Origin of the sequence: Pedosphaera parvula Ellin514 (genome assembly GCF_000172555.1) — a bacterium.
GTDB lineage: Bacteria > Verrucomicrobiota > Verrucomicrobiia > Limisphaerales > Pedosphaeraceae > Pedosphaera.
In genome coordinates this window covers 1-57,671 of sequence record NZ_ABOX02000031.1, presented here as the reverse complement: position 1 = coordinate 57,671, position 57,671 = coordinate 1, and the positions used below count along the sequence as shown (strand labels likewise).

The following is a 57,671-nucleotide window of genomic DNA, read 5'->3' as shown; positions in this document are numbered from 1 at the left end:
AAGTGTGCGGCTTTGGCCTGGGTGACATCCGCGGAGCGAATCAGTTTGTTGGCGACCAAAAAGTCGACCACTCCGACGCCGGCGGCCGTCGCTTCTTCACGAGCCCTGGCCACCTGCTCGGCAGTTACAAACCCCAGATCAGTTAAAATATCTACTAGATAATCGTCTTTTTCTGCCACATTTACCTCTCAGCTTCTCGACTTGACTCACGGAAATTCGAACACACTAGCGATGAAATATTTAATGTCAATCTAGAGCAATTCGCATTCCATACCCGTAATCGCCAGATTGAATCAACTCTGAGGGTTGGCGGCAAGAAGGCAATTACCTTGCTGCGCTGTTTAGACATGGGGCTGGCAGAACGGTTCGAACTTGGAAAATAATTTAAGATCAGGCGTGATGCAGTTCTGAGAATAGAAGGAACAAATCACAAAAGTTCCCGCAAAATGCGTGAAGAAGACGCAAATGATTGCTGTAAGAGGCTTCCTTAAGAAAGTGGTGCACCCAAAAGGAGTTGAACCTTTAACCTTCTGATCCGTAGTCAGATGCTCTATCCAATTGAGCTATGGGTGCACTCAAAGGTCGAGAAAGCTACAAATGGTGGCTGCATTGTGCAAGCACATTTGTAATTTTTTCAAACTTCGCACTCGCCCAGTTTAACACAAAGCCGCCCAAAAAAGCAATGGCTCTGAATCAAATGGCGATTTGGTTCACGCGAACTGAAGTGAATTGAAAGGTGTTGGAGGAGGTTTTTCGCGCCAGCCAGCGGGCTTGATATCATACAGATGTCTAAAAATCGGCCAAAGATTGGCTGTAGAGTTCGTCGCGTTTGAGGGCAATACCCCATGGCAGTTGAGGGCCACGGTCGTATCTTACTGCAATTAAGAGGATGCCTGAAACCAGCAACAGCAAACCTTGGAAAGAAAAATCTATGGAACCAAGATCACAAAGTGAGCAGCTGAAAAAATCAGCTGAAGAAGTTACGGAGAATCTGCGTGAAGCCAGCGAAGAGGCACAGAATCGGCTGAGCGAACTGTGGGACGTCGGCAAGGAAAGAGTTGCCACCTATGCAAAGGCGACAGATCAGAAGATACATGAAAATCCCTATCAAACCATTGGCATTGCCTTCGGTGTTGGCCTGTTGATCGGAGTATTGATCAATCGCAGAGGCCGTTCTGAGGATTGAGTTTGTTTTTGATTATAGGCAGATTTCAGCAGGTCACCCCAAAACGGTGAGCGGAAATTGAATGCAGTTAATGCGCGCAATTTCCGCTCAGTTTTTAATTGCCGGCAATCGGAATAAAGCCCGGTTATTTGCCGCCGGCTTGCAATCTTGAAGCCACTTGTTCAGCCTGGCGCAGCACGCGCAGCAAGTTTTGCCCCGCCACTTTCTTTATGTCTTCCCGGCTGTACCCGCGGTTCATCAATTCAGCCATGAGAGCGGGATAACACGAAACATCCTCCATACCCACGGGTGGACCGTCGAAGCCTTCATAATCTCCACCTACACCAACGTGGTCGATGCCAGCTACTTTGCGCACATGGTCGATGTGGTCAGCGACATCTTTTAATGTGGCGGGTTCATTAACAGGATGAGCAGCATCCCAAACTTTCATCTCAGCGCGACGCTTCTCCGGATCATCCGGAAATACTTTAGCCAGTCGGGTCCATTCATCTTTTTTAGCCAGACCGTGTTTGCGCGCCGGTTCGGTTAGGAATTGTGGAAAGAAAGTGACCATGACGATGCCGTTGTTGGTGGCAACCATCTTTAACACGTCATCCGGGACGTTCCGTGGATCATCGCACAAAGCGCGGGCGCAGGAGTGAGAGAAAATAACGGGGGCCTTGGAGATCTTGATGGCAGAACGCATGGTATCGGGCGAGACGTGGGAGAGATCGACCAGCATTCCGAGCCGATTCATCTCAAGGACGACCTGCTCGCCAAAGGAACTCAAGCCATGATTTCTTGGTTCATCATTGGCTGAATCGGCCCACGGAACGTTCTTTGTGTGAGTGAGCGTCATGTAGCGTGCACCCAGCACGTAAGTCATACGCAACATGGCCAGGGAGCCATCTATCGAATGACCTCCCTCCATGCCAATCAGCGAGGCAATTTTTCCCTTTTTATGAATCCGTTCGACATCGTCGGCGGTGAGTGCGAGTTCGAAGGCTTCGGGATAACGAGCCATCATTTGATGGACGACGTCAATCTGCTCGAGAACGGCGCGGACCGCGACGGAACCGGTCAGAATGGGTGGAATATAAACCGACCAAAATTGTCCCCCGACTCCACCGGCACGTAGACGTGGGATATCGGTCACCATGGGCGATTTGAGCTTGCTGGTATCGGACCGGAGGTCGATGTCGTCCGCGTCATTGGTCAGCTTGCGATATTGCCAGGGGACATCGTTGTGACCATCAATGAGCGGGACCTCGCGAAGGATGGCTTTTACCTCGTCAATTTTAGCATCGTTGGTTTTCAAGGATGAAGCGGGGTTATCAGCAGCCGCACCCGGTTGAGTAAAACCGAGTGCGACCACCAAGGAGGTTAAGCCGAGGATTCGCATCGTTAATACCTGGTTGCGAATCCAGAATGTTGATTTCATCAATTATTCTTCACTGCTGCCCAGTTTTGTGAGCACTGTGAGATCTTCCAAAGTCGTGGTATCGCCCTTGATTTCCGCACCGGAAGCGATTTGTTTGAGCAGCCGTCGCATAATCTTTCCAGAACGGGTCTTGGGCAAAGCTTCAGCGAAACGAATATCATCAGGTTTCGCCACCGGCCCAATTTCCTTGCCCACGTGGTTACGCAGTTCATCGCGCAGGTTTTGGTCGGCAACCACACCAGTCTTGACCGTAACGAAGGCCACGAGCGCCTGGCCTTTCAAATCGTCGGGGCGGCCAACCACGGCGGCCTCGGCAACTTTTTGGTTGCTCACCAGCGCACTTTCAACCTCAGCGGTGCCGATTCGATGGCCGGCCACGTTGAGAACATCATCAATGCGCCCAACGATCCAGAAATAGCCGTCTTTATCCGTGCGGCAACCATCGCCGGTAAAATAACTGCCAGGCACCTCGCTCCAATAAGTGTCCTTGTAGCGTTGCATGTCGCCCCAGATGCCGCGGAGCATGCTGGGCCATGGCTTGCGAATGACGAGTTTGCCGCCGCTGTTTTTCGGCAAGGTTTTTCCCTGATCATCGACGATCTCAGGCACAATTCCGAAGAAAGGAAGGGTTGCCGTGCCGGGTTTGGTTGGAGTGGCACCAGGGAGTGGCGAAATCATGATGCTACCGGTTTCTGTCTGCCACCAGGTATCGACAATCGGGCAACGCTTGCCACCGACAACTTCGTGATACCAAATCCAGGCTTCGGGATTGATCGGTTCGCCGACCGACCCCAGAAGTCGCAACGAGGTCAAATCATGCTTCCTGGGCCACTCCACGCCCCACTTCATGAAAGCGCGGATGGCGGTGGGAGCAGTATAGAGAACAGTGATGCCATACTTGGCGATCAACCGCCAAAAACGGTCTGGCTCAGGATGATTGGGTGCCCCTTCGTACATGAAGCTGGTGGCGCCATTAGCCAGAGGGCCATAGACGACATAGCTATGGCCGGTAACCCAGCCGATATCGGCGGTGCACCAATAAACATCCGTCTCCTGGAGATCGAAAATGTACTTGGTGGTGAGCTTTGCCCCGAGCAGATAGCCACCGGTCGTATGAAGAATTCCTTTAGGTTTGCCAGTGGAACCACTGGTATAAAGAATGAACAGCGGCGCTTCGCTATCCATTTTTTCGGCCGGGCAATTGGCATCCACCTGCTCCATTTCACGGTGCCACCAGACGTCGCGCCCTTCTTCGATGCGGACATCGTTATTGGCACGGCGATGGACAATCACCTTTTCAATGGTTTTGGTCAGAGAGTTGCCCTGGGCATCCTTTATCGTGAGAGCCTCGTCGACGTTCTTTTTGAGGGGAACCACGGCTCCGCGACGATAACCACCATCGGTGGTGATGACCAACCTGGCCTGGCAATCGAAGATTCGATCGGCCACAGACTGGGCGCTGAAGCCACCGAAAACGACCGAGTGAATGACGCCAATACGGGTGCATGCGAGCATGGCGATGGCAGCCTCGGGAACCATCGGCATATAAATAATGACGCGGTCACCTTTTTTCAGGCCGTTGCGTTTCAGGACATTCGCGAACTTGCAGACCTCGTGGTGAAGTTGCTTGTAGGTCAATGTGCGTTCTTCACCGGGGATACCAGCTCCAGCTGGTTCTCCCTCCCAAATCAAGGCTGCCTTATTGGCGGTCGGAGTGTTGAGATGACGGTCGAGGCAGTTATAGCTGACATTCAACTGGCCACCGACAAACCATTTTGCGAAAGGAGCTTTCCATTGGAGCACCTTTTTCCATGGTTTGAACCAGACTAATTCTTCCCTGGCCTGTTTGCCCCAGAACTTATCAGGGGACTTGATCGATTCGTTGTAAAGCTTGCGGTAGTGCGCCAGGGATTTGACGTGAGCGCGGGAGGAAAATTCTTTGGACGGTTTGAAAACGCGATTCTCGGTTTGGAGCGACGTGATATTGGTAACTTTGTCTGGTGCTGGCATAAATAAATCGGATTCCGCGATAATGTAAGAAGGAGGGAGGGTGCGTCAACGTCGAATAGACCGGGACGGTCTTTGGGTGATGACCAGGCAAGCCCGGCAAATTTGCTGTGGAATGATTGGCACCGGAGGAAACAGCCAGCCGCCAGCAAACGCTAAAGTCACTTTATTTTTGAAATGTTTGGGGCGTACACCCTATGGCGATGGCACCTATTAGGGCTAGGTTGCAAAAGAAGTAAAGGCACATGGAAGGCAACCCGGTCAATTTGTTAAAACTCAAAAGCGAGTCAGTGGAAGTGGGAAGAAACATCTTTTGTCAGCCTGAAAGGAAAGATTATGAACAACGCAGGAGTTAATTTGAGGACCGGGTTGGAATCGGCATGGACGAGCTTCATGACTTTCATACCGAATCTCTTTCTGTTCGCCGTTATCTTGATTGTGGGTTACTTTATAGCCAAGATTGCGGCCAAGGTCTTAAACAAAGTATTGAGTCGGCTGGGTTTTGACCGATGGGTGGAAAGAGGCGGAATTAAACGATCGATGGAGCGGGCAAATTGGACTGCGAGCCAAGTTGTGAGCACGATTCTCTTCTATACCATATTTCTGTTTGTGCTGCAGTTGGCGTTTGGCGTATTCGGGCCGAATCCAATCAGCCTCATCATCACAGGGATCATCGCATTTTTGCCCAGGCTCTTTGCGGCGATGGCGATTTTGATTGTCGCTGCAGCAGTGGCTACTGGCGTGAAGGAGATATTACAGGCCACATTGGGCAGTTTAAGCTATGGCCGGGCTTTGGCGACCATGGCTTCGGTAGCCATCGTCACCGTGGGTATCTTCATGGCACTGAATCAAGTGAGGATAGCACCCGCCATAGTAAATGGATTGTTTTATGCTGCGCTGGCCGTTGTCGTGGGTTCAGCCATTATTTCCATCGGCTGTGGCGGAATCGCACCGATGCGCAGGGAGTGGGAACAGGCACTGGGGAAAATGCATCAGGAAGCACCTAAACTTAGAGCAGCAGCATCCAACGCACCACGGGCGGCACAGGCAAAAACCCAGGAGTTTGGCCAACCTGTGGCTGTGGCTGCAGCCGAAGAAGCGCAGGATCTTCCTGAACGGCCGCGATTCCCCACCCAGCCTTAAGGTAAGCATGTGCCGAATCCGGAGTAGAAGTAGGCCTGACCATCCATAGGAAAACGGAATCCTGCGACCGGAAGCAGGATTCCAATCAAAACCAGAAGTTATGGCCAAGGAAGAAACTAAACAGGAATCGAACATTTCACGTGAACAAATGGTGCACCTGCTAAATGAGGATTTGGCGCGTGAATACCAGGCAATCATTGCCTACACCGTCTACAGTCAGGTCCTCAAGGGAGCGGAATACATGGATATCGCCCGCGAATTGGAAAAACATGCGGGAGAAGAACTAGCGCATGCCCTGAAAATTTCGAAGCAGATTGATTATTTTGGCGGCATGCCGGGAGTCACGCCCAAGCCGGTGAAAGTGTCTGATGATCCGCAGGAAATGCTGAAAGCGGATTTGGAAAATGAGCGCGAGACGGTGGCACAATACCGTCAACGCATACGCCAGGCAGAAGCCATGGGAGAATTCGCGTTGAGTGAGATTTTACGCGAGATCATTGTTCAGGAGCAGGACCATGAAATGGATTTGAGCGATGCCTTGGGAATCGATGTGCCACTGCCGAAAAGCATAGACAACGGAAGGTTTGCGGAGTTCGCACCAACGGGAAAACATCGCTAGGCATTTACGATCAGGCGGTCACAACGAAGCGGCCTCAGTGAAAACTGGAGCCGCGTTTCTTTTTTGTCGTAACCGGCCCACCGCTATTTTTTCAGGAAATGGAAACGGCGACCAGCCCAGCAAAGGCGAGAAAAGCTAAAAATACTCCAAAAATCAGTCCCGCCGAAAGGCCACAGATTGCGCCAAGCCTGGTCTGCCAGCGGCGCTCGAAATAAATGGAAAGGCCGGCAAGGACGGCATAGGCGGCTGCAAAAATGAAGACGGCAGAACAAGCGGCGCCAAAAAGCCAGATGAAAACCCGGGAGGCTGCCATGCCTTGAGTGAGGAGATTTCCAGCCACAAAAACCAGAGCGCTCGATCCACAGACCAGGGATATTTTTGGAAAAATCTGATCCCAGGATACAAGCCAGTTTTCTATAGTTGATTTTGTAAGTTGCATAGTCGGTATCGGCTCCTTCGCCATTCCATCCTCGGCCATGGCCAGACGAGATGCAAGTAGCGGATTATCCCATTGCAGACGAAGCCTATACCCGTTTCCAGCCAAGCATGCGTGCAGGGAGAAATAAAATTGCACGCAGGAGTGTGAGTATGGCTTCAACGAGAATGAAGAAGATCCGGAAAGGCAAGGCAATCAGCCAGACAATTGGCAGAAGCACCAGGAGAAGCACTGCCAGCGGCCAGCAAAGCACGAACAGGATGCCGAATCCGATAATTGCCAATAAGAATTTCATCCTCCTCTATGCTCTCATTTCGTTGAAAAGAGTCAAGACTGCCAGAACCCGAAATTTGCCAAAGAACAGAAAGACAGCAGCCGCCGGCCTGATGCCGGCGGCGCATTTGGGTGGGGATAAAAGACTATTATTGCTGGGCAGGCGGCGCCTGATGAGGCGGGCAGAACTCGTCATGCGTGAGTTGGGCGTCACCATTCGTGTCCAGTTCAGCGAGCGCAGCAGGAGCGTTGGCAATTTCCTCAGCCGAAAGCACCCCGTCATGATTTGTATCCAAAACAGTCATAAGGTATGGGACCGGAGGCTGCATGCCCTGTCCGCCACCATGCGGCGGCAGGCCTTGAGGAGCATTCGTTTGATGTCCGTTCTGAGGAGGAAGGGGTGGACGTAATTCATCTGGAGTCAATTGACCATCCCCGTTTTTGTCCAATTTCAACAGAGCAACGGGAGCGTCCATGATTTCGCTGGCGCTAATAATACCATTGTGGTCCGCATCCAGAACCATCAGGATGGGTGATGGCGGTGGACCTTGCATGGGCCCTTGAGAACTATTGGTATTACCACCCGAATTGCCGGCGCCATGGGAGGGAATGCGCACACCGCGACCGGGGCGGGTTTGAGCGGAGACCGTGAGCAGTGAGGTTCCGAGGGTGAGAGCGAAAACAATCAGATGTGCTTTTTTCATTTTTTGAACCTTTCTCTTTGCTGGTCCTGCGCTGCGTTTTGCAGTTTCGGTTACTCAGCGTTGCAAGAAGATTTAGAACCAGGCTGGTAAAGCAAATATGTGTAAAGGAGGGAAAATTGTTAAGGAGATGTAAAAGTTTTTTATCGCCGAGTGGAAATAATGCACGCATATCTGGTTTATTCACTCCATTGACGCCAATTCTGGTCAGAGGCATAATTCGCGCATGGTTTCATCCTTTTCCTTTCCCACGAAAATAAGGTTCGGCGCAGGCGTCATCCAGGAACTACCAGAGCATCTCACGACCTTGGGCATGAAAAAACCATTGATCGTAACCGATCCCGGCCTCCTGCCCACCAATGCTTTCAAAAAGCTTGACAAAATTTCGAATGGCAGATGGCCTGTGTTTTCTGGAGTTCATCCGAATCCCACCATTGAAGACGTGGAAGCTGCCACGAAGGCTTACCAGGAGAACCAGTGCGATTCAGTGATTGCGTTTGGCGGAGGCAGCGCACTTGATGTGGGCAAGGTGATTCGCATGTGCATCAAGCGACCGGAGAAACCATTGATTCCTTTTGAGTTCGGCGCGGATTGGAGCGGGTTGGTTCCGTGCATCACGATTCCCACCACCGCGGGCACAGGCAGCGAAGTGGGTCGCAGCTCGGTTATCATCAAAGATGGGCGCAAGCAGGTTATTTTTCATCCTTCCCTTCTGGCCAGCCTGGTGATTCTCGATCCAGAGCTCACCGTTGGTCTGCCGCCCAAACTCACGGCGGCGACCGGGGCCGATGCACTGATTCATTGCATCGAGTCCGTGACATCACCCGTATTTCATCCCATGTGTGATGGCATTGCCCTGGAAGGCATTCATCTCATCAGCCAATCACTCGTTAAAGCTGTGAAGAATGGCAAGGACATCGAAGCGCGCGGCAGGATGCTGGTGGCTGCGATGATGGGTGCGGTCGCTTTCCAGAAGGACCTGGGAGCGATTCATTCACTGGCGCATCCCCTCTCCACTTTTTGCGGACTGCACCACGGCACTGCCAATGCGCTGTGCACATCAGTCGTGATGCAGTTTAACGCTTCGAAACTTCCTGGGGTTTATCGGCGAGTCGGCATTGCGCTGGGATTGAACAATCCCGACGACGCAACGACCATCAAACATGTCAGCAACCTGCTCTGCGAGATTGGACTTGAACCAGGATTACGAGCCTATGGCGTGAAGGAATCGCAACTCGATGCCATGAGCGATCAAGCTTTTGCGGATGGTTGTCATCAGACGAATCCGGTTCCAGTGACGCGAGACGATTTACGACGGCTTTATCAACAGGCACTTTGATTCCCATGCAATTCCCCACGAAACTTATCATCGACGGCAAAGCGGTCGAACCCACGGGCGGCAGGATGACAGCGGTTATCAACCCAGCGACTGAAGAAGCATTTTGCGAAGTAGCTTCCGGAAGTGTGCAGGATGTGGATACCGCAGTGCAGGGGGCGCAACGAACCTTTGAGCAAAGCTGGCGCGATTACACACCGGGCAAGCGGGCTGAGGTCATGTTTCAAATTGCCAGGGTACTGCGCGAGCATGCGGAGGAATTGTCACAACTTGAGAGCCTTTCGATTGGCAAACCAATTGCCGATGCGCGGGATGAAATTGCGATGGGTGCAAGGACGTTCGAGTATTATGCGGGAGCGATTTCGCGATTTGGCGGTCAGACCATTCCAGTCGCGCGTGGTGGATTTGACTTCACCCTGAGGCAGCCGATGGGAGTGGTGGCGGCGATTGTGCCATGGAACTTCCCCTTCCCCATTGCCACGTGGAAGGTGGCACCCGCTTTGGCGGCGGGCAATTGCGTTGTTCTCAAACCCGCGCGGCAGTCTCCCCTCACCGCTTTGCGAATGGGTGAACTGGCGTTGGAAGCCGGGTTGCCCACGGGAGCGTTGCAGGTATTGTCAGGATCGGGACAGGAAATCGGTGATGCACTGGTGCAGCATCCGTTGATTCGCAAAATTTCGTTTACCGGCTCGACTGAAGTGGGTTCGCATATCATGCAACTGGCGGGACGGGATATTAAGAGAATTTCTCTCGAACTCGGTGGGAAGTCGCCGAACATTGTATTTGCGGATGCAGATCTTGAAAAAGCTGCGACCAGTTCGCCGATGAGCGTGTTTGCCAATACCGGGCAGGATTGTTGCGCGCGGAGTCGCGTGTTCGTGGAGCGGTCGGTGTATGAGAAATTTGTGGAATTGTTCGTGCAAGAGACACGCAAGCTGGTGGTGGATGAACCGGCAAAAGTAGAAACCCAAATTGGACCGATGGTTTCCAAGCAGCAGCGGGAGAGCGTGGAAGGATATTTGCAAACGGTGAAATCGCCGCGTCATAAAATTCTTTGCGGCGGCGATCGTCCTGCTCGCAAAGGTTATTATCTCAATCCGGCGGTGGTGTTGGGTTGCGAGACATCCGATAAAATTTGGCGGGAGGAAGTTTTCGGGCCGGTGGTTTGCATCCGGCCATTCGATAAGGAAGAGGAGATGTTGGCGGAGGTCAATGATTCGCCTTATGGGTTGAGTGGCTCAATCTGGACGAATGATTTAAAGAAGGCCTTGCGTGTTTCGCGTCGGGTGGAGAGCGGTGTGTTGAGCGTGAACTGCCATAACAGCCTGCATTTGGAAGCACCGTTTGGTGGATTTAAGCAGAGTGGATTGGGACGCGATCTTGGGATGGCGGCGATGGAGGGTTGCACGGAGTTGAAAAATATTTACATTGCAGAATAAAGCCGGCTGCAGCACCGGGCGGTCTGGTTCCCAGAAGTCAAATCAGTTCAAAATAGAGATTTTGTGATCCGGTTTCCACATGCTGGTGGAAGCGGTATGAGTCACGGGTGTCAGTTGCACAATCCTTATGAACATTCAAACGCTGAAGTCCAAGATTGCCAGGAAGGAAATTGATACGGTTTTGGTAGTGTTTCCAGATGTTTTCGGGAGGTTGATCGGCAAGCGGGTGACGGCGCATTATTTTTTGGATTACGTGGCCAAAGGCGGGACGCACAGTTGCAATTACCTCCTGACGCTGAACATGGAAATGGAGCCGCTGAGCGGATTCAAGCTGGCGAACTGGGAAAAAGGATTTGGCGATTTTGACATGCGGCCGGACTTGGGGACCCTGCGCCTGCTGCCGTGGCAGCCCGGAGCAGCGATGGTAATTTGTGACTTGTATCATCACAGCGGAGGTCGGGTGGAAGAAGCGCCGCGTTCGGTGTTGAAGCGTCAATTGGAGGCGCTGCAAGGCAAAGGGATGGTTTGCAAGATTGCGAGCGAGTTGGAATTTTTCCTGTACAACACCAATTATCACACCGCTTTTGATAGCAATTACAAAGGGCTGACACCATCGAGTGATTATCGCATTGATTATCACACGCTGCAGCCGGCGCGCGATGAAGCGATCTTTCGCGCTATGCGCAATCAGATGGAGGAAGCAGAGATTCCGGTGGAGTCGTCGAAGGGCGAATGGGGCAAAGGGCAGCATGAGGTCAATTTTGTTTATGATGCGCCGTTGGTCATGGGCGACCGGCACATGGTTTTCAAACAGGGAGCCAAGGAAATCGTCGAGCAGAATGGCAAGTGCATCACCTTCATGGCGAAGGTGGATGCAGGTGAAGTAGGCAGCAGTTGTCATATTCACCAGAGCATTTGGCAGAAGGGAAAGTCGCTGTTTTGGGATGCGAAAAGAAAGGAAGGCTCGAAGTTCTTTCGCCAGTTCCTCGGCGGGTTGATGAAATACTCGCCGGAACTGAGTTACTTTTATGCGCCCACCATCAACTCGTACAAGCGGTATCAATCGGCGAGTTGGGCACCAACGAAAATGGCGTGGGCTTATGATAATCGGACGGTGGGCTTCCGAGTGGTGGGTGAAGGAAACAGTTTTCGCCTGGAGAATCGCATGCCCGGTGCAGATGCCAACGCCTATCTCGCATTCGCGGCGATGGTTGCTGCGGGAATGGCCGGTGTGAAGGAGAACCTCGATTGCGGCGAGTTGTACGAGGGGAACGCGTATGTGGATCCGAAACTGCCGTCGTTACCGAAGTCGTTGCGGGAAGCAGCAGACTTGTTGGAGAAGAGTTCTCTTGCACGTCAGGTCTTCGGAGAATCGGTGGTGGAATTCTATGTGCACACAGCACGGTGCGAGGTGGAGGCATTTGATAACGCGGTGACCGATTGGGAGCGCGTGCGGTATTTTGAGAGAATCTGAGTTCGGTGAAACAATCGGCTTTTAATTATGTAGTGATGCCGTAGCTCGCCTTCCCATGGCAGGTGTTCCCCTGCCCTTCAATCTGCACGTGAGGGTTGATGACGACGTGAGTCCTACGATGGGGGTAACTACTGCAACTGGGCGCGGTAGTAGCGGGAAGGTGCGTTGGTGGCAGTCAAGTCGACGATGGTCGTGGGGAGATTGGTTAGAACGAGGTTGGTGAGGGAAGACCAGTTGGCGAGATCAGATGAGTATTGAATCGCATAGGATTGGCCGACTTCGCCGAGGAGTTGGAATTCAAAATTCGAATCGATGCGGCGTTTGAATTGTTGCAGCGCGGGTTTTTCGAGTTTGCCGGTGTGACGGAAATTTTGCCGATACATGGGCCAGGGAGTGTTGCCCAATGGATTGGTACCCTGAATAGCATAAAGGCTGTTGCCAATTGGCGCATAGATAGCGCCGTCCGGACCAATGGCTACGGAAGCTATGGTATAGGACGAGGCATTGGTAATACTCCATTGCACCGTCCCATGCGGATCAATGGCGTAAAGAACGCTGGGGTCATAAATACCCCAGCCCGATCTCACATAATAGATCATGCCGCTGGAATCGACTGCTGGCGTCGTACCTGGCCTCGTATAAATATCGCTATAGGTGGCGGCCACGCGCCAAAGCAATTCGCCGTTTGTTTTGATGGCGGACAGGCCCCAATCGATATCGCTGCCAACATAAAGAGTTCCATCCTTGCCGATGGCCAACGAAGTGGCGCCGAAACCGCCCGGGCTGTTGTTTGTCCAACGGCTGGTACCATCGGGATTGATCGCGTATAAAGCATCGCCAGTGACGTAGATGGTTCCGTCCTGGCCAATGGCCGGTGAGTCACCTGCGCTTTCGGAGACTGGTGACTGCCATTTGACCGTTCCATCCGGATTTATGGCGTAGAGCGCACCAAGAGCCGAGTTAACATAAATGGTCCCATCATCTCCAATAATAGGGGACCATCCCGAGTAGATGCTGGCGTCGATAGGTGTGTGCCATTTTACCGTTCCGTATGAGGTGAGCGCAAAAAGCTCAGCATCGGCGACGAAATAAACAGTGCCATCCAAAGCGAGCGCCGGAGAAGACCGAGACCGCCCAAGAGGTGGGTGAATCCATTTCGACGAACCGTCCGGGTTCAGGGCATAAACTGCTCCTGAGTAGTCGCCAAAGTATACCGTGCCATCCAGGCCGACAGCTGGCGTGCCGTACATGTCATCGTGGGCCGCAGTGGTGAAGGTCCACTTGTTGGAGCCAGCTGGAGTCAGTGCAAACAAGGAATCGTTAGAGGGACAGTAAATAGTTCCATCCGGGGCAACCGCAGGTGATGCAGTCAGCGCGGCATTAAATACCCACAACTGAGTGGGCTGTTGGGCAAAAAGAGAGAGTGCTGTGAAAAAAGCGCAGATGAAGACCGATAGTTTGACTTTCATAAGGAGTCCCTGCCTTCTTGGTTGTTGTGTGGACGGAGGGTAGCAGGAACGCTACAAAACACAACAAAAATACCAGCCTTTCACATAGGACTTAGACACATTGATCGAAGGACATGGCGGCACCCTGGATCGCATTGATTCCATTTGCTTCGCGGCACCGGTATTCTTTCATCTGACACGGAAGTTTTTTACGTGATAGAGAATAGGAAAATATTTACGAGATGCTTGCCATCTGCACCGATGTTCTTAAACTACAGGCACAGGACATGCATTCTCCATTTTCCAGTTTTGGACCAAGAACAATAAAAATACTCTGGCTCGTTCTTCTCCTAATTGCGGTCACGAATTCATATTCGGCGGAACGAATCGCAGTGGCAGTGCTGGCGCCGTATTGCGAATCTACCGATACCGAAGCGACACACTGGCAGTACGTAGCGGAAAAATTTTTTGAAAGGCCACTTCAGGCTGTGCACAGCATCCATGTTCTGCCAACAAGCTCCGTCAGTTACGGCTATCGAGAGTTGCATTTGGAGAGAGGACAACCACTTGATTCGAAGCAAATACGTGAGTTTGGTCGGGCAATTGAGGCGCAGGAAGTGGTCTACTGCACTTACGAACCAGAGGGGGAAAAATACAAGGTGACGGTTCAAGTAACGCATGTGGCGACTGGAAAGAGATCGACCAAGTGGATTGCGAGCACAGGTGACTGGCCCCGCACAGGACTCGGCATGTCCAAACGCATTTTGAAATATCTGGAAATTACACCCACGACTGAAGAATTGAAAAAGATGGAGCGTACGCGGCTGCGAGCGAACCATGCACTGGAATTGACCAGCCGGGCACTGGCAGAAAATCATCGCGGCAAGGCATTGGTGGAGTCTGAGCCGTTTCTGGCATCGGCGCTGAAAATCGATCCAGAGTTCATGCCGGCGCTGATTGTCATGGCGCAAATAAAGGTGTGGCAAGGCCAGACGGAAGAAGCTACAGCGATTGCGAAAAAAGCTGTCGCAATCGATCAGGATTTCGCCTCCGCTCATGAGACTCTCGGATTGATCTATCTCATGAAGGGGGAACCGTTCCTGGCACGGGATGAATTTCTGAAGGCAATCGACCTCGATCCGGACAACAGTGAGAGTTACCAACAATTAAGCGTCATATATGGGCAGAGAGAAAAATGGGTGGAATCAGTCAAGTGCCTCGAGAAAGCGAAGGCGCTGGAGCCCTTCAATGGCACTGTCCGAGCGGAACTGGCCCGGATTCATGCCTCCCAGGGAGAACGGGAGAATGCGGTCTTAGAATTGAATGCTGTTGAGAGCATGTACACTGATGAAACCACCGACCAAATGATTGGAGATACCTACGCGAAGCTAAATGAAATCCCCCAAGCAGTTGAGCATTACGAACGATTTATCAAAGAAGTGGAAAGAAAGGGGGTCACTAATTCCGAAGTCGATCGAATAAAACACGATTTGGCAGGCCTGAATGCACGGATGACACCGTATTTGGTGGAGGCCACGGTTCCGAGAGAGTTTACGAGAAAGGAGTTGGAAAAGCATCTGTCACGAGTGCTTGGGAAGGAGGAGATGAATTTGGTGGTGTACCCGATGAGCAGCACGCCGGAAATGAAGAAATGGGCATGCGAACTGGTTGGCAATGCTCGAGATGAGAGGGAGAAAGCGCGGCGCATTTTCCAGGGATTGACCCGGCATATCGATCTTGGTGAAGAAAGCAGTAGAAGAACTGCAGAACAAACCTTCAACGATTGGGCAAATCCAGAGACCCGTTTCATTTGCCAGGAATATACTCTGCTCTACATGGCCCTTGCACGGGAGGTTGGACTGAAAACATTCTACGTTCTGGTCACGAAGGATTATCGCGACCGTTTTGTTACTCATGCGTGCGCTGGAGTTTTCGTGGAGGGAAAGGCACTGCTGGTGGATCCAGCATATACATGGTTTGGCGTGCCACATAAGGAATATCGTTTTCTAAACGATCAGCAGGTTGTGGGCTTCTTTATGTGTCAACTGAGCAATGCAAACCGTTCGAGAGTCGCAGCTAACATTTTCCCTGAATCAGCCTTTACTCATTTCAACCTGGCCATGGATTTGCTTGGAGACAAACGGATACCGGAAGCCACCAAGGCGTTGAATGACGGGCTGAAATTAGATTCGAAAAGCTGGTTTGCGTTTTATTGCCAGGGAATGATAGCGGCGCAACAACACCGCTACGATGAAGCCATCGCAGATTTTCAAAAATCCCTGGGCTTCGATCCTGTGTGGCCGACTGTACGCTTCTTCCTAGCGAGGACTTTGTTATCACAAGGAAAACTCAAAGAGGCACGCGAGGAATTTCGCACTTATCTGCATGAGCAGACGAGCCCTGAAAAAAGAGACGCAGCGCGCCAAGCCATCGTGGACATCACTGAGCAGTTGAATCAAGAGGCCGCAGTTTCCAAGTGAAACGGGCAATTTGCTGGATGGGCTGAGAGGTTTGGTTTCGGAGACGGAGGCGAGACTTAGCTTCAGTTGAATTGAAATCCGCTGCGGCAAGAGAATAAATAAATCTTATACCCGTCAGTTAAGGGAACTATCAGCTTGCCGGGATGCGGGAAATTCTGTAAAGCAATGGCAATCTACTGGTCCTTCATTACGTTAACAAACGATGGTTAGCCGATGCTGTTTGGAAGGGGCGACATCGAAAGACCACAACAATCAGCAAGAAATAACATGAAGAAAATATTCATCATCACCCTTGGCATCATCCTGACGGGCATTAGTGCGGTGCAAAACAGCAATGCCCAGAGCAATCTGGTTCAAGAGTTGAACTTTCAATTGTGCGCTGTCATGCAGGGCGATACCCGGACCAACAAAAATGTGGCGGAAACCAAAGTGAAGGTCGTGCGGGAAGGCTGCAGGGAAATTATTCAGGCGTTAGGTTTAGCAACGACAAATAATTTCTCGAGGAAGGCGAAACTGTTGTTGGTGACATCGAGTGATGGTTCAGGAAGTCCGAGCATTTTGGTTCAGGACTGTACCAACTCAGTGGATGTAACGGGCTTTTTTGGAATCCAACAAACTGGGAGCTCGGTGGACAGTTCCTGGTCTAATTGCAGAAACGGTTCCTCCAGCAGTCACGATTACAGCATTCAGACTTATACGCTCCGGGACCAAGATGGATACTCTGCCCTACCCTTTCATTTTAGCGTATCCGGTTTCACGATCAAAAGCTCGTCCACATTGGTGAATCACAAGGGCACCATGACAGTGGAGGAAAACTCCTTTGAGGCAAACGTCTGTGGCACGGGCGATAGTAATGGGAATCAGGTGCTCATCCAAGGCAGCATCAGCGCTGAGCCTTGCAGCAACCATCGACCGAACGACAATCGACATGGTGGAGAAGACCGGGACTAATGCGTCTGTCTGCCGGATCGAATTGCATCCGGCTTTAGTCGCATAACCGCTGTTTGAATACTTCAACAGGATGAGCTTCGGCTCATCCTGTTTGTTTTTTGGGCACGCGATATCATCGGCTTGGCGCCGCTCGGGTTTGGCGAAGGCAATTGGATTCCCGAGGTGGTGGCTTGGCCGGAGCGTATTTTGCGTCCCTGCCCTTATCGTTTGCGTTAAGCCGGTTGGGAAACCGGCACTCCGGGGGCAAAGGGGAGCATTAGGAATGGTTGAGGAGAAAGCGGCCCAGGACTGAAGGGAATCACTGTTCGCGGTCGGAATCCGGCGGCGAGGATATCGAAGCGATAACATTCTTGCATGGCGGTGAATGTAGGGGGAAATTGGAGCGTCAAAGAAAAGCGGCTGGAATTTGAGAATTAAAGAGATACAATTTTGATATGAACCATCACGCCTTCAATCCGGAGCATCTGGCGCTGACACGCCGTGGTTTCCTGCGTCGTTGCGGCATGGGCATGGGGGCGCTCGGGCTGGCCAACCTGTTCGGTAATTTAGGCATGTTGAACCAGGCGAAGGCGAGCGAGGGCTATGCTGCGCCGCTGACTCCGAAGGCACCGCATTTTTTTGGCAAGGCAAAGCGGGTGATTCATATTTTTGCGAACGGCGGGCCATCGCATGTGGATACTTTTGATCCGAAGCCGATGTTGACGAAGTATAACGGCAAGGCGTTGCCGATGGAATTGGCCACAGAGCGCAAGACGGGCGCGGCGTTTGCATCGCCGTACAAATTTCAGAAATATGGCCAGAGCGGCATCGAGGTGAGCGAGTTATTCCCCCATGTGGCGGAGAATATCGATGATATCTGTGTGATCCGATCCATGATGGCGGAGGTGCCGAATCATGAGCCGTCGTTGTTGCTGATGAATTGCGGCGATGCGCGGCAGATACGGCCAAGTGTGGGCTCGTGGGTGACATATGGGTTGGGTTCCGAGAACCAGAATCTGCCGGGATTCATCGCGATGTGTCCGGGCGGGTATCCGATTCAGGAGTCGCAGAACTGGCAATCGGGATTTTTGCCCGGTGTTTACCAGGGCACTTACATCAATACCGAAAAGACACGCATCGAGGAGTTGATCGAGAACATCAAAAATAATTACGAGCCGATGCCGGAGCAACGGCAGCAGTTGGATTTATTGCAGGCCCTCAACGAGAAGCATCGCCAGAAGCGGAAGGAAGATGCGCAATTGGAAGCGCGGATTCAATCGTTCGAGCTGGCCTATCGCATGCAGATGGATGCGAGCGATGCGTTTGATATTTCATTGGAGCCGGAGCATATCCGCAAGATGTATGGTGAGGGAACGCAGGCGCGGCAATTGTTGATCGCACGGCGATTGGTGGAACGAGGGGTTCGATTCGTGCAAGTCTGGCATGGGGCCGGTCAGCCATGGGATAATCATGATGACATCGAGGTGAACCACCGCAGGTTAGCCGGAGAATGCGATCAGGCGATTGGAGCGTTGTTGAAGGATTTGAAACAGCGCGGGATGTTGGAAGATACGTTGGTTGTCTGGGGCGGAGAATTCGGACGGACGCCGGTGGTGGAATTGCCGACACCGGGCGCCAATGCCGGGAAGATCAACGGCCGCGATCATAATCATTATGGATTCAGCATGTGGCTGGCCGGTGGTGGCGTGCGAGGCGGTCACGTGCACGGCGCGACGGATGAATTCGGCTTCAAGGCTGCGGAGGACAAGGTGCATGTTCATGATCTGCACGCGACAATGCTGGCGCTACTGGGATTCGATCATGAGAAGCTGACGTTCCGTCATTCCGGCCGGGATTTTCGGCTGACCGATGTCCAGGGGAATGTGGTCAGGGACATTATCGCCTGAGCCACCAACATTTTCTTTGGAAAGAATCTTGCTCAAGAGTTTTCCAACTTGTTATTCTCGTCTCATCCATCTATGAAATTCCTTATGAGTCTTTTGTCGTCTTTCATGCTTCTCTCAGCATCGCAGGCTCAACCGACGAATTCGTTTCCTCTCTGGGAGGATGGCGCGCCCGGTGCGTTGGGAACAGCCGACAAGGATATTCCAACGCTGACACCCTTTTTCCCGAGTCCCGACAAAGCCACTGGAGCGGCGATGGTGGTTTGTCCAGGTGGTGGTTATGGCAATCTGGCTCCGTATGAAGGCAAGGATTACGCGTTGTGGTTAAAGGATCAAGGCGTGACGGCCTTTGTGCTGAAGTATCGACTGGGCTCGGCGGGTTATCATCATCCAGTGGAATTGCAGGATGTATCGCGAGCCATTCGACTGGTTCGTTCGCATGCGGCCGAGTGGAAATTGGATCCGAAGCGGGTGGGAATAATTGGTTCTTCGGCAGGCGGACATTTAGCGGCAACTTTGATGACGCACTTTGATGGAGGGAAATCGGATAGCACCGACGCCGTGGAAAAGGAAAGTTCGCGGCCGGACCTTGGCATCCTTTGCTATCCCGTTATCACGATGGGAGAAAAGACGCATGCTGGGTCCAAGATGAATCTGCTGGGGAAGGATCCTTCGCCGGAGTTGGTGAAGGAGCTTTCCAATGAATGTCATGTAACGAAGGAGACGCCGCCCTGTTTTCTTTTTCATACCGTCGAGGACAAAGCGGTGCCGGTGGAAAATGCTTTGATGTTCGCCACGGCATTGCGCGAGGCAGGGGTGCCGTTTGATCTGCACATTTATGAGAAAGGCGCTCACGGCACTGCGCTTGGCACCAGGGCATATAATTCGGCCACCAAGTTGCATCCGTGGACCAGTGATTGTGTTTATTGGCTTAAGTTGCGCGGGTTTGTGAAGTGAGTCTGCTTCGGCAATCAGGGGCCCTGTTTACAAATCGGGGTCGAAAATGTAATTGCGTGAAGCGGCGGTTTAGCGAAACCTTTTGATATGAAAGGAATCATATGGGCTTAGTATTACTGATCATTCTAGGGGTTATTTTTGTACCGCTGGTCCTGATTATCTTCTGGGGCGTGGGTGGCTACAACAGCCTGGTGACCTTGCGGAACCGTTTTAAGAACGCTTATGCACAAATCGATGTGCAGTTGAAGCGTCGTTATGACCTGATTCCGAACCTCGTGGAAACTGCCAAGGGTTACATGAAGCACGAGCGGGGAACGTTGGAGGAGGTCATTGCCGCGCGCAACGCCGCCTCGAGCGCCAACACCCGGGCGGCGCAAAACCCTGGAGATGCTTCCGCGATCAAGGAAATGGGGGGAGCAGAAACGGCTTTGACTGGCTCGTTGGGTCGTTTGTTCGCGTTGGCGGAGGCTTATCCAGACCTGAAGGCGAATCAGGAAATGACGCGCCTGATGGAGGAGTTGACCTCCACCGAAAACAAGGTCGCTTTTGCGCGCCAGGCTTACAATGACTCCGTGATGATGTACAATACAAAGCGCGAAAGCGTGCCGACCAATTTCATCGCCAATACCTTCAACTTCGGGCCGGCAGAAATGTTTGTGATTGAAAAGCCGGAGGAGAAGGCAGCTCCAAAGGTTCAGTTTTAATTTATCGCAATGATCCCGATGTCCGGTTGCACGGGCGTCGGGTCTTGTATTTAGGCGTTCGTTATGGACTTTTTTCAGCGCCAGGATGCCGCCCGCCGCACTACCAAGTGGCTGGTGGTTTATTTCATTATTGCGGTCCTCGGCATACTTCTGGCAGTCAATTTTGCCGTGGGCGTGATCTTCTCCGGAACACAACATTCACGGCATCAATATGGAGCGGAGTATCGGGCTCGAACCTATGACCCACGCGTATTCGGCCTCGCGACGCTGGGAACCTTGTTGGTCATCTTTTGTGGCAGCACTTACAAGACGCTGCAGTTGTCCAGCGGTGGCAGTGCGGTGGCAGAAATGATGGGTGGGCGGCCAATCGATTCGAATACGAGCGATCCGGATGAGCGTAAGTTTTTAAACGTGGTCGAGGAAATGTCCATCGCATCCGGCACCCCGGTGCCACAGGTGTATGTGATGGATGGTGAACCGGGAATCAACGCGTTTGCCGCCGGTCATTCCACGAAGGACATGGTGATTTGCGCGACGCGGGGATGCCTGCGCTTGCTGACACGGGATGAATTGCAGGGAGTCATCGGCCACGAGTTCAGCCATATTTTGAATGGGGACATGCGGTTGAATCTGCGGTTGATGGGACTGGTGTTCGGGATTCTATGCATTGCGATGTTCGGGCGGATTTTGATGGACCAAAGAGGTTCACGTTATCGGGAGCGCGATCGCGACCGTGGTTCCATATTTGTGCTGGGCATTGCACTGTTCATCATCGGCTGGATTGGCGTGTTTTTTAGCAGCCTCATTAAAAGTGCGGTGAGCCGGCAACGCGAGTTCCTGGCGGATGCGGCCTCGGTGCAGTTCACCCGCAATCCTGAAGGCCTGGCCAATGCCTTGAAAAAAGTCGGCGGATGCGGTTCGAGCATTGAAGATCCCAATGCGGAGGAGGCTAGTCATCTGTTCTTCGCAAACGGTTTGAGTGAATCCCTTTCAAATATCTTTTCCACTCATCCTCCACTGGAAGAGAGGATAAAGCGATTGGACCCAAGCTTCGAAGGCAAGTTTACGGAGGTCAACCTGCATGACGCGGAGAACCAAATTCAGGAGCAAATGCAACCGGCTGAAGAATTGCCGCCGCGGATCGTCCGGGCGCCGCAACTGGCTGATCTCATCGGCGGGCAAAGGAGCGCGACAAGTGGATTAGGTACCGTTGGCCAGACGTTGATTATTTCAGAAACGATCGGCGCGCCCACAGGCAGACACCTCGACTATGCCGCGGACTTGAGATCGAAACTGCCACAGGACCTGGACATGGCTGCCCGCGATCCGATGAGTGCGGTGGCACTGGTGTATGCGATATTGCTCAGCCCGGAGGAAGGAATGCGGACGAGGCAATTGCAGCAACTCCAACAAAAGATTGATCCAGCGATTTATCAGGAAACACTGCGACTCGTCCCACGCACCATCGCGCTCGAGGTCCGGTCAAAGTGCCCACTCGCCACCATCGCCATGACGGCACTGCGGCGTTTTATCGCTGGCACAATACACGCAGTTTATCCAAGCCATGCAGTTCGTCATTGAAAGCGATGAGCAGATCGAACTGTTTGAATACGCCCTGCAAAAAATGGTTCGCCGCCAGTTGGAACCGAATTATGTGCCGCCGCGAAAAGAAACGGTTCAATACTATGCGCTGAAGGTTTTGGTGCCGGAATGTGAAGTGCTGCTCTCAGCTTTGGCGTATGCCGGGCAAGCCGAGGCAGGACAGATCGAAATGGCTTTTCGCAAAGGGGTGGAGCAGCTTAAATTGTCCCAGATGAATTTATTGCCGGCTTCGGCTTGCGGGTTGAAGGAAGTCGATGCGGCATTGGAGAAGTTGAATCAGACGGCTCCGCCCCTCAAGAAATCCATTCTGAATGCCTGCGCTGAAACGGTCGCGGCTGATGGAGTGGTTCAGGAAGAGGAAGCCGAACTGCTCCGCGCCATTGCAGATTCACTCGATTGTCCAGTACCGCCGATGATTTCACTCGCATGAAACCGTGCCTTTTAATCGCTTTGATTGTGACTACACTTTGCTCCGCCGGAAAAAGTGCTGAAACCAATCAGGTTCAGGTTCCGTCAAAGGGAAAGTTCCAAATTTATTTATTGATGGGACAATCCAACATGGCAGGTCGCGGGAAAGTTGGGCTTGAGGACACGACCACTCATCCACGCGTGTTGTTGCTCAACACAAATAATACCTGGGAGTTGGCCATGGAGCCGGTAACGAAGGATCGCAAGGCGGGGCGGGGTGTTGGTCCTGGACTGGCATTTGGAAAATCCATGGCGGAGAAGAATTCGAATGTGACCATTGGACTGGTTCCTTGTGCTGTGGGTGGCACGCCGTTGAGTCGCTGGCAACGCGGCGGGGATTTGTACAGCAATGCGGTGGCGCGCGCGAAGGTGGCGGTTAAAGATGGGGCGCTCGCCGGGGTGTTATGGCACCAGGGAGAAAACGATTCGAGCGATAAAGGTCTGGCTGAGTCCTATGGAAAACGTTTGAGTGAAATGATTCATGATTTTCGAACTGACGTGGGCCAGACCAATCTGCCGGTGGTGGTTGGCCAAATTGGTGAGTTTCTTTATGAACGCGGCCCGGATAAAACACCATTCGCCAGAACTGTCAACGAAGCCTTAAAACAATTGCCTGGAATGGTTCCCCACACGGCGTGTGTGGAATCGCATGGACTGGACCACCTGGGTGATAAGGTGCATTTTAATACGGAATCGCAGCATGAAATGGGGCGCAAGTATGCTGCGGAAATGCTTCGTTTGCAGGCAGAAGCGCAGTAACACTTTCGTTCCATTGCAATTAATCCCGCCCTGCCCTATCTGTTTGCGGGATATTTATGGCAGTTGAGAACATTGTAACCATTCGCAACCTCTCGAAGATTTATCGACAGGGTGAAATCAACGTCACCGCGCTCGATAATATTTCATTGGACATAAAAGCAGGCGAGTTTTTGACCTTGATGGGCCCATCCGGCTCCGGGAAATCCACCCTGCTGCATATCATTGCGGGAATCGATCGTCCTACCAGCGGTGAGTGTTTGGTGCAGGGGATCGATGTGGCGAAGCTTAATGAGTCCGAACTGGCTGATTGGAGAAATCAGAATGTTGGGTTTGTTTTCCAGACGTTCAACCTGATGCCGGTTCTGACCGCGTATGAGAACGTGGAACTCCCACTGCTCTTAACCAAACTCAACCGCAAACAGCGTCAGCATCAAGTCAATACGGCTCTGGAACTGGTAGGCCTCGCGGAACGCAAGCATCACCTGCCCCGCCAGCTTTCGGGTGGACAGGAACAGCGTGTGGCCATTGCCCGGGCGCTGGTCACTTCACCCAATCTGCTCGTGGCCGATGAACCGACGGGCAATCTGGATTCAGCTTCGGCACAGGAGGTTCTTGGTATTTTGCAGACTTTGAGCAAGGACGCAGGCAAGACGGTGATCATGGTGACACATGACCCGAAAGCGGCAGCTTATGGTTCGAGATCCATTCACCTGGAAAAAGGTGAGTTAAGCAAGTAGTTCGATTATACTGGTTTCAGAATGACGATCGGCACATTCATTCTTAAAAATGCATTGCGCAACAAGCGTCGGGCGACCCTTTCGATTCTGAGCGTGGCGGTAAGCTTGTTCCTTTTGGTCACTTTGCTGGTGGCATTGCGCGAACTCACCTTGCCGCCGGAAGATGTTGGAGCTGCCCTGCGGGTTGTGGTGCGAAGCAAGATTTCACTGGCAAACCTGCTGCCAGCCAAGCAACGCCCCATTATTGAACGCATTCCAGGAGTTGAGGCTGTCTCACCGTTTAGCTGGTTTGGTGGGGAATATAAAAACGAAGGCGGACTCACGTTTGCGCAGTTTGCCATGGATGCGAAACAGTTTCGCAAACTTTTTGGCGATTCGAAAATGCCGGAAGACCAATTCGAGGCGTTTGAAAACAACGTGCGCAGTTGTATTATTGGCAAGCTCACAGCCGATAAGTATCACCTGAAGATTGGGGACAAGATCACGTTGCCCAGCACCATTTATCCCGTCACTCTGGAATTTCAAATAGCAGGCATTTACGCGGGAAGCATCGATGACCGCAACATGTTCTTTCATCACAAGTATCTGGATGAAGCCACTGGCGATCTAGGCCAGGTGGGCATGTGGTGGGTAAAGGTGAAATCCGCGGAGGATATGCCGAAGGTCATCACGAACATTAACAATACCTTTATGAACACCTCCTCGGAGGTGAGAGCAGAGAGCGAACGGGCTTTTCAACTGAGTTTCATTTCCATGTGGGGCAACATCAAAATATTGGTGGGAGCCATCTGTACCGTGGTTGTCTTCTCGCTGATCCTGGTAAGTGCCAGCACCATGAGCATGGCAATTCGCGAGCGCTTTCGGGAACTCGCCGTGTTGAAGGCGCTGGGATTCCGCCGCCGCGAAATCTTCGCATTTATCCTGGCGGAAAGTTTTGGACTGGCAATGTTCGGCGCTTTGTTGGGTGCGGGAGGTGCCTACATGCTTTATACCTACGGGAGCATATCGAAGATGACCGGAGGCATCTTTATCACGTTTGAAGTAACGCCCAAGATCCTGGGAATGGCCGCCTGCGTAGCCGCAGGATTGGGAATTGTGGCGAGCATCATGCCATCCATCTCTGCCGCGCGCACTAGTGTTGTCGATGGCTTGAAAACCCTAGATTGAGCCATGGCCTTACCTATTACCTATAACATACGCAATGTGTTCGTGCGCTGGCGCGCCACCCTGGCCACGGTGGCCGGCATTGCGTTGGTGGTGGCGGTTTACATGGTGATGCAGACGATGGCCATCGGGTTGGAGAAATCGAGCCGGAACACTGGCGATCCCCGCAACATCATGATCGTCCGTAAAGGGTCCACTGCAGAGTCAAGCAGCCAGGTGACGCGGTCGCAATTAAAGGAATTCAATTATTTCCCGCAAATTGTCCGGGATGCCAAGGGACAGCCATTGATTTCAGCAGACGTGTTGGTGCTGGTCAGCCTGCCGCGCAGAGACGGGAGTGGAGAAGCCAACGTGTTATTGCGCGGCATCTCCCCTGCGGGAATAGAATTACGTCCACAGGTAACACTGGTGAATGGACGCTGGTTTACGCCAGGCAAGCGCGAGGTTGTCGTGGCGAAGAAGCTGGCGGCGCGGTTTGCGAACTTTGATATTGGAGGCAAGTTCAAGACCGGCGGCAAAGAGCTGACCGTGGTGGGGATGACGGATGGCGGGAATAGCGCGTTCGATTCAGAAATCTGGATGGATGCCGATGAATCCCGTTCCCTCTTCGATCGCGAAAATTATTCAAGTGTGCTGGTACGGGCAAGTGACGATGCTGCGGGAAAGGCGTTCATTCAACGAATCGAGTCGGACAAGCGATTACCATTGTTGGCGCTTGCGGAAGTGGAGTATTACGCCTCGCAAACCAAAACGGCCACACCCATCAAGTTTCTGGGAAAGTTTTTGGCCACCGCGATGTCCATTGGCGCCATCTTTGCCGCAATGAATACCATGTATGCGAGTGTGGGGGCACGGACGCGGGAAATTGGCACGTTGCGGGTTTTGGGGTATCGGCGCCGCGCGATTTTGATCAGTTTTCTGTTGGAAGGAGCGTTCCTATCCTTGCTGGGCGGAATTATTGGATGTTTGCTGGCAATACCTTTGCCGCTGCTTGGCTATTCCATCGGCACATTGAACTTCCAAACCTGGGGTGAAACCGTTTTTCAGTTCCAAATGACCCCGGAATTGTTTGTGCAAGGCCTGGTTTTCTCGGTGTTGGTTGGTTTGGTGGGAAGTTTATTTCCAGCCATCAAGGCAGCAAGGCTGCCAGTCATTGCGGCTTTGAAATCTATTTAGAGGGTAATGCTGTCACGTCGAAACCACACGGCACTTCGCATTTACCCCTTTTCTATTTGCCATAATAGCAGCAAACTAAGTCAGTTATAAATGAACTCAGACAAGATAAGAGAGTTACAGATTCCTCAAGCAGAGAAGCAACGGCCACAAGGCTCGTTGTTCGGCATTTTCCTGATCGTGATTTTGTTGACGGGCGTCGCAGTGTTCTTCGCCTGGCCGCGCGCCAAGGATAGCTCCAGATTGGTGGCCAATGGCCCCGGCAAACCTTCGACGAATTCGGTTGCGAAGGCATCCTCCTCACCCACACCGACCGCTCCAGCCACAGCGAATGCAACAACGGGCAGCAGTCCAGATACGATTTTGACCGTGAGTGGTTACATCATCAATCGCGAGCGCATTGAACTGAGTCCTCGGTATATGGGAACAGTGACTTGGATAGGGGTTAAGAAAGGCGATGCCGTGACGAATGGACAAATCGTCGTGACGCTCGACGATGCCGAGTACAAAGCCCGCGTGCATGAAGTTGAAGGAAGATTGGCGACTGCCAAAGCGAACGTGGACAAGGCGAAGTTAGATTACCAGCGCATCAAGCAACTCAATAAAACCCAGATTGAATCCCAGAAGGCGGAGGATGATGCGCGACTGCAGTTGGAATCAGCAGAAGCAACTTTAAAGGAAATTCAGGGGTCGTATGAACTGGCAAAGACTTACCTTGACTGGACGATCATCCGTTCACCGATCAATGGCGTCGTGCTGGAAAAACTGGTTCAGCCGAATGAACTCGTCGTGCCGCAAAGTTTTGGAGGCACACGCGGCCCGAGTACCGCGCTCATCGCCGTGGCTGACCCCAAGGACTTGCAAGTGGAAATCGATATTAATGAAGCCGACTTATCCAAGATTTATATGGGACAAAAATGCCGTGTGTCTCCCGAGGCGTACCAGGACAAGTCCTACGAGGGCTACGTGGCAGAAATTGCGCCCGAAGCAAATCGTCAAAAAGGAACGCTGCAGATCAAGGTGCAGATCAAAGATCCGGACAAGTATCTGACACCAGAGTTGAGCGCCAAAGTGGATTTTTTAGGCAAACAGAAATCGTAAGAGTTGTTTTAAGTCGATGAAATTGAACCATGGTTTGCATCTCGCCTACTGCACGAACATTCATCGTGGTGAGAACTGGCAGGAAACTTTTGATTCGTTAAAAAAATACGCTCTTGCTGTGCGCCAGCAGGTCTGCCCAGACAAGCCTTATGCCATTGGACTTCGCCTGAGTAACACGGCAGCGCAGGAATTGAAGGAACCTGGCAGGTTGAGTGCGTTCAAGGGATGGTTGGAGGAGAATAACTGTTACGTTTTCACGATTAATGGATTTCCTTTCGGCCGCTTTCATGGATCAAGGGTGAAGGAACAGGTTTATCGGCCGGACTGGACTTCGCGAGAGAGACTTGATTACACGAATTTGCTGTTCGAGATCATCGCCGAATTAGTTCCGGCAGGAGTCGAAGGGAGCGTCAGCACCTTGCCGGGCTCGTTTAAGGAGTTCATTACCAACCCGGAGCAGGAACGGGAAATTCGCAAGAACATCTGGGCTTGTGTTGAACATATTGCGGCATTAAGCAAACGGACTGGAAAGAAACTGCATTTGGGATTGGAACCGGAGCCGCTGGGTTATTTCGAGACGAGCGCCGAGAGTATTAAATTTTTTGATCAAATGCGGGCGGAGCATCCGAACGATCCGCGCCTGGACGAGCATTTAGGGATTAATTACGACACCTGCCATCTGGCGGTGGAGTTTGAGGAACCAAAAGATGCGATCGGCGCTTTGCAGAAGCATGGGATTAAAATCAGCAAGCTGCATCTCAGTTCCGCGTTGAAGGTGCGTCCGACAGCAGAGGTTCGGCAGACGCTGGCATCTTTCGCTGATGATATTTATCTGCATCAAGTGGTGGTCAGGACTGCGGGCGGTGAGCGGGTGATTTATAAGGATCTCTCCCCTGCCCTGGCGGGACGGACTGGAGAGGCCGATGAGTGGCGCATTCATTTCCATATTCCGCTGCACAGTCCGGGGACAAAACTTTATGAAAGCACGGCGGACCATGTCCTGGGAGTGCTGGACCTTTTGAAGGTAAATCCCAAGCTCTGTTCCCATTTGGAAATGGAGACCTATACCTGGGAAGTTTTGCCTTCGGAGCTGAAGAATCGCAGCGTGGTGGATCAACTCGTGGCTGAGTATCACTGGACTTTGGAGCAGTTGTCGGAAAGAGGCCTTGCGAACAAGGTTTGAAGATTCGGGAAACTCAGGGTATTAAGAGGCCGATGTTGATTACCGCTGTCATTAAGAAAGATGTGTCCATCTGAAAGCCGAGATGTCCTCCGCCCGTACATACTTAATTCTCGGTCGCACGTCGAACCTACCTACGGTCTGGTCCAATTGCCTTGCCGGATGGTGGTTGGGAGGCGGTGGAAACCTGAAAAAGCTGCCATGGTTATTCCTGGGGGCGACCCTGCTCTATCTCGGCGGTATGTATTTGAACGATGCGTTTGATGCTGAGTTTGATTCACGATTTCGACGCGAACGGCCAATTCCGTCCGGAGCGATACCCTTAAAACAAGTTTGGCAAATTGGCTTCGGAATGCTGGTAGTGGGAATCATTTGCCTGATGTTGCTGGGGAAAGTAACAGGTTTTCTCGCGATCGTGTTGACGCTTTGCATTCTTGCGTATGACGCGGTGCACAAACTGGTCACTTTTTCGCCCGTTCTGATGGCGAGTTGCCGGTTCTTTCTCTATCTCGTCGCTGCGTCTGTGGCGGTGAATGGTGTTACCGGTTGGTCGGTTTGGTGCGCCTTTGCGTTGGCGGGTTACATTGTTGGATTGAGTTACATTGCGCGCAAGGAAAGCACACGGGGAGCATTGCGTTATTGGCCCATTTTGTTTTTGGCATTGCCCATCGTCCTGGCGCTGCTCATGAACAAAGGACAGTATCAAACTCCTGCACTGTTATTTAGTGGCATACTTGGATTATGGGTCATGCGGTCGTTGCGATACACCCTCTGGAGTCCGGAAAGAAACATTGGTCGCACGGTGTCGGGACTGCTGGCAGGCATTGTTTGGGTGGATTTACTGGCGGTCGCTGATGTCGGTCGCCCGTTCGCGGGAGTTTTCATCCTGCTGTTTTTGGCAGCGTTATTATTTCAGCGTTACGTGCCGGCGACGTAGGAGAGCGAAACAAAGTATCCCGCTTCGGTCCCGATTCCATTATTCACCCGCCCAACCTGTGAATAATCTCTTCACCACCCCATGTTTTTCACGGTTCAGCTGAGGGTCCTGGTGGCAATAGACCATGACGCCATCGGCCGAACGATGGCCCAAGGTCATGGCCGTTTCGACGTAGTCAGGAGTGGTGGATCCCAGGGAGCTATGCTTGGTGGCATATACATCAAAAATTACAGGGTACGAATATCCGGTCATTTCCTTGATCTTGTTCACTTCAAACTCGACATTGTCAGGGTTCTTTAGATTGGCCCCGTGGGATTCGTCGCGGTAGGGAAAGAGAAGGCCATCAAGCAAAGGACAGTAATTGGTAACAAACTGGGGTGTAATTGCCTTGTAATAGCAGCAGGGAACGAAAGCGAGCTTCGGGTTCACCTTGCGGGCGGCAGTCAACATCTGGTTCACCTGAACTGGCGTATATACTTTAAGGTTATGAGTAAAATCATCGATGCTCCAGGCCACCAGATTCGTTTCACGCAGGCTTAGCTTTGCGAACTCGATGGCCCAGCGGTCATAATCAAGTTTGAAAGGTTCAGCATACAATTTGGCACGCGGTGGAGATTCCGAAGGAGGGACGATGGAGCCCCATACTTTAATCCCCTGCTTACGAGCGAGGGGGAGGAACAGTTGCAGGTCATCCCAATCATTGCTGCTTGTATGGATACAGAAGCTGTAAGTATTGGCATGGACATCGACCAATTCCTTGACCAGTTTTTCAACATCCACGCGGCCATCGGGCAAATGCGGCGCGCTACAGTAGGTGGCAAGCGTGCCGCGGAGTTGATCCTGACGATCAGCACGTTCCTGTTCGGGAGACTTGCTGAAGAATTTACAAGTAGCACAGCCGGACGCAAAAATTAGCAGAAGGCTGGCAGCAAGATTGCTAAAGAGTGCAAAGCGGCTTGAAGTGTTTGCTCGATGAATCACGCACCATGGAAGTCACAAACTCTCAGGAATTCAAGAACGGTTTTCCCAAGTTGAGTGCGGGCTCGTGGGGCTGGGGAACTGTCATTGAATAACATCGCCACCAGCGCTTTGGTCCTGGGGCTGAGGTGCGGCATTGTTGCCACCGCGAGTCCGTCCACCGCGAGTCCGTCCGCTTCGGGAGCGAGGATTGTTCCCGCCTGAAGTGGTATTATTGCCACCAGCATTGGGATCGACTGAGGCTTGATTTGGATCAGTTTGTCCGCCGTTTTGCTGGTTTGCAAGTTGGTCCAGCGTGGTTACGATCGCGCGGGCCATGCGTGGATCTTCTTGGAAGCCGGGAGCGATTTCAGTCAGCAATTTTTGTCGTGCAATGATCTGCTGCGGGTCCGTAGGAGTATCGCTACTGGTGGGGCCAAAATTACCGCCCACGAGGCGCGCCACCGCAAAAGAACGCATGCGAGAATCGATATTCGTATTTCCAACTATATCCTTGAAAAGTTGGTTGGCCTGCGGATTCAAACCGGCGTAATTCAGCACGCGCGAAGCGATACTTGCCTTGTCCCATTGGTTGGTGAGGCGCGAGTCGTTGTAAGCCTGATATAAAGTGGGAACCGACTGCTCGTTATCCAGATATTTCAAAGCGGCGCGATTCAACTGACCGTTGGCTTTGATGAGGAGCGAAGCAGCGATGGCGGCAAAGGAGGTGTCCTTGTATTTCTCGAGCACACTAAAGAGATAATCTTCGGAGTTTTCATCGAGTTTGTCCGGGCTGGCGATGTCAGGAGGGTGAGTGAGAAGATCTTTCGCGGCTGTCAAAGCGAGGTCGCGATATTTGCCGGGAGCCATGGCATCCAAAATGTGGTCGAGATAAGCGACCTCTACGCCGCGACCTGTGGTGCCCAAAGCATCAGCCAAAACTTTTTCAGCGGCTTCTCCACCCACCAGCTTCAAGGCATCGAACAGCCCCATGCGGAGTGAAGGAGGGAATGTAAAATCCAGGGTCACGGAGCTGCGACGTCCACTGCCGTAGCGACTGCGACGATCGCTATTGTCGGTTTCAGTGGAGGAATAATTTACATCTTCGTTCTTGGCAAGAAACGCGCCAATCACAGGAACCGCTTCCTGACCGGTTTCGGCCAAACTGCCCAGGCAAAAAACGATTTCACGGAGCTTTTCGATTCGACCGGCACCGGAGCCAGGCTGGATCTTGATCAATCTATCCAGCCATTCCTGAGCGGAAACTTTCACCGGAGCAACGGGCGCGGCGGCGGCTTGCACGGTCACCTTTTCAATCCGACCAGCTTTGTTTTGTGCATCGGCCAACTGCTTGTCCAAACCATCCTTCTCGGATTGCCATTGAGCTTGTTGCGCTTTGAGTTGGAGGTCTTTTTGGTGGACGACATATCCGTAAGCGGCAGCAAAGCCGACTGCGGCCGCCAGGAGGACGGCAATAATAGTTTTCATAGTTCTGCTTTCTCGAAACTGGCAATGATGCACTTAAAGACCCTCAGGCCTCCAGGACCGTTACAGGGAATCTTTGATGGCCAAAGAAAATTTATTTGGTGACAGCAGCTTCCGACTTGGATTCCTTGCCGGGCATGGTCGCGGTGGAAGAGGAAATGGCTCGCAGCCGGGAAATGATGGGTGGGAGATGTTTCAGTAAATAATCGACTTCTTCGTTGGTATTATAAACACCGAGGCTGAAGCGGATGGAACCGCGTGCGCGGCTTGGGGTCAAACCCATTGCTGTCAACACATGGGAAGGATCGAGCGAACCGGTGGTACAGGCCGAACCACTGGAAACGCAAATGGAAGCCTGGTCGAGCATCAGGAGGATGGCTTCGGCTTCAACAGAATCAAAAGCGATGTTTGAAGTATTCGGCAGGCGTGAATCGAAACTGCCGTTGCGAACGGTATTCGGAATGGTGCTGAGAATGGTTTTCTCCATGCGATCACGCATGGCACGGACACGCGTATTCTCGTCATTCAATGTGGCCATGGCCAATTCGGCAGCGCGTCCGAAGGCAACGATGTTGGCAACGTTTTCCGTTCCGCCACGACGTCCCCGTTCCTGTCCCCCGCCGATGATATAAGGCTGATAACGGGCGCGTTTCTTCACGTAGAGCATGCCGATGCCTTTGGGCGCATGCAATTTGTGCGCGGACAGGGAGAGATAATCGACACCGAGGTCAGCAACATCTATCTTCAATTTCCCAGGAGTCTGGACGGCATCGGTGTGGCAAGGAACGCCTTTGCTGCGGCAGATGGCAGCGATTTCTTCGAGCGGGAAAATGACACCGGTTTCATTATTCGCCCACATGACGGAAACGATGGCGGTGTCGGGACGAATTGATTTTTCCAGCAGGTGGATATCGATAGAGCCATCGGATTCGACCGGCAGCAGAGTTATATCATAACCGCGCTTTTCGAGATAGGCGCAAAACTTGATATTGGCGGAGTGTTCCACTGCAGTGGTCACCACATGGCGTTTGCCTGGTTGAGAGACAAGCGCGCTATGAATGGCTGAATTATTACTTTCAGTGCCGCAACTGGTGAAAATCACTTCCCGCGGATCAGCGTTGATCAGGGCAGCAACTTTTTCCCGGGCGGACTCCACATGGCGGGCGACCTGTTTGCCGAATTGATAGGCACTGGAAGGGTTGCCCCAGAAATCGCGCAGGAACGGAATCATGGCCTCCACCACCTCCGGTGCGACCTGAGTGGTGGCATTATTGTCGAAATAATAAAACTTGCGCTGATCCATACCAAAAGGCGTTCGATTACATTGGACTATTTGTCTTTCTTAGTCTAGACACGACGGTTCAAAGAGCAAGATGGTTTTGGTCTTGCCATACAGAAATAAACGCCCAATTGGTTTAATACAACTCACGTAGCGTAAAGAGTCAACGTGAGCTGGTTAAAAACAGATTGACAACAGGCGCAAAGCTGTTAACCTAACTAACATTAGTATATAACTTATGATTACGGATCCAGCACCAGCAAAATTGTCCCGCAACGAAGGGCTTAAAGAAGCCTGTCCCACGTTGTCGGGAAATATTGGTGCAACCTTGGCGAACACGACGGTGGATCGCTTCTCGGATGACGATTACGAATTTTTAAAGTTCCACGGTATTTACCAGGGTGATGATCGCGACAAGCGCAAGGTGGCGAAGCATTACCAGTTTATGGTGCGTGGTCGCCTGCCCGGTGGTGTGGTGAGTCCGGATCATTATCTGATGTTTGATCGCCTCGCGATGCAGTATGGCAACCAGACGTTGCGCATCACTTCACGCCAGGGATTTCAATTTCACGGCGTCGTAAAGTCCAGCCTGGGGCCGTTGATGAAAGGGATCAACGAAGCGCTCGCCACGACAGTTGCCGCCTGCGGTGATGTGAATCGTAACGTGATGGCGCCAGCGACGCCAGCGACGAGCCGACTGGTTGAGCAGGTGTTGGAAGATGCGCGCAAGGTTTCGAATGCGTTGTTGCCGCATACGAAGGCGTACCATCAGATCTGGGTTGAAGGCAAGGAATTGACGTTGGAGGATGAGTCGAACAAGACATTCGTCGATCCGCTTTATGGCAAGACTTATTTGCCGCGCAAGTTTAAGACGGCGTTTGCCATTCCCCCATTGAACGATGTTGATATTTTCACGAACTGCGTCGGTTTTATTGCCATCGTGGAGAACGACAAGCTGGTGGGATACAATTTGATTGCTGGCGGTGGCTTGGGCATGAGCCACGGCAACGTGCAGACTTATCCCCGTCTGGCCGATGTCATTGGTTTCATCACTCCTGAAAAAGTTGTGGAAGCCGCAAAGGCAGTGCTCACGGTGCATCGCGATTTTGGTGATCGCACGAACCGCAAGCATGCGCGTTTGAAATACGTGCTCGAAGAAAAAGGTGTGGAGTGGTTCCGCAATGAGATTGAGCAGCGCCTTGGCTTCAAGCTGGAGACTGCGAAGGCTTATCAGTTTACCAAGCAGGGTGATCTGTTCGGCTGGCACGAGCAGTTTGATGGGAATCATTTCCTTGGTCTCTACGTTGAATCGGGTCGGGTGAAGGACACCGACAAGTTTCAGTTGATGACCGCGCTGCGTAAGATCGTGGAGCAATTCCGCACGGAAGTTCGCCTGACACCTTCGCAGAATATTATTTTGGCGAATGTGAAGCCGGCGGATCGCGAGCCGATCACCAAGATCCTGGCGCAGCATGGGATTCCGGTGGAGAATCAGGCCAGCATCATTCGTCAAGCTTCGATGGCCTGCCCTGCGTTGCCGACCTGCGGTCTGGCATTGGCCGAATCCGAGCGCGTATTGCCTGACATCCTTGGTCGCATTGAGGGATTGCTTGCTGAAGTGGGATTGCAGGATGAAGAGATTATCATTCGCATGACTGGTTGTCCCAATGGTTGCGCCCGCTCGATGATGTCGGAAATCGGCCTGGTAGGTCGCGCGCCGAATAAGTATCAACTTTATCTGGGTGGTAACCGGTCGAGCACACGTCTCAACCGGCTTTACAAGGAAAACGTTAAAACCGATGACCTCACCAATGAGCTTCGTCCAGTGCTGGCTCGCTTCGCCCAGGAGCGGAACCCCGGCGAGCATTTTGGTGACTTCTGCGATCGGCTCTTGCTGAAAGATGGAGCGGGGCCCGCATCCGCCTAAATTACTTGCTTACACAACTCCCAAATACAGTCATTTTACCCAGCAGCGCGCGCATACCATTAAACACGGCGAATGTGCGCCTGCTGGATCAGCAGTTCAATACTTTACCAACCGAAGAAGTGTTGACGTGGGCTTGGGAGAAGTTTGGAAAACGGGCGGCGATCGGCACCAGTTTCCAAGGTGCGGGTTTGGTAATGATGCACCTGGCGAAGCAGAGCGGCATTCAATTCCCCGTGTTTACGCTTGATACCGGGCTGCTCTTTCCAGAAACGCTGGCGCTTAAAAAGCGGCTCGAAGATTTCTTTGGATTTGGCATTGAGTCGCTGGTTCCAGATCTGACGCTTGAACAGCAAGCCGAGGCGCAAGGCCCCGAACTGTGGAAGCGCGAACCGGACCTTTGCTGCACGATGCGCAAAGTGCTGCCATTGCGGAGCAAGCTGGCGGACCTGGATTGTTGGATTACCGGATTGCGCCGTCAGCAATCGGATACCCGCTCGAGCATTGGTATCATCGAACTGTACGCTTTTGATGAAACGGCGGGACGAGACATCGTTAAGTTGAATCCGATGGCGAACTGGTCGCGTGAGGCAGTTTGGAATTATATCAAGGAACATAAGATTCCTTATAATCCGCTGCAGGATCAGGGTTATCGTTCCATTGGCTGCCAGCCCTGCACGAATAAAACTGCGAGCGGCGAGAATGAGCGGGCGGGACGCTGGACCGGATTCAACAAGGTGGAATGCGGGATTCACACCTTTCTGCCGAAGAAGGTGGACTTTCAGATTTAAGCAGGGAATCGGATTTTCAAATTATCAGCCATATTACATCACTGATCATTTCATGGACTATCTAAGCAAACTGGAGAACCAGAGCATTTACATTATACGCGAGGCGTTTAATAAATTCGAGAACATGGCGATGCTGTGGAGTATTGGCAAGGATTCAACTGTGTTGCTCTGGCTGGCGCGCAAAGCGTTTTTAGGGCACGTCCCCTTCCCACTCGTGCATGTCGACACCACCTATAAGATTGGGTCCATGATCGAGTATCGCGACAAGCTCGTGAAGGATTGGAATTTGCAATTGATCGTGGGCAAGAATGAGGAAGTTCTCAAGAGTGGCGTTACTTTTCCGAACGGCAAGGCGACACGTGTGGAATGCTGCGGCACTTTGAAGAAGGACGGCTTGAAGCAGGTGTTGGACAAGCATCATTTCACCGGTGTGATTGTCGGTGTGCGGCGTGATGAAGAGCCAACTCGCGCGAAGGAACGGTATTTCAGTCCGCGTGACAAGAACATGGAGTGGAACGTCGAAGACCAACCGCCGGAGTTGTGGGATCAGTTCAAGACGGATTTTGAAAAAGGCACGCACATCCGCATTCATCCCCTGCTCCATTGGACGGAGTTGAACATTTGGGAGTATATCGAGCGCGAGAATATTCCGGTTATCCCGCTGTATTTTGCAAATGAGCGCGGTGAACGATATCGCAGTTTGGGCTGCGCACCTTGCACGTTCCCCATTAAGTCGAGCGCCAAGAGCGTGCACGATATCATCGAGGAATTGCGTCGCACGAAGACTTCGGAACGTTCGGGTCGGGCTCAAGACAAGGAGAGCGAGGACGCTTTCGAAAAACTGCGTCGTGACGGGTACATGTAATTTCACCACGGCGACGCGGAGATAAGAATTTTTTTGGACAACCCTGATTAATTCCCTATGGCAACCCTGGTTACTTCGGCAAACTTTGAAAGTGAGGTTCTCAAGCACTCCGGACGGGTGCTCGTGGATTTCTACACAGATTCCTGCAGTCCTTGCCGTTACATGAATCCGATCATCGACGAACTGGCCATGGACCGCCCGAACTTAAAGATCGTTAAAATTGATGCCGCCGAGGATGCAGAGCTGGGTGCGCAGTTCCGGGTAATGGGTGTGCCAACCTTCCTCCTTTTTGATAATGGCCAAGTGCAAAAGCAAATCACCGGCAGCCGCTCCAAAAAGGAGTTCGCCGCCTGGTTGGATACCTGAGATGTCAATGCTATCTACCCCCTTCATGAATTCGACTTCAACACCCACTGAGCAGTTGAAAATTGTCATCGTCGGTCACGTGGACCATGGAAAGTCGACCTTCGTTGGCCGGCTGTTTCACGACACTGGCTCGCTGCCGGAAGGCAAGCTTGAGCAATTGCAGAAGATTGCCGAACGGCGCGGTGTGCCGTTTGAGTGGGCGAACCTGATGGACGCGTTGCAATCCGAGCGCGACCAGAATATCACGATCGATACGGCGCAGATTTGGTTTCAGACCAAGAAGCGGCAGTATGTGATCATTGATGCGCCAGGCCATAAGGAATTTTTGAAAAACATGATCACCGGTGCGGCGAATGCTGAGGCGGCACTGTTGTTGATTGATGCGAACGAAGGCATTCAGGAGCAATCGCGCCGGCATGGTTATTTGTTGAATCTGCTGGGGATTCGGCAGATTGCCGTGCTGGTGAACAAGATGGATCTGCAGGGGTATTCGCAGGAACGATTTAATCAGATCGAAAAGGATTATCGCGCGTTCCTGAAGACCATTGGCGTGGAGCCGAAGCTGTTCATCCCGATTGCTGCGAAGCATGGCGATAACATTGCTTCGAAGAGTGCGAACATGACCTGGTGGCAAGGGGCGACGGTTTTGGAGGCACTGGATCAATTCAAGGTTTCCGATTTGCCGGATAATCAGCCGTTGCGATTCCCGATTCAGGATGTTTATCGCTTTGATGACCGCCGCATTCTGGCGGGGCGCATCGAGGCAGGTTCGGTTAAAGTTGGGGATAAATTGCTTTTCAGCCCCAGCAACAAGGTGAGCACGGTTAAAACGATCGAGCGTTGGAATGCACCGGTAAGCGAGAGTGCAAACGCGGGTGAATCGATTGGTATTACACTGACCGAGCAGATTTTCGTGGAGCGTGGAGCCGTGGCTGCATTGGAGACCGCCCCACCCTATGAGTTGAACCGCTTTAAGGCACGTTTATTTTGGCTGGGACGGCAACCCTTTAAGCAGGGCAAGATTTATAAGCTAAAGCTGGCAACGCAGGAAGCGGATTGCGAAATTGAGTCGATCGAGAAAATCATTGATGCGTCAACCCTCGAGACTATTTCCCGCGAAGGGGAGAAGCCTTACGTTGGTCGTCACGAAGTGGCGGAACTGACGATTCGCACCAAGCGTGCGGTTGCTTTCGATAAGCACATTGAAATCGTTCCCACAGGGCGGTTTGTCATCGTGGATGGTTTTGAAGTTTCAGGCGGCGGCATTGTGGCTGAGGACAATTATCCAAAGCGCACCTCGGACAGTCTCCAGAAGAGTAACAACATTTTTTGGAGCAAGGGCAAAGTCACTGCGAAACAACGCGCATTGGTGAATGGCCACTCCGGTTGTGTGTTATGGCTGACAGGGCTTTCCGGGGCTGGAAAGTCGAGCATAGCGAACGAATTGGAGCGCGAATTGTTCAACATAGGCAAGCATGCGTATGTGCTGGATGGTGATAACATCCGTCACGGACTGGGCTCGGACCTGGGCTTCTCTCCGGAAGACCGCAAAGAAAACATTCGCCGCGTGGGCGAAGTTGCGAAGTTGATGGCCGATGCGGGCATTATTTGCATCACGGCGTTTATCTCGCCTTATCGGGCGGACCGCGACCTCGTGCGCAAAATGCTGGAAGGAAGTGATAACCAATTTGTGGAAGTTTACGTGAATGCTCCGGTCGAGATTTGCGAGCAGCGGGATCCCAAGGGACTTTATGCGAAGGCACGTGCGAATGAGATCAAGGAATTCACCGGCATCTCGGCTCCATACGAAGCCCCATTGAGAGCGGAACTTGAATTGCAAACCAGCAAGCTCACGGTGGCGGAATCGGTGGCGAAGGTGCTGGATTTCCTGAACGTGCAGGACGAGGGAACAACGGTTTCGATTTAATTCCCCACGGTTTAAGGTTGTCGGAAGCCCTGCTTGAAAATGGCAGGGCTTCTTTTTATGCTCCTATCAGGTCGGGCAGCATTTTCGTGGGCGTTGTCCAATGCCTTGCACGGCAAGCCGAGCATTGGTTTGATTTCAAATATCAATGCCCCCATCAACTGCCAATCCAGATGAAATGCCGGAGATCAAGACGCTGCGCCGCCTCACCAAATCCCTGGCAATGCTGGATGCCATCATCTGTCCGGAATGGGAATTCCGGTATTATAGTTACAAACAGAACTGGGGAACGGACGAGGAGATGGCCTCGATGCGCGATGGATCTGGAGACGAATGGTTCATTTTGTTTGCCCTCCACGGAGCAGCGCTCAAAGGCTTTGCTCACGAGTCGGCTCTAGCGGCGGACAAATCATTTCCATCGCAAATCCAGAAAAGCGTTCCTGCTGAATTCACATCATTTTTGCATCAAGCAGCATTCAGCATGCAGAAAGCGACATTCTGTCTCTGGCGCAAAAATGAGGAAGCTATCTGGAACATTGTCATGCCAAACGAGGGTATTGATTGGTTGGAAAGCGATGGCTCTGGAGAAATGCTCTCCATTCTGGATGGAAACCCCGAGACATACCAAACTTGGGCTGAGAGCTATTATGAGCAAGCTGTTTCGCTGGTGGCAGTAAAGGCTATTTACGACCACCAAACGCTTACTTCGGATTTAGTTGCGTTGCTAAATCCTGAAATTGCGCTTTCGGATATCAAAGCGGACGTGGGAGAAATTGGGTATCCTGATTCAGATAAGTCTATCAAGCAATCAGGTGTCCACTGAAGGAAATCGTTGTCGGAGGGTGGCGATGAAGGTGCGGTCAGCTTTTGAAGAAAACATTTCCAGAGGGGAATAGCCGCGTTTCCATGCCAGCCGGAAAGTGATGACCAACGCGACCATTGTGATGAGCATGTTGGGCCAGGCATTGAGAGCCCATTGACCGGACCAGGTCCATTGCCAGGCGTTGGAGAAAGGCAGCAAATAAGGAATGGGCCATTGGTGAAGGTCGGGACCACGCGCGCCGACGAGGTCGCAGAGGAGATGGAGGTGGAAGCTGAGGCAGGTAAGCATGGCGGCTTTCCACTTTTGAGTGGCGAGGAAAACTGCAACCAGAACCACGAGGAAGCAAAAACCGATATTGTGGCCGAGGACATGGTGATAATCCGACCACCAGGTGAGTGGTTTGGGCGAATGATGGGTAAGGATTTCAGCGACGATACCGACGCCATCCAGGTCTGGAATGATTCCGGCGATGGTTACGATGGCGCGGTCGCGACGATTTAGATCGGTGGCGTTCGCAGTAACCCATCCGATCAGGAAATGTGTGACGGGACTCATGGTTTAATCGACAAATTTATGGGACAGCAACATTTAACTTACACCGCAGATTTGCTTTGGTTGCAGCAGAATCGGAGATGAGTCGTGTTGCAAACAGCCTCGCCTGATCAACGCCCCAGCTGGACGCCATCTTCAAGGATAGTTTTGCCTTTTTGCCAGCGCCAGCGTTCATACTGGCAGTTATCACCGATCAGCCTGGGGGTTTGAGTCATGAGTTAACTCGCGGTGCGGTGGGATGTTAGCAAGTCTTCTGAGCGGGAAAAAACCTTATAGGGCGCAAACCTGCTCGCAAAGTTAAGGGTTCGGAGGTATGATCAAAGAATTCCTCGAATCCTTATGAGGATTTAAATCATGAAAAAACATGTGGAATGCCCGCCCGGGGTGCGTCAGCACCATGAACAGATGCTCAGACTCGTCGCCAAGAGTTTTTACAACGAGCTGATTAATTACGGGGTCAACGAGACCGAGATTTTAAGCGTGGCCGGGCACTTGCTGGACAACGTGATCCAGAAGAGCGCGCCAAGCACGAAGCAGGCGGATTATTATAACAGCCATTTCACGCTCAAGAATGTGCAGGATGAATGGTTGACGGCCAGTCGGTTGAGTGTGCAGGAGGTGAGCATTGCGCCAATGGGGCTGGAGGCGATTCCACAGATTTTGAGCTGGTTGCAAGCGCCGGACATTCAGCAGAGTTTTTATCCCAAGTTTCCTGAATCGGAGAAGGAGTTGATTCAGTATTTTCAAAATCCGAATCGCGAATATTTTTCCATTCTCTACAAGAATGAGCTGGCAGGCATCATGGGGGCGGAAAATATCGACGGCGATGCGCTGAAGCTGGAGATGCGCAAGCTGGTGGGTGATGCGAGAATGCATGGCAAGGGGATTGGCAAAAGGGCGACGTTTCTGTTCCTGTACAATGTATTTGAGATCAGGAAATTTCAGAAGGTTTACCTGCACTCGCTGGATATCAACATCCGGAATATCAATTTGAACGGGAAGTTTGGGTTCGAGTTGGAGGGAGTTTTTCTGGAGGATGCGATGGTGGCCAATCGGAAGCGCGATGTGGTACGAATGGCGTTGACGGGGCAGCGGTGGTTGCAGATTTTTGCGTGAGTAGTCGCCGGTAGTTCCCCACCAAGCCACGGAGAAAAAGACTGCTGGCCACGAGAAGACACAAGAATCACAGAAAAAGGCAGAAATTCTTCAGATCAAACCCAATCTACAGGCCAAGAATCTCCCGGGTAAGTTCGTCAATTTCTGCCCGTCTCGTTTCAATGGAAAGTTGCTCGATGCGCAGCAACTCGGTGCGAAGATGTCGCTCATTGGTTGTTGATGGTTCAGGCAATTCCGGGCAACGCAATGCCTCGACATCTTTTGGTTCGAGCTTGTTGAGTCCGTCGCCGTAAAAGCGATTCACCTGCTTGAAAGCTTCTGCGCCCCAGGAACTGTTGAGATAAAGTGTTAACAGTGGGGCGAGCTTTTCGCAGCCACGTTTTGCATAAAGGCCATGAAAACAGCTCAGATTCCTGGCACCCGAGGTGTTCAAAATGTATTTCACGCGCTCACGCGAAAACACGGCGACCCAGATATCGGCTGCGGCTCGATTTTCAGGCAGATACCAAACAGGCCGATGACTTGGGAGATGGCGCGCAGGAATCTGCAAGTTTTCCCCTTTTTGAAGGTAAGCAGTAAGCGCAGGTCCGTTTTCTCGAGGGTTCAAGAGGTAGCAACGACGGTCCGAGGTGGCGAGTTGGGTGAATTTTTGGGATGAAAAAATCAGACCCGAAGCATCCGTTGCCTTGGTGATGCACGGCTCAACGTGCACGAGGGTAAGGCCATGGGTGCGCAAAGCAGAGTTGTTCAAACAGAAAAAATCGTTCGCACCGGTGGCAATTCCACGGCGGCAGGTAAAAAAGTCTCCGACGGTGCGCGGGAACTTGGCGCCGACACTTGTACCGGTGCCATGCAAAAGAAAATTCAGCCACTTTTCCCGCGGATTCAAATTCGCCAACTCAATAACCTTGTCACTTCGATTGGAGGCGGACTTCAAGAGTTGTTGCGAGAGGAAGCTTTCGGCATTTTCCAGGGAATCAGCCTTGGTCAGCAGTGAGCGCGAGGTTTTCGAATGTTTCTTTTCCAGAAATACAATCGCACTCGTGGTGAGAGCATCGGGAAACAGGTTCAAGCCTGGCTCAAAAACAATGATTCCGGGAGGACGGATTACCTCGATCAGATGTTGCTTTATTTCTTCTCCGAAATTCGCGTTAAGAAACTCGGCCGGGAGCAGCACAGCGGCACGGCCCTGGGGAGCCAGATCCTCCCAGATTTTGAGGAGGAATAGCGCGTAAAGATTCGTCAACCGATCCAAGCGTGTGCCAAAACATTGTTCAAAACTGCGCCAAACATCTTCGGAATAATCCAATCGATGCGCCTTCACGTATGGTGGGTTGGCAATGATGCCGGGAAACTGGCCGGTCTTCGTCATCAAATAATCCGCAAAGATTAATTTTGTGCCAGAAGGTGCAGAATTCTTTGCCTGATTCAATGTCTGCTGGTCGCGTTCCACTCCGATCAGGCTGACCTGCTGATCAAAGCGCCGGCATTCATGCAGCAAACCGCCCAGGCCTGCGGCCGGATCGAGAACGGCTTCGGGCTTTTTCGACATAACCCACCGAGCCATTAATTCTGCAATGGCCTGCGGGGTGGCAACCTGACCAAAGGATTTTGTTTCCCCATTCCAACCGGCGGCCTGCGTATGCGGATTCACCTTTCCGGTGGCGATTACCATCTTGTCTGGATGGTAGTAAACAGGGAGAAAGGATTTACTGCCACGCACTTTCATTTCGAAAAAGGATTAGGGCAGTTTAACCACGTGTCAATAAATCTTGAGGAAATTAAGGTCGCGGAGAAGTTTGATTTGTGAATTTCAAGTTTAAACAGGACTGGACCAGACTTAGATTTGTTCCTCGACCTTGGATGCGATGAACGTCAGGCGACCGAGGAGGCGTTGATACAGGGGTAGAAGCCGGTTGAGATGGCAGTTGCAGTTGTTAAAGAGGGCTTCGAGTTTTTGGGTGGCGGGGATGTCGCTACGCGCGAATTCGGCGAGGGTGATTTCTTCGCGGGCGTGCGGGAAAGGATAGGGCAATCCTTCAAGTTGAACGCGGATGGCCTTGATAAATGATTCGAGTTGGGGACTCAGATGGGAAATTCTTTGCTCCACGCGTTCTTTACGTTTGGAATCGCGGCGCATCTCCAGCATCGCTGTGAGAGCTTCGAAGCCGCGGCGGAGTTCCTGCAACTGTTCAAAAGCGCGGCCAAGGCTGCTGAAAATCGGACTGAGTTGAGCGGCTTCCGCCTTCAATGCATCGGCCTCAGTTATTTTGGAGGCAATGTCAGGATGGTTCAACAGCGCGAGGGCGGATGAGAGACGGGTTTGAGCGTGTTGTTCGAAAGCGGAGATGGCGGGAAGCAGGTTTTGCATCGTAGCCAGAGCCTTTTCGCCAGCCTGCTGATTGGACTGATTGACGGCATTGAGGCCGCGTTGGTAAAGGGCTTCAGCCTCTTCGTATTGCTTCAAAGCGGCGGCAACATCCTTCTGCGATGAAGCCATGGCGGCACGGGCTTTGTTAATGTTTTCAATGAGATTGGCGACGGGGACGGTGGAGAATTCTTCGGAAAGAAAAATGGGGCGATAGGCCAGGTGCAGGTTGAAGAAGAAGGCGGTCAGAGAGCGGTGGCCTTCCGCTTGTGATTGGCCATCCTTGATCGAGAGATCCTGGGCAACGAGATTGTGCTCGGTGATTTTGAGCTCGAGGTCATCCTGATAATAAAAACGGGTGACCGTCTTGCTCAGACCGGCGAAGTCACTGAACAGATCGGCGGCTGGAGCATCGCAGTGGAACACTCCCGCCTGCTGGAGCGCCTGGGCGGCGCGAATGCGGTCGGCATCGCACGGGTGAGTATCGAAGATGCGGGTTTTTCGCTTGCCCTTCGCTTCGTCGATTTTTTGTTTCACGTCGGGCGGGAGATTATGGACGGAGAGACTGATGAAGAGCGGGAGGTTTTCCGGCAGGCGGCGGTTGCGCCAGCTTTCGCGCATTTGGTGATAAGCCCAACTCGAACCAGCGGAGAGATTATGCAGTTTGGCGCTAGTTTGGGCGAAGACCTGGCTGCCGACGACCTTGGCTTCGTAACTGTCCGCGTCGTATTCCATCTGGCGGAGCATGAAGCAACTCAAACCGTGGCCTACATGCATCAGAACCCAGAGAATTCTTCGACTCAACCAAATGCAAAGGCGGGTGAGATGGAGGAAGATGCCAATGCGTATAGGAATGCTGGAAGCGATTTGGGCGAGTTTGAGATCCCATTCATCCCGTTCATAAACGACGCGGCCGAACCAATTGTTGATGGTGCGGATGATGAAGGTCAAGCGCATGCCGGCGCCTTGGGCAAAGTGGCCAAACTCGTGAGCGAGCACGCCGCCAAGTTCCTCCATGGTCATGGCCTGAACCAGGGGCAGGCCGATGGTGAGCGTGAGGTCGTTGCCAGCGAGACTGAGGAGGCCGCGACGGAAGCTGGCGGAAGCATTGACCTGGCAATCGACATCGACACGGGATGGCAAAGGAGCTTTAACCGTCTCGCAGATTTTGGCGATGAAAGCAAAGAGGATGGGGTCGCTTTGCGGGGTCAGAGAATAGTTTGCTGGTCCCTTGCCGCGCCCGGCAAAGAACGGTTTGATCATGAAAAAAATGAGGGTTCCGGCTGCAAAGGCTGGCGTAAGATAGATGAGCATTTTGGTCAAATTGCCGCCAGATCCACTCATGAGAAATGTATTGTGTCTGATATGATACCATCCCCAGTAACCAGCCAGGCCAATGAGACCGATGTAGGCGGTGATAAGGAGCAGCATGCCGATGGCGACAACGATGAGGCCGATGGTGTAAGTGGCGGATACCCCGGTGGCCTCGATTCCGCCGGCAAATTCCGTCAATGGGAACGGTTCAGGTTTTCCGATGCTCGGAACTGGTACGTGCGTGTCAGGGTTAAGGACAGTCTCTGGGTTGCTCATTCCTGAATTATGGAAAGCAATTCGCGTGCCTTTCGGCGAATGGCGGGGAAGAAGGGGTGAGGATGGAGAATGGATAATAACTCGAGGCTATTTCACGAGTTGGCGGGCGGTGGCGAGGGTGTCGATTTCGGCGGGGGATTTGTCGGTGCGGATGCGGAGGATGCGGGGGAAGCGCATGGCGAGGCCGCTGTTGTGGCGGTTGCTGGGTTGGATGCGATCGAAGGCGATTTCTAGGACGGTGTCGGGTTCGACTTCGTGGAAGCGGCCGCGTTGGCGGATGACTTTGGCGAGGAAGTGTTCGGTGAGTTGGGCGATCTCGATGTCGGTGAGGCCGCTGTAGGCTTTGCCGATGGTTTTTAGTTCGTCGGTGTTTTCGTCACGGACGGCGAAGGTGTAATCGCTGAGGACGGATTTTCTTTTACCATGGCCGTATTCGGCGCCGACAACGACACAATCGAGGGTGGCGTAGGCCATTTTCAATTTCAACCAGGCGAGGCTGCGGCGTCCGGGCATGTAAAGGCTGGTGGGGTCCTTGACCATGAGGCCTTCGTTCTTGCGCTCGCGGGCTTGGTCGAAGGTGTTGGCGATTTCGTTGATGGAGTTGGCCTGGGTGATTTGGGCGAGGCGAAAGTTTTCGGGCAGCGACGGGAGGGATTCGAGTTTTTCGCGGCGTTGTTGCAGAGGATGGTTCACATAATTTTCGCCATTCAGCCAGAGGAGGTCGAAAGCGACGTATTTGATGGGGACTTCTTCCTGCATGAAGAGGTCGCCTTGTCGGCGGCCGAGACGTTTTTGGAGATCGGAAAATGGGAGGGCACGGTCGCCACGCATGGCGAGGATTTCGCCGTCGAGGATGAAATCGACGGGGAGGTGGCGGGCGGCATCGGCGAGGTCGAGGAAGGTGGTGGTGATGTCCTTGAAGTCGCGGGAATAGAGGGCGACGCGGTCATTCACCTTGTGGAGTTGGCAGCGGATGCCGTCGTATTTGTCTTCGAGCCAGACTGGGACGGGGCCGCCGTCCCCTGCTCCGCTGCGCTCATGGTGGGCGCTTTGGATGCGGTCCCAGACGGTGGTGGGTGATTCTTCGGGCGAGGCGAGCATGGATTTGACGGGGCGGAAGGGTTGGATGCCGATGTTGGCGAGTTCGTTCCGTTTGGCGAGGCGGGCGGTTTCGCCGATGTCGCCGAGGAGCAAGTTGGCTTGTCTCACCTGCTCTGCCGGAAGGTCGAAAGCGCGGGCGATGGCTTCTTCGACGAGGCCTTCCTTGAGGCCGATGCGGAGGTCGCTGGTGATGATTTTGATGAGATACTTGGCTTCGAGCGGGGTGCAGAGTTCCAAAGCGCGCAGGAGCAATGGGAGCTTGGCAAGTGAACCGGCGGCGGCCTGGAGTTGGTGAAAAAGTTCGTTGACGCGTTCGACGGTCAATGTGGGTGTGAGCGTGGCGGCGCGGGTCTGGAAGATTTCAAAGGCGGTTTCGCCGAGGTCGCTGTGCTTGAGATAAATCTGGTGGAAGGCTTCGGGTGTGAGGTCGTCGATTCCGCAAAGGGCGTTGCGGAGGGCGGCCCAGCCGACGTTGAGGGTTTTGTTTTGGCTGCTGGGGAATGGCTGGCCGGTGAGCCAGGTGGCGGTGATGGGGACGGCGCTTTCCTGCAGCAGGCGGAAGTATTCGGCGAGGATGCGGACTTTTTCGAGTTTGCGACTGTCGGCGGCGATGGTGGCGCAGGCTTGGGCGAAATCCTGGAATGAATGGCTGCCGTTGGAGTGGTTATTGTTGCCGTTGCCATTGTTGGTCGCGGCGGTGGTTTGGTTGTCGGCGGTGGATTTGGTTTTGGTGCGGGGTTTGGTAATTTTGTTTTTGAGTTCGGCGGCGAGGTCGAGGGTGAATTGTTCCTGTTGACTCAAAGCCTGGGCGTTGTAGCCGAGTTCGCGGAGGGTTTGGGCGAAATCGGCGGCGAATCCGTGCAGGGTGTAAACTTTTTTGGGGTTCACCCGTTTGACCATTTCGATGAGGTCGGGGAAATCGGCGTGGTCGCTGATGGGAAAGGCGGCGTCGCATTGGTAGCGGTAGCGGCAGCCGGGATCGACGGCCCAGCCGGTGAGGATGGCGGTGCGGGTTTTGCCGAGTTTACGGAGCATGGCGGTGCCAGCGATGTGCGGCGGACAGATGAGGACTTTGCCGTGGGCCGTGGCGGCGTCGTAGAGTTCGTAGTCGGGAAAGGTTTGGCCGAAGTTTTTGTAAATCTCGGTGAGTTTGTGGACGGCGGCATGGAGCATGATGGGGAGTCCGGCCTGGCCGAGGCTGCGGAGGAGTTCCTGGCTTTTGCCAAGGGAATAGCCGTAGAGGACGGGGGTTTCGTCGTTGTCGATGGCTTGTTGGCAGAAACGGATGACGCCTTGCATGACTTCGTCGGTGGGCGGGAATTGATAGCTGGGCCGGCCGAAGGTGGTTTCCATGATGAGGATGTCGGCGGGGCGCGGTTCGCAGAGTTCGGCGGAGCGGCTGGGGCGGAGTTTGAAATCGCCGGTGTAAAGGAGCGATTGGCCTTCGGCTTCGACGAGGGACATGGCGCTGCCGAAGATGTGGCCGGCGGGGACGAGGGTGATTTGGTAGCCGGTGCCGTTGTATTCGTAGGTGGCGGGTTGGCCGAATTTCAGAATGTGTTCCTGTCGCGTGCCGCCGATGCGGGCGAACATGAATTTTGACGTTGGTTCGCTGAGGATGACTTCGCGATGGGGCGCGGTGTGGTCGGAATGGGCGTGGCTGATGAAGACGGTTTCGGCGGTTGTGATGGGGTCGTGGGCATCGAGCCAGAGGCCGAGTTTAGGGAGGTGGACGCTGTTGTTGATGAATTGGATGTCGAGGGCAGACACCTTGAAACGTAAGGCAAATTAGCAGATTTTCAAATTGTCTGATTGGGGGGGTTACGTATTGCGGGTTGTGAAAAAACCAACATTGCGGCATGCCGTGGACTTCAGCAAGAAATTCATCCGAAAGTATTGAGATATCGGGTTTCTTCAGGCCACTGCCGGCAAAGATAACAATTCGATTTCAAGTTGCTCGAACCAGCCTTGCTCGATCAGCGTTGCTTGCACCATTTTGGCATTAGCGGAGTAGGCAACTAATGCGAGACTGTTTTGACTACGACTACATGTAACGTAAAACAGTCTGCGCGTGCGGTCCACGGATGTTTCCTTGCCGTCTTGTTCATTCCTTATATCGCTTGAGCTCTTCTCTTTTGCTCCAAAAAGCTTTTCGAATCCGAAGAGAAATCCACCAGCACCTTCATCGTCCATGATTACAAGAACACGGGGGAATTCGAGACCTTTTACTCCTTGATGAGTCGCGAACCATGAATCGCCGAGCACGTAATCGGCGTACGGCTTAATCTGCTGAAAAGGGGTATCGAGAAAGGCCCGAACTGCCACTAGAGTTTTCGTGGCGCTCTCTTCTTCATCGGCTTCCTCGGTCTCGCTTGAGGTTGGTTCTGAAGCCGCCTTGTCAGATACAAATGGCAAAAGACTTTCTGGAATCGTGAAAAGTTTGGTGTCCGCGATAGAATTAAGGACGGCGAGAAAAGTGGGCTGCGCACCTCCGGTGAAAAGCGCCAAGAGCGCCTCGACGCCAGTCTTCGCGGCCTTCACTTGAGCAGCTTGGTTAGTCCCAATTTCGAACAGGGCTTCTCTACTAAGAAGTGGCGAGTTCTGGCGCATCAGCGCCGCCACTGCGAATTCATTCCCCTCGCGTTTTGCGGTCACCAAGGGCAAAACTATTTCGGAGAAAAAGCGCAGTAGTGGGAGTGAACCATCTCGAAGGCCAGTCTTGTAGTCAGCTACCCCGTCGAGTTGTCTGAACATTTCTGCGAATCCCAAGCGCTGGGCCGCCATGTGATGCTCAAGGGTTAAGACTTTCACACCGTCCAAGCGAAGCCATTCGTTGTCACCAGTTGTTGCCGCCATTCGTTTTCTGACCTGTTCCTCGCATTCGCTCTTGTTGACATCGAGGCTCGGCACGATGAAGAAGCGAACATGCCCCTCACTGGCCTCGGTGCGAGCTTTTTGTTGCTGGTCATCGATCGCAGCTGAAGAGCGGATTTTGTTGATCAGCTTTACCACCCGATGAGGGCAACGGTGATTTATCACCTTCGAGGGTTTCTTCCAGTCGGCTGGCAAGTTTCTTCCCAAATCCACCTTCCCATCGGAGTAAATTCGTTGCATAGTATCGCCAATTAATCCGAGGCAAAATGAGTTATCGTGTGCTGCTTGTACTGCGAAAAAAGCTTCCATAAGCAACTTGCTCGTGTCCTGACTTTCATCAATGAGCAAAACCGGAAACTTGCTGATGAGAAGTTCCTGCATCAGCGGCTTTGTTTTAAGGAAGGCCGCACCTATTTTGATAACTTCGGCGTGGTTAAGTGAGCCTCGAGTGCGATTTTCCCCGGTGGGACTGTACACAAATCCACTAAGGCCATCGAGAAGGTCGAGGCGCTTCTGAAGCGCGACAATTTTCTGTTCTCGGTCCGCAGCCGCTTTCGTTCCCGATCTCCCTTTTGTGTGCTCTTCTTGAATAGTCCTTATCTCTTCGGTGAGACTGACCTTCAGCCACTTCCTAATGTCTGTGTTAAATCCCTGAATCAGGTCCCAAACGAAGCTGTGGATGGTTTTTACGCAAATGAGTGGATCAAATTCAAGCCGACGAGTAATTTCATCGCAGGCCGCATTCGTGTAGGTAATCACGGCGATTTGTTGCCCACGCAAACGCATCCGAATTCCACTCCTTTCGCGCAGTCCTCTGATAGCCTTCACGAGAGAGCGAGTTTTGCCAGAACCTGCACCTGCAAACAAGAAGAAGCTCGTCGGTTTATCGAGATCGAGGCAACCATCTATCTCGACATCGGCATGATTGTCGATGGTTTCGTTCAGACTTTCTGTCTTTGTGATCATGCTAGGACAGTTGCTGGTGACAATGCTTCCTCAGTCGGCGCCACTGAGGCTGCCGGTGCTGATGTAGAGGTCTTCGCGGACTGCAAGACGAGTTGTTCATTCTCGCTGAGTTGGCACTCAAGCCATTCTAATCCGTTCTCTATGTATTTCGGGACCTTGACCTTCGCTAGGTCCTCCTTAATCAGTAGGAGGTCGAGAGCGAATTCCGCTTTACCTTTGGTCTTTCGAACAGCCTCAGAAATCTCCTTCGCCAGTTCCGTGATCACCGGCGGTGTATTCAAAATGGCCTTGAATCTTTCAACTAGATCTCCGCCTTCAATTACATTACCACCAGTGTTTCTAAACAGCTCTAAGTTTTCAAATGCAAGCGCGTCCTCAAATGTAGAGGGCAACGCCTCGGCGACCGTTGCCGTCGGCTCCAGTTGCACGGAGACGGGAATCTGATAAGCAACTCGAACTGAAAACTGTGGAAAGTCTGAGGTTTTCACCTTCGCCTTTTCGTCCAGCTCTATTAATTTATCGAACAACTTCTCTCGGGGATGCCACATCTTGAGAGTAGCATTGTTTGTGACTTGTCCGTCCCCCAGCATGGGAGGTATCGACTTATGATGTCCCCCAGCCTCGCCAGTATCAATGTCAGTAATAATCAGTGTTGTAAGACCGAGGTGTTCGATTAAGCTTTGCAATCGATGAGCGTGGCTGCCCCCGACTTGCATTACAGTCACATAGCTGCGGTGTAGCTTGGGGAAATGCTTCCGGATAAAGTGTGGCACCAGAATTCGCTCTGCGTCACCCTCCACCAAAATTGCACCATCGGCAAAAAATAGGTCGCAATGAACAGCCTGAATATATCGAGTGACAAATTTCTCTGTTTTGTCATTCGGACCAAACACCTCAGACAAGTTAATGACCGCTGATGTCGGCACTCCATCAGTTGGCGCAGCCAAACGACGAAAATAACGAAGACTTGAAAATGGGCATTCATGAGCGACATGGCTTGAATGCGTGCTCACTAAAAGCTGTGTTCGTAGCGTCGTTTTGTCTTCAAGATCAGGATGCGTTCGCAAAATGTCATATGCCTTCCGAACAAAGACCTGCTGCACTTGAGGGTGTAGATGTGCTTCAGGTTCTTCTACAATCACCAAGTGCAATGGCGCCAAGAGCGTTTTTTTCTCGGTCTGCAGCACCGACATTTTCGCAGCTTTACCTTTCCGCATCCAGGAATCTCGGAACGCCATCAACCGAAAAACAATCGAGATTAAGTTTTGGTAACCGAGCCCGTTGTATTCCTCTGGCAACCGGAGTTGAGAAGCCGAGGTATTACCCGCTTGAACGCCCAGTTCATACTGCAGCGCGGCGCTGTGATTGAGCCCATCAGTTGGTCGAAGCAATGTGGCAATCCTCAATTTCGGGTCGGCAATACCGGGATAGTTTAGTTCTTCCAATTCTTTAATTGCATCCGCGAAGCCGTCCATAAGCCGTGTATTAAAGGCATTTTCGGACTGTTCGATTGCTTCCAAGGCATCCAAGTCTTTGGCGTCAGGGAATCAGTGGGATCGAGATGCTTTTTGTAATAAGTCCTAAGTTGCTCTGAAAGTGCCTTTCGGCCTTCTACAACAGTCTCACCCTCGGCATCGGCGAATTGCCGGTCCTCTTCGCCCAGTCCTCGCTGCGCGGCGATTGCATGCACACGAATCAATCCGTCGAGCGGATTACCGTCGACGGAACCAATTCCTTTAGGCAAAGGCTGAGGCTTTGCAATACCATTCGACGGCTTCACGCAGGCGGCTGCGTCCAGGAGATATGCTTGCACCGTAAATCGAGCACGCAAACGGCGATCAAGGTAACTGCGCATGCTTTCGGGCCACAACCTAGGCTTCTTGTGGCGCCCCTCGACCACGTCTTTCGCCTTTTTGCGTTCCGCCAAAAAATCCCTGTGTAGGTCGTCGATCTTTTTGGGTTCAAATCGCAGGCGCACTCCTAAGGGTCCCCCTGCCCAGTCTAGCGTCGGTAGTAATCCGCGCACATAGTGGATTTCGCCTGCACCCACCTCTAGCCAGATGTCGAGAGATGGTAGCGCTAGCTCCCAATCTTTAAGCTCCGGAGCAGGAACGTTAGGTTTGTCGGCTTGCTCCTCCCATTTTGCGGCGATAGCTTCGATCAACGCCCAATTGGAGAGCGTGAAATCATTTGTGGAGAACTTTTGCGGTTCCACGAGAAACTGCCGCAATGCCACAGTAGCCGAAGTCTTACCGCTGTTGTTTGCACCAACTAGCAGCGTCGTCTTCTCACTAAAGTCAATTCTCACCGACTTTAGCTTCCGGAAATTCTGAATCTCGACGAATGTGATTTTCATAGAAACGACTGTAGGGCGATCAAATCTTCAGCAATGCATCTGGGCGAGAGTAATGAAGGAAATGTTGGAACTAAAAACACGACAGAAGCTCTTTGCGTTGCACGGGCTGACGTTGGCGCGAACGGCACGAAGACCGAGTTCAATCCGCGCCGGTTTCCATTTGGTGGGACCGTTAACCTTACCGTTGGTTTTGGGGGTGGAGTTTTTCGGGACGGTTTTGGACATCTATTGTGAGTCAGTTTGGTTCCTAAAATTTTGACCGTCTTGGATTTAAGCGATTGTAGGGGAATGGAATGGGGTTGCAAGGGAGTTTTGGGAATAGTTGAGAGACGGGGAGTTGAGAGTTTGTTGAATCGGATGGAAGGCAGGATGCTCGCTTGGGCTCGCGCGGCCACAGGCCGCAAAGTGTGGGTGGTGAGGGAAAACGTTTACCTGGGGCTCCGCGCTCTGCGCTTCTCCCCAGGCTGGTTTGGGGCGGGCCTTTGGCCCTCGCGGAGGGGAGGCGGCGGGGACAGCTGAGGGTTGAGAGTTTGTCGGATCGAAGGCAGGCTGCTCGCTTGGGCTCGCGGATCTCGCGGATCTCGCGGACAGGGCTGTCCCATCTGCGGCAGCTATTCCTCGTCAACAAGGCTGTTCCAAAAATTCTCCAGAGACATGCAAAGGTTGCTCAGGTTCTCTCCGAAAGTGCAGTCGGCTTTGTAGAGATAGACTAATTCGCGGCTCGGTGTGCAATCGACAAAAAAATAGTCGCCCCCAGAATCCACGGCGAATGGGAATAACTGTCTCGGGACAAGGTTACGCTTTAAAACCAAGGTCTTGTAACTATCAATAGCAGTCCCCCTGCCTTTGCTCGATTTCATGGGAAGCGTTTCACTGACGGTTGTATAATGGTCTTCCGTTCGCAACACATATGGAATCGGACTTCCCCCATTATTCTCCAGAAACAACTTTTTTAACGAATCGGGAAAACGTATTCCAAGTTCTGCTTCCAGACTTTGAATTTCAGCAAGAGACACTGGCGTATCCTGGTTTTCAAATAACATGATTTTACGTCTGGGTGGTTTTGTTGGATCGTTCGATAAGCTGGGAATCAGGCATGACGGCTAATCTTGCACAGTCCAACCGCACGCGGCGAGTTGCGCGTCGATTTTTTGGCGTGCGAGTTGTTCGGGCGTCATGATGGGACGTTAGGTCGGGTCCTTTTGGCTACAAGGATAGGTAAGTTGCGGGGGGATAGCAAGATGGGATTGAGGCGGAGGTTGAGAGTGGATAGACGGGGAGTTGAGAGTTTGTTGGATCGGATGGAAGGCAGGATGCTCGTCTGGGCTCGCGCCGACGGGGTCGGCAGTCAGTGTAGTTTAAAACGATGCAAACCCAAGGTAGCACCTAGACGGCAGGTGCAACCATTGGGCTGTAATACGAAACCCCTTTGGGGTTTTCAATGGGCAGCACGCTTCACCAATTAAAAGGAAAACGGTAGTTTTTTGAGTAATTCCTGGTAAGTGGTTGATGGTCAAAGAAAGATTGTTTAGGGGGTTGGACAGCGGATGTCCCACCCCCCTCTTATGATGGGAGCATGAAAATGAATTTCGAATGTCGAGTTTCGAGGTTCGAAGGCGAAAGAGCCAACGCCATAAATTTTTTGACAGGAGTCAAAATGAAAACAAAGAGGATTAAGTTTCTGGAAATTGAAATCGAAATGGAAGGGCTTTGGTGGATTGGATTGTTGCAGGAGCATGGCCGATTGCAAATCGGCGATACAGCAGGCTACAAGCCTGCGCTACTTGGCAAGCAGTCCGGACGGATCGGAAGCCAAGGGATTTTCGAATGACGGTTTTTGTTTTGCGAATGGAAAAGAACTTACAGATAGGAGCGGGTCGGAAATGTGGCAGGCAGCTGGAGAAGGCCAATTTTCAATTAATACGTGTACCCGGGTTCGGAAGGTATCGGAAGCCAACGGTAGGTATCGGAAGGTTGGGAAATTTCGGAGAGCGAGTTTCGAGGTTCGAATGGGAATCGTCTAACGCCATATAACGGCAAATAACGCCTTATAACGCCATATAACGGTAGAAATTTTTTATGAGAACTAGTGAAAACACAATATTAGAACTCGACGGAGTCTCGCTCCACCATCATTTGGAAACTGAAAGATTGAAGATCATGTCGAAAGGGTTTGGAGGGGAAGCGGCGGCTGGCGGCACCTACCGGCAGTTAACGGCAGTTCAAAATTAATTATGGATTGTCAGATTTTCAGATCGGGAAAACGGGAAAATGTCAGAATTCGACGGGAGTCTCATTCCACCGTTATTGGAACAAATTGGTATGGATTTTTGCGTGGAGGATGTCATTATTTTTTCATGGGTGAGAAAACTGTGAATGAGTTGCCGAGGGAGCTTCGGGGGTTGCACACGAAGGGGATGGATGCTTTGCAACGCGAGAATTTTGATTACGCGATTGCCTTGTTTTCCCAGATTTTGGACAGGGAGCCGACGAATTATGATTGTCGCAAGGCTTTGCGGATGGCGCAGTTAAGCAAGGTGAAGGGGGGCGGCGGGTTTTTCAAGAAGATGTTCAGCGGGGCGAGTGCGTCGCCGCAGGTGGCGCGAGCGCAGTTGGCGTTGCGGAATAATCCGTTCGAGGCGATTGGGATTGCGGAGCAAATTTTAAGCGCGGACCCGATGAATTCGTCGGCGCACAAGATTATTGCGGATGCGGCGTTGGCGAGTGGGATGCCGAAGACGGCGGTGATGTCGCTGGACTTGCTTGTCAAGGGGTCGCCGAAGGATAAGGAGTTGGTGATTGAGTTGTCGCATGCCCTGGCGGAGGCGGGTGAGCGGAGTCGCGCGGAGCAGGTGTTGGAGAATTTGCGGGCGGTTTATCCGAATGATAATGAGATTTTTGTGGCGCTGAAGAATGTGTCGGCGAATAAAACGATGGATGAAGGGGGTTATGGGGCGCTGGCGGATGGTGAGGGTTCGTACCGGGATGTGTTGCGGAATAAGGAGGAAGCGGTGTCGCTGGAACAGGAGAACCGGCATCAGCGGTCGGAGGATGTGACGGAGAAGTTGATCAGGGAGTATGAGACGCGGGTGAAGTTGGAGCCGAAGAATTTGAAGTTGATGCGGGACTTGGGCGATTTGTACGTGCAGCGGAATGAGTTTGATAAGGGGCTGGGTTGGTTTGCAAAAATCGTGGAGGTGGATGGGGGCGCGGATGCTTCGATGCAGCGGAAGATTGCGGAGACGAAGGTGAAGAAGTACGAGCATTCGTTGACGTTGCTGGATCCGAGTTCGCCGGAGTATGAGGAGAAGGCGGCGCAGATTCGGGAGGAGCAGCGGGCGTTTCGTTTGGCGGAGTGCAAGGAGCGGTCGGATCGGTATCCGACGGATTTGGGGATTCGCTTTGAGTTGGGGCAGCTTTATTATGATTCGGGGAAGATTGCGGAGGCGATCCAGGAGTTTCAGAAGGCGATCAATAATCCGAACAAGCGTATTCAGGCGATGACTTACCTGGCGAATTGTTTTGCGAAGCGGGGGATGAATGATATCGCGGCGCGGCGATTGCAGGAGGCGTTGAAGGAGAAGCTGGTGTTTGATGATGAGAAGAAGGATTTGGTTTATACGCTGGGGACGATCCTGGAGAAGATGGGGAAGCGTGAGGAGGCGATTGAGCAGTTCAAGGTGATTTACGAGATGGATATTGGTTATAAAGATGTGGCGGCGAAGGTGGATGCGTATTATGCGGGGCAGTGATTGAGGATGGCGACGGGAAAGCACAATTGGGCGCGAAGGATGCGAGGATGGATGATGGCCACAAAGAGGCACAAGAAGCACAAAAGTTTTTAACCGCGGATGGACTCAGATGAACGCGGATGGGGGCAACGGGACGGGGAAACGGGTTTACCGCGAAAGTCCTTCCGGACGGGCCAATACGCGAACGGGGAATTAAGTGGTCCAGTCGGCGCAGAGTAACTCTGCCTGTTCCAAGACGGTTTGGGTGGCTTTTTCTTGTTTGTCGGAAGGGTAGCGATGTCCAAAGAGGTGCAGACAGATCAGACAGCTTGTCGGGCGTCCGTTGTCAGCGGTCGGTTGTTAAAGAAAATGGGATGGGTGGCAGTTATCGGCAGTTAAATGGCCTACAAAATAATTTTTGGATGGTGAAATTTTTGGATGGCCGGGTTGGGTGGTTATTTGTTGCGTTGGAGGAGGTATTGGGCGAGGGCTTCGAGGGCGGTGGCCTGGCCGCGGAAGGTTTTGAGGGCGTCGAAGGCGCGGTTGGTGAGTTGGGTGGCGATTTTGCGGGATTTTTCGAGGCCGATGAGGGAGGGATAGGTGGCTTTCTGAGCCTTGGTGTCTTTGCCGGCGGTTTTGCCGAGTTGTTCGCTGGTTTGGGTGACGTCGAGGATGTCGTCGATGATTTGGAAGGCGAGGCCGACGTTGTAGCCGAAGTCGGTGAGGGCTTTGAGTTGGGCGGGGGTGCAGTTGGCGCTCATGCCGCCGAGTCGGACGGAGCAGCAGAGGAGTGCGGAGGTTTTGCGTTCGTGGATATACTTGAGTTGCGCGGTGGAGATGCGTTTGCCTTCGGCTTCGAGGTCGGCGACCTGGCCGGCGATGAGTTGGAGGGAGCCGGAGGCGCGGGCGATTTCGAGGACGAGATCCTTATGGGTGTAGCGGGGCCAGGATGGGCTGAGGGCGGCGATTTCGAAGGCCTGGGTGAGGAGGGCATCGCCAGCGAGAACGGCGATGCCTTCGCCGAA

Annotated in this window: 50 protein-coding genes, 1 tRNA gene and 2 pseudogenes (1 of these 53 running past the window's edge); 31 read left to right on the top strand and 22 right to left on the bottom strand. The window is 52.5% G+C overall.

Translation table 11 applies throughout. The annotated features are described in order from the left end of the window. Positions 1–179: the 5' end (the start) of a GspE/PulE family protein gene (locus CFLAV_RS20780; RefSeq protein ID WP_007416796.1), read on the bottom strand. It extends 1,537 nt beyond the left edge of the window; the window shows 179 of its 1,716 coding nt (coding positions 1–179); its start codon is at positions 177–179; its stop codon lies off the left edge, out of view. Between the two features lie 317 nt (positions 180–496). After that, positions 497–573: transfer RNA gene (locus tag CFLAV_RS20775), tRNA-Arg, on the bottom strand. 316 nt (positions 574–889) lie between these two features. Here CFLAV_RS20775 and CFLAV_RS20770 point away from each other — a divergent pair. Further along, positions 890–1,186, top strand: coding sequence for an ElaB/YgaM/YqjD family protein (locus tag CFLAV_RS20770; protein WP_007416795.1), 297 nt, complete (start codon positions 890–892; stop codon positions 1,184–1,186). 124 nt (positions 1,187–1,310) lie between these two features. On the opposite strand, the gene CFLAV_RS20765 is transcribed toward CFLAV_RS20770, so the two are convergent. Together CFLAV_RS20765 and acs are read right to left on the bottom strand one after the other, a co-directional pair. Next, complete coding sequence (locus CFLAV_RS20765; RefSeq protein WP_007416794.1) at positions 1,311–2,606, bottom strand: dipeptidase; 1,296 nt, start codon at positions 2,604–2,606, stop codon at positions 1,311–1,313. 3 nt (positions 2,607–2,609) lie between these two features. Then, positions 2,610–4,616, bottom strand: coding sequence for an acetate--CoA ligase (gene acs / locus CFLAV_RS20760; protein WP_007416793.1), 2,007 nt, complete (start codon positions 4,614–4,616; stop codon positions 2,610–2,612). Between the two features lie 333 nt (positions 4,617–4,949). Between acs and CFLAV_RS20755 the strand changes: the two genes are divergently transcribed. Both CFLAV_RS20755 and CFLAV_RS20750 read left to right on the top strand, forming a co-directional pair. Next, on the top strand, positions 4,950–5,756 hold the full coding sequence (locus CFLAV_RS20755) for a mechanosensitive ion channel family protein (protein WP_007416792.1): 807 nt from the start codon (positions 4,950–4,952) through the stop codon (positions 5,754–5,756). 100 nt (positions 5,757–5,856) lie between these two features. Further along, entirely contained in the window at positions 5,857–6,375 is a 519-nt protein-coding gene (locus CFLAV_RS20750; protein ID WP_007416791.1) for a ferritin-like domain-containing protein, read from the top strand. 91 nt (positions 6,376–6,466) lie between these two features. Here CFLAV_RS20750 and CFLAV_RS20745 read toward each other — a convergent pair whose 3' ends face one another. From CFLAV_RS20745 to CFLAV_RS35660, 3 genes are all read right to left on the bottom strand, one after another. Next, positions 6,467–6,949, bottom strand: a complete 483-nt coding sequence (locus CFLAV_RS20745) for a hypothetical protein (protein ID WP_237712432.1) — start codon at positions 6,947–6,949, stop codon at positions 6,467–6,469. After that, entirely contained in the window at positions 6,900–7,106 is a 207-nt protein-coding gene (locus CFLAV_RS20740; protein ID WP_007416789.1) for a hypothetical protein, read from the bottom strand. The genes CFLAV_RS20745 and CFLAV_RS20740 overlap by 50 nt, the downstream gene beginning before the upstream one ends. A gap of 127 nt (positions 7,107–7,233) precedes the next feature. Further along, the gene (locus CFLAV_RS35660) at positions 7,234–7,788 is read right to left on the bottom strand and encodes an EF-hand domain-containing protein (protein ID WP_007416788.1); all 555 of its coding nucleotides are present in this window, start codon (positions 7,786–7,788) and stop codon (positions 7,234–7,236) included. A 223-nt stretch (positions 7,789–8,011) separates the two neighbouring features. Between CFLAV_RS35660 and CFLAV_RS20730 the strand changes: the two genes are divergently transcribed. The 3 genes from CFLAV_RS20730 (at position 8,012) to CFLAV_RS20720 (ending at position 12,034) form a co-directional block, all read left to right on the top strand. Beyond that, positions 8,012–9,124, top strand: coding sequence for an iron-containing alcohol dehydrogenase (locus CFLAV_RS20730; protein WP_007416787.1), 1,113 nt, complete (start codon positions 8,012–8,014; stop codon positions 9,122–9,124). A 5-nt stretch (positions 9,125–9,129) separates the two neighbouring features. Then, complete coding sequence (locus tag CFLAV_RS20725) at positions 9,130–10,560, top strand: aldehyde dehydrogenase family protein (RefSeq protein ID WP_007416786.1); 1,431 nt, start codon at positions 9,130–9,132, stop codon at positions 10,558–10,560. Positions 10,561–10,687: 127 nt separating this feature from the next. Beyond that, the gene (locus CFLAV_RS20720; protein ID WP_007416785.1) at positions 10,688–12,034 is read left to right on the top strand and encodes a glutamine synthetase family protein; all 1,347 of its coding nucleotides are present in this window, start codon (positions 10,688–10,690) and stop codon (positions 12,032–12,034) included. 128 nt (positions 12,035–12,162) lie between these two features. Here the strand turns inward: CFLAV_RS20720 and CFLAV_RS32790 are convergent, their stop codons facing one another. After that, entirely contained in the window at positions 12,163–13,503 is a 1,341-nt protein-coding gene (locus tag CFLAV_RS32790) for an outer membrane protein assembly factor BamB family protein (RefSeq protein ID WP_007416784.1), read from the bottom strand. An 88-nt stretch (positions 13,504–13,591) separates the two neighbouring features. Between CFLAV_RS32790 and CFLAV_RS37665 the strand changes: the two are divergent. The 15 genes and pseudogenes from CFLAV_RS37665 to CFLAV_RS32785 form a co-directional block, all read left to right on the top strand. Then, positions 13,592–13,699, top strand: a pseudogene (locus CFLAV_RS37665) (phosphatidate cytidylyltransferase); the annotation flags it as partial. Between the two features lie 25 nt (positions 13,700–13,724). Then, a complete protein-coding gene (locus CFLAV_RS20710) occupies positions 13,725–15,962 on the top strand; it encodes a transglutaminase-like domain-containing protein (RefSeq protein WP_007416783.1) in 2,238 nt (745 codons plus the stop codon). A gap of 267 nt (positions 15,963–16,229) precedes the next feature. Next, entirely contained in the window at positions 16,230–16,913 is a 684-nt protein-coding gene (locus CFLAV_RS20705; RefSeq protein WP_007416782.1) for a hypothetical protein, read from the top strand. A 434-nt stretch (positions 16,914–17,347) separates the two neighbouring features. After that, entirely contained in the window at positions 17,348–18,799 is a 1,452-nt protein-coding gene (locus CFLAV_RS20700) for a DUF1501 domain-containing protein (protein ID WP_007416781.1), read from the top strand. An 84-nt stretch (positions 18,800–18,883) separates the two neighbouring features. Beyond that, positions 18,884–19,753 (top strand): alpha/beta hydrolase, encoded by an 870-nt coding sequence (locus CFLAV_RS20695; protein ID WP_202796931.1) that lies wholly within the window; start codon positions 18,884–18,886, stop codon positions 19,751–19,753. 101 nt (positions 19,754–19,854) lie between these two features. Next, the gene (locus CFLAV_RS20690; RefSeq protein WP_007416779.1) at positions 19,855–20,457 is read left to right on the top strand and encodes a LemA family protein; all 603 of its coding nucleotides are present in this window, start codon (positions 19,855–19,857) and stop codon (positions 20,455–20,457) included. A 63-nt stretch (positions 20,458–20,520) separates the two neighbouring features. After that, positions 20,521–22,038: a M48 family metallopeptidase gene (locus tag CFLAV_RS20685; protein ID WP_007416778.1), complete on the top strand. Its 1,518-nt coding sequence runs from the start codon at positions 20,521–20,523 to the stop codon at positions 22,036–22,038. Next, positions 22,022–22,489, top strand: a complete 468-nt coding sequence (locus tag CFLAV_RS34285) for a Zn-dependent protease with chaperone function (protein ID WP_007416777.1) — start codon at positions 22,022–22,024, stop codon at positions 22,487–22,489. Before CFLAV_RS20685 ends, CFLAV_RS34285 begins: the two co-directional genes overlap by 17 nt. Next, a complete protein-coding gene (locus tag CFLAV_RS20680; RefSeq protein ID WP_007416776.1) occupies positions 22,486–23,286 on the top strand; it encodes a sialate O-acetylesterase in 801 nt (266 codons plus the stop codon). Before CFLAV_RS34285 ends, CFLAV_RS20680 begins: the two co-directional genes overlap by 4 nt. Before the next feature lie 56 nt (positions 23,287–23,342). Continuing rightward, entirely contained in the window at positions 23,343–24,023 is a 681-nt protein-coding gene (locus tag CFLAV_RS20675) for an ABC transporter ATP-binding protein (protein WP_007416775.1), read from the top strand. A gap of 21 nt (positions 24,024–24,044) precedes the next feature. Then, positions 24,045–25,190 carry an ABC transporter permease gene (locus tag CFLAV_RS20670; RefSeq protein ID WP_007416774.1) on the top strand — a complete coding sequence of 382 codons (1,146 nt, stop codon included), beginning with the start codon at positions 24,045–24,047 and terminating at the stop codon, positions 25,188–25,190. A gap of 3 nt (positions 25,191–25,193) precedes the next feature. Next, a complete protein-coding gene (locus CFLAV_RS20665; RefSeq protein ID WP_007416773.1) occupies positions 25,194–26,363 on the top strand; it encodes an ABC transporter permease in 1,170 nt (389 codons plus the stop codon). 90 nt (positions 26,364–26,453) lie between these two features. Beyond that, on the top strand, positions 26,454–27,461 hold the full coding sequence (locus CFLAV_RS20660; RefSeq protein ID WP_007416772.1) for an efflux RND transporter periplasmic adaptor subunit: 1,008 nt from the start codon (positions 26,454–26,456) through the stop codon (positions 27,459–27,461). Between the two features lie 16 nt (positions 27,462–27,477). Beyond that, entirely contained in the window at positions 27,478–28,644 is a 1,167-nt protein-coding gene (gene eboE, locus CFLAV_RS20655) for a metabolite traffic protein EboE (RefSeq protein ID WP_007416771.1), read from the top strand. Between the two features lie 82 nt (positions 28,645–28,726). Then, positions 28,727–29,578 carry a UbiA family prenyltransferase gene (locus CFLAV_RS32785; protein ID WP_007416770.1) on the top strand — a complete coding sequence of 284 codons (852 nt, stop codon included), beginning with the start codon at positions 28,727–28,729 and terminating at the stop codon, positions 29,576–29,578. 39 nt (positions 29,579–29,617) lie between these two features. On the opposite strand, the gene CFLAV_RS20645 is transcribed toward CFLAV_RS32785, so the two are convergent. The 3 genes from CFLAV_RS20645 to nifS form a co-directional block, all read right to left on the bottom strand. Further along, positions 29,618–30,559, bottom strand: a complete 942-nt coding sequence (locus tag CFLAV_RS20645; RefSeq protein ID WP_007416769.1) for a hypothetical protein — start codon at positions 30,557–30,559, stop codon at positions 29,618–29,620. A gap of 81 nt (positions 30,560–30,640) precedes the next feature. Next, on the bottom strand, positions 30,641–32,023 hold the full coding sequence (locus CFLAV_RS20640; RefSeq protein WP_007416768.1) for a hypothetical protein: 1,383 nt from the start codon (positions 32,021–32,023) through the stop codon (positions 30,641–30,643). 91 nt (positions 32,024–32,114) lie between these two features. Next, a complete protein-coding gene (gene nifS / locus CFLAV_RS20635) occupies positions 32,115–33,323 on the bottom strand; it encodes a cysteine desulfurase NifS (RefSeq protein ID WP_007416767.1) in 1,209 nt (402 codons plus the stop codon). Between the two features lie 214 nt (positions 33,324–33,537). Here nifS and CFLAV_RS20630 point away from each other — a divergent pair, with 214 nt between their 5' ends. The 6 genes from CFLAV_RS20630 (at position 33,538) to CFLAV_RS20605 (ending at position 39,992) form a co-directional block, all read left to right on the top strand. Then, entirely contained in the window at positions 33,538–35,226 is a 1,689-nt protein-coding gene (locus CFLAV_RS20630; protein ID WP_007416766.1) for an NADPH-dependent assimilatory sulfite reductase hemoprotein subunit, read from the top strand. Positions 35,227–35,231: 5 nt separating this feature from the next. Further along, on the top strand, positions 35,232–36,014 hold the full coding sequence (locus CFLAV_RS20625; RefSeq protein ID WP_007416765.1) for a phosphoadenylyl-sulfate reductase: 783 nt from the start codon (positions 35,232–35,234) through the stop codon (positions 36,012–36,014). A 52-nt stretch (positions 36,015–36,066) separates the two neighbouring features. Continuing rightward, positions 36,067–36,879, top strand: coding sequence for a sulfate adenylyltransferase subunit CysD (cysD, locus tag CFLAV_RS20620; RefSeq protein ID WP_007416764.1), 813 nt, complete (start codon positions 36,067–36,069; stop codon positions 36,877–36,879). 57 nt (positions 36,880–36,936) lie between these two features. Next, positions 36,937–37,245, top strand: coding sequence for a thioredoxin family protein (locus CFLAV_RS20615; RefSeq protein WP_007416763.1), 309 nt, complete (start codon positions 36,937–36,939; stop codon positions 37,243–37,245). 25 nt (positions 37,246–37,270) lie between these two features. Continuing rightward, entirely contained in the window at positions 37,271–39,172 is a 1,902-nt protein-coding gene (cysC, locus tag CFLAV_RS20610; protein ID WP_150107519.1) for an adenylyl-sulfate kinase, read from the top strand. Between the two features lie 145 nt (positions 39,173–39,317). Then, entirely contained in the window at positions 39,318–39,992 is a 675-nt protein-coding gene (locus CFLAV_RS20605; RefSeq protein ID WP_063816448.1) for a hypothetical protein, read from the top strand. Here the strand turns inward: CFLAV_RS20605 and CFLAV_RS20600 are convergent. Next, the gene (locus CFLAV_RS20600; RefSeq protein ID WP_007416760.1) at positions 39,978–40,547 is read right to left on the bottom strand and encodes a metal-dependent hydrolase; all 570 of its coding nucleotides are present in this window, start codon (positions 40,545–40,547) and stop codon (positions 39,978–39,980) included. The genes CFLAV_RS20605 and CFLAV_RS20600 overlap by 15 nt on opposite strands. 351 nt (positions 40,548–40,898) lie before the next feature. On the opposite strand from CFLAV_RS20600, the gene CFLAV_RS20595 reads away from it, so the two are divergent. Further along, complete coding sequence (locus CFLAV_RS20595) at positions 40,899–41,660, top strand: GNAT family N-acetyltransferase (protein WP_007416759.1); 762 nt, start codon at positions 40,899–40,901, stop codon at positions 41,658–41,660. 106 nt (positions 41,661–41,766) lie between these two features. On the opposite strand, the gene CFLAV_RS20590 is transcribed toward CFLAV_RS20595, so the two are convergent. From CFLAV_RS20590 to CFLAV_RS20560, 9 genes and pseudogenes are all read right to left on the bottom strand, one after another. After that, positions 41,767–43,389, bottom strand: a complete 1,623-nt coding sequence (locus tag CFLAV_RS20590) for an HsdM family class I SAM-dependent methyltransferase (protein ID WP_007416758.1) — start codon at positions 43,387–43,389, stop codon at positions 41,767–41,769. Between the two features lie 111 nt (positions 43,390–43,500). Then, the gene (locus CFLAV_RS32780; RefSeq protein ID WP_007416757.1) at positions 43,501–45,618 is read right to left on the bottom strand and encodes a M48 family metalloprotease; all 2,118 of its coding nucleotides are present in this window, start codon (positions 45,616–45,618) and stop codon (positions 43,501–43,503) included. A gap of 87 nt (positions 45,619–45,705) precedes the next feature. After that, positions 45,706–48,489 carry an ATP-dependent DNA ligase gene (locus tag CFLAV_RS20580; RefSeq protein WP_007416756.1) on the bottom strand — a complete coding sequence of 928 codons (2,784 nt, stop codon included), beginning with the start codon at positions 48,487–48,489 and terminating at the stop codon, positions 45,706–45,708. Positions 48,490–48,571: 82 nt separating this feature from the next. Beyond that, positions 48,572–48,655: pseudogene (locus tag CFLAV_RS37895) on the bottom strand (type I restriction enzyme endonuclease domain-containing protein); the annotation flags it as partial. After that, positions 48,634–50,559 (bottom strand): UvrD-helicase domain-containing protein, encoded by a 1,926-nt coding sequence (locus CFLAV_RS20575; RefSeq protein ID WP_007416755.1) that lies wholly within the window; start codon positions 50,557–50,559, stop codon positions 48,634–48,636. The pseudogene CFLAV_RS37895 and the gene CFLAV_RS20575, both read right to left, overlap by 22 nt. Then, complete coding sequence (locus CFLAV_RS37430) at positions 50,556–52,079, bottom strand: AAA family ATPase (protein WP_202796930.1); 1,524 nt, start codon at positions 52,077–52,079, stop codon at positions 50,556–50,558. The genes CFLAV_RS20575 and CFLAV_RS37430 overlap by 4 nt, the downstream gene beginning before the upstream one ends. Continuing rightward, positions 51,992–52,915, bottom strand: a complete 924-nt coding sequence (locus CFLAV_RS37425; protein ID WP_007416753.1) for an AAA family ATPase — start codon at positions 52,913–52,915, stop codon at positions 51,992–51,994. The genes CFLAV_RS37430 and CFLAV_RS37425 overlap by 88 nt, the downstream gene beginning before the upstream one ends. A gap of 27 nt (positions 52,916–52,942) precedes the next feature. Continuing rightward, the gene (locus tag CFLAV_RS35065) at positions 52,943–53,140 is read right to left on the bottom strand and encodes a hypothetical protein (protein ID WP_007416752.1); all 198 of its coding nucleotides are present in this window, start codon (positions 53,138–53,140) and stop codon (positions 52,943–52,945) included. A gap of 386 nt (positions 53,141–53,526) precedes the next feature. Further along, complete coding sequence (locus CFLAV_RS20560; RefSeq protein WP_007416750.1) at positions 53,527–53,958, bottom strand: SMI1/KNR4 family protein; 432 nt, start codon at positions 53,956–53,958, stop codon at positions 53,527–53,529. 614 nt (positions 53,959–54,572) lie between these two features. On the opposite strand from CFLAV_RS20560, the gene CFLAV_RS35985 reads away from it, so the two are divergent. From CFLAV_RS35985 to CFLAV_RS20545, 3 genes are all read left to right on the top strand, one after another. Continuing rightward, positions 54,573–54,746 (top strand): hypothetical protein, encoded by a 174-nt coding sequence (locus tag CFLAV_RS35985; protein ID WP_007416749.1) that lies wholly within the window; start codon positions 54,573–54,575, stop codon positions 54,744–54,746. Positions 54,747–54,994: 248 nt separating this feature from the next. Next, positions 54,995–55,147: a hypothetical protein gene (locus CFLAV_RS35655; protein WP_007416748.1), complete on the top strand. Its 153-nt coding sequence runs from the start codon at positions 54,995–54,997 to the stop codon at positions 55,145–55,147. 125 nt (positions 55,148–55,272) lie between these two features. Further along, positions 55,273–56,667 (top strand): tetratricopeptide repeat protein, encoded by a 1,395-nt coding sequence (locus CFLAV_RS20545; RefSeq protein ID WP_160164628.1) that lies wholly within the window; start codon positions 55,273–55,275, stop codon positions 56,665–56,667. A gap of 434 nt (positions 56,668–57,101) precedes the next feature. Here the strand turns inward: CFLAV_RS20545 and CFLAV_RS34275 are convergent. Further along, positions 57,102–57,671 (bottom strand): polyprenyl synthetase family protein (locus CFLAV_RS34275; RefSeq protein ID WP_007416746.1); only part of this gene is annotated, 570 nt, incomplete at its 5' end.

What these genes read in the sequence shown, in the direction of transcription:
- CFLAV_RS35655 (WP_007416748.1), top strand. Translation starts at nt 54,995, where the DNA reads ATGAGAACTAGTGAAAACACAATATTAGAACTCGACGGAGTCTCGCTC.
- CFLAV_RS20640 (WP_007416768.1), bottom strand. Translation starts at nt 32,023, where the DNA reads ATGAAAACTATTATTGCCGTCCTCCTGGCGGCCGCAGTCGGCTTTGCT.
- CFLAV_RS20575 (WP_007416755.1), bottom strand. Translation starts at nt 50,559, where the DNA reads ATGATCACAAAGACAGAAAGTCTGAACGAAACCATCGACAATCATGCC.
- CFLAV_RS20605 (WP_063816448.1), top strand. Translation starts at nt 39,318, where the DNA reads ATGCCCCCATCAACTGCCAATCCAGATGAAATGCCGGAGATCAAGACG.
- CFLAV_RS20725 (WP_007416786.1), top strand. Translation starts at nt 9,130, where the DNA reads ATGCAATTCCCCACGAAACTTATCATCGACGGCAAAGCGGTCGAACCC.
- CFLAV_RS20700 (WP_007416781.1), top strand. Translation starts at nt 17,348, where the DNA reads ATGAACCATCACGCCTTCAATCCGGAGCATCTGGCGCTGACACGCCGT.
- CFLAV_RS20690 (WP_007416779.1), top strand. Translation starts at nt 19,855, where the DNA reads ATGGGCTTAGTATTACTGATCATTCTAGGGGTTATTTTTGTACCGCTG.
- cysC (WP_150107519.1), top strand. Translation starts at nt 37,271, where the DNA reads ATGAATTCGACTTCAACACCCACTGAGCAGTTGAAAATTGTCATCGTC.
- CFLAV_RS34285 (WP_007416777.1), top strand. Translation starts at nt 22,022, where the DNA reads ATGCAGTTCGTCATTGAAAGCGATGAGCAGATCGAACTGTTTGAATAC.
- CFLAV_RS35985 (WP_007416749.1), top strand. Translation starts at nt 54,573, where the DNA reads ATGAAAACAAAGAGGATTAAGTTTCTGGAAATTGAAATCGAAATGGAA.
- CFLAV_RS20750 (WP_007416791.1), top strand. Translation starts at nt 5,857, where the DNA reads ATGGCCAAGGAAGAAACTAAACAGGAATCGAACATTTCACGTGAACAA.
- CFLAV_RS20560 (WP_007416750.1), bottom strand. Translation starts at nt 53,958, where the DNA reads ATGTTATTTGAAAACCAGGATACGCCAGTGTCTCTTGCTGAAATTCAA.
- CFLAV_RS20755 (WP_007416792.1), top strand. Translation starts at nt 4,950, where the DNA reads ATGAACAACGCAGGAGTTAATTTGAGGACCGGGTTGGAATCGGCATGG.
- CFLAV_RS35065 (WP_007416752.1), bottom strand. Translation starts at nt 53,140, where the DNA reads ATGTCCAAAACCGTCCCGAAAAACTCCACCCCCAAAACCAACGGTAAG.
- CFLAV_RS20600 (WP_007416760.1), bottom strand. Translation starts at nt 40,547, where the DNA reads ATGAGTCCCGTCACACATTTCCTGATCGGATGGGTTACTGCGAACGCC.
- nifS (WP_007416767.1), bottom strand. Translation starts at nt 33,323, where the DNA reads ATGGATCAGCGCAAGTTTTATTATTTCGACAATAATGCCACCACTCAG.
- CFLAV_RS20630 (WP_007416766.1), top strand. Translation starts at nt 33,538, where the DNA reads ATGATTACGGATCCAGCACCAGCAAAATTGTCCCGCAACGAAGGGCTT.
- CFLAV_RS20685 (WP_007416778.1), top strand. Translation starts at nt 20,521, where the DNA reads ATGGACTTTTTTCAGCGCCAGGATGCCGCCCGCCGCACTACCAAGTGG.
- CFLAV_RS20615 (WP_007416763.1), top strand. Translation starts at nt 36,937, where the DNA reads ATGGCAACCCTGGTTACTTCGGCAAACTTTGAAAGTGAGGTTCTCAAG.
- CFLAV_RS20660 (WP_007416772.1), top strand. Translation starts at nt 26,454, where the DNA reads ATGAACTCAGACAAGATAAGAGAGTTACAGATTCCTCAAGCAGAGAAG.
- CFLAV_RS32785 (WP_007416770.1), top strand. Translation starts at nt 28,727, where the DNA reads ATGTCCTCCGCCCGTACATACTTAATTCTCGGTCGCACGTCGAACCTA.
- CFLAV_RS20720 (WP_007416785.1), top strand. Translation starts at nt 10,688, where the DNA reads ATGAACATTCAAACGCTGAAGTCCAAGATTGCCAGGAAGGAAATTGAT.
- CFLAV_RS20765 (WP_007416794.1), bottom strand. Translation starts at nt 2,606, where the DNA reads ATGAAATCAACATTCTGGATTCGCAACCAGGTATTAACGATGCGAATC.
- CFLAV_RS20545 (WP_160164628.1), top strand. Translation starts at nt 55,273, where the DNA reads ATGGGTGAGAAAACTGTGAATGAGTTGCCGAGGGAGCTTCGGGGGTTG.
- CFLAV_RS20730 (WP_007416787.1), top strand. Translation starts at nt 8,012, where the DNA reads ATGGTTTCATCCTTTTCCTTTCCCACGAAAATAAGGTTCGGCGCAGGC.
- CFLAV_RS32780 (WP_007416757.1), bottom strand. Translation starts at nt 45,618, where the DNA reads ATGAGCAACCCAGAGACTGTCCTTAACCCTGACACGCACGTACCAGTT.
- acs (WP_007416793.1), bottom strand. Translation starts at nt 4,616, where the DNA reads ATGCCAGCACCAGACAAAGTTACCAATATCACGTCGCTCCAAACCGAG.
- CFLAV_RS20665 (WP_007416773.1), top strand. Translation starts at nt 25,194, where the DNA reads ATGGCCTTACCTATTACCTATAACATACGCAATGTGTTCGTGCGCTGG.
- CFLAV_RS37425 (WP_007416753.1), bottom strand. Translation starts at nt 52,915, where the DNA reads ATGAAAATCACATTCGTCGAGATTCAGAATTTCCGGAAGCTAAAGTCG.
- eboE (WP_007416771.1), top strand. Translation starts at nt 27,478, where the DNA reads ATGAAATTGAACCATGGTTTGCATCTCGCCTACTGCACGAACATTCAT.
- CFLAV_RS20695 (WP_202796931.1), top strand. Translation starts at nt 18,884, where the DNA reads ATGAGTCTTTTGTCGTCTTTCATGCTTCTCTCAGCATCGCAGGCTCAA.
- CFLAV_RS20590 (WP_007416758.1), bottom strand. Translation starts at nt 43,389, where the DNA reads ATGAAAGTGCGTGGCAGTAAATCCTTTCTCCCTGTTTACTACCATCCA.
- CFLAV_RS20670 (WP_007416774.1), top strand. Translation starts at nt 24,045, where the DNA reads ATGACGATCGGCACATTCATTCTTAAAAATGCATTGCGCAACAAGCGT.
- CFLAV_RS20710 (WP_007416783.1), top strand. Translation starts at nt 13,725, where the DNA reads ATGCTTGCCATCTGCACCGATGTTCTTAAACTACAGGCACAGGACATG.
- CFLAV_RS20770 (WP_007416795.1), top strand. Translation starts at nt 890, where the DNA reads ATGCCTGAAACCAGCAACAGCAAACCTTGGAAAGAAAAATCTATGGAA.
- CFLAV_RS20595 (WP_007416759.1), top strand. Translation starts at nt 40,899, where the DNA reads ATGAAAAAACATGTGGAATGCCCGCCCGGGGTGCGTCAGCACCATGAA.
- CFLAV_RS20680 (WP_007416776.1), top strand. Translation starts at nt 22,486, where the DNA reads ATGAAACCGTGCCTTTTAATCGCTTTGATTGTGACTACACTTTGCTCC.
- CFLAV_RS32790 (WP_007416784.1), bottom strand. Translation starts at nt 13,503, where the DNA reads ATGAAAGTCAAACTATCGGTCTTCATCTGCGCTTTTTTCACAGCACTC.
- CFLAV_RS35660 (WP_007416788.1), bottom strand. Translation starts at nt 7,788, where the DNA reads ATGAAAAAAGCACATCTGATTGTTTTCGCTCTCACCCTCGGAACCTCA.
- CFLAV_RS20740 (WP_007416789.1), bottom strand. Translation starts at nt 7,106, where the DNA reads ATGAAATTCTTATTGGCAATTATCGGATTCGGCATCCTGTTCGTGCTT.
- cysD (WP_007416764.1), top strand. Translation starts at nt 36,067, where the DNA reads ATGGACTATCTAAGCAAACTGGAGAACCAGAGCATTTACATTATACGC.
- CFLAV_RS20675 (WP_007416775.1), top strand. Translation starts at nt 23,343, where the DNA reads ATGGCAGTTGAGAACATTGTAACCATTCGCAACCTCTCGAAGATTTAT.
- CFLAV_RS20705 (WP_007416782.1), top strand. Translation starts at nt 16,230, where the DNA reads ATGAAGAAAATATTCATCATCACCCTTGGCATCATCCTGACGGGCATT.